The following is a 57,671-nucleotide window of genomic DNA, read 5'->3' as shown; positions in this document are numbered from 1 at the left end:
AGTACCGAATGTTGCTGGACCAGCATCGGCCAGATCCGGCTCCAGTCCCAGCTGGCAGTGGGAAACCCGTGCAGGAGCACCAGTGGTTCGCCCTGACCGGCCATCCGGCTGAAAATGGCGTGGCCGCCGTAGCTGAACCACTTGCCTCCCTGCTGCCATCCCTCGAGGCTCTCCGCCTCGCGCGCCGGGGCACCCGCCCCGGCTCCGGCTATCACGTGATCCATGGGTCGTCCCCAACATGTGACTGAATGCCTGAAACTTTAAAGCAAAGAACCGGAACCCGCCATAGCCTGCGCGTGCCTGTGGGCATGACTTTCCAGCAAAGTGGTCTTTTCTCCCGCCGGCGGCGTAAAGCGTAGAGATGAAGGGCGAATTGCCTTAAGCTTTGACCCTTGAAAGTGACAGCCAACCGGAAACGATTATGACCAAACTCCTTGACGACCTCGCGGGCCACTACCGTGCCATCATAGACGGACTCGGCGAAGACCCCGACCGCGAAGGTCTGCAGGACACCCCCATGCGTGCGGCCAAGGCCATGCAGTTCCTGACCCGAGGCTACCAGCAGGATCTCGGCGACCTGGTCAACAATGCCGTGTTCGAGTCCGCCATGGACGAAATGGTGGTGGTCCAGGACATCGAGCTGTACAGCATGTGCGAACACCACATGCTGCCATTCATCGGCAAGTGCCACATCGCCTACCTGCCCCAGGGCAAGGTGCTGGGCCTGTCGAAGTTCGCCCGCATCGTGGACATGTACGCCCGTCGCCTGCAGATCCAGGAAAACCTGACCCGGCAAATCGCCGAGGCTATCGAAAGCGTCACCAATGCCAAAGGCGTTGCCGTGGTGATCGAGGCGCAACACATGTGCATGATGATGCGCGGTGTGGAGAAACAGAACTCGCGCATGAAAACCTCGATGATGCTGGGCCAGTTCCGGAAATCCCAGGCGACCCGTACAGAATTCCTCAACCTGATCGGCAACAACCGCTGAGCCCCACCGGGCAAGGAAGACCGTATGACAGACGTTTTCGGCAAAAAGCAGGCCCGGGTGCGCATCAAGAACCTGTTACTGCGCGCCTACATCGGCATCAAGGAAGAAGAGATCAACAACCAGCAGGACGTGGTGATCAACGTTGAACTGACCTACGACGCCAGCGATGCCATTCACCAGAACGAGATTGAGGCGGCGCTGAATTATCGCACCATCACCAAACAGATCATCGCTCATGTGGATGGCAACCGGTTTGCACTGCTGGAACGTCTGACCCACGAAGTACTGAGCATTGTCATCGAGCACGAGGCGGTGCAATGGGCGCAGGTGGAAATCGACAAGCCCCACGCGTTACGCTATGCCGAGTCAGTGTCCGTGTGCCTTGAGGCGCACCGTTAACCCGTAGCAGAGAGCCATCCATGCCCAGCAATTCCCCGGAACAGATCCGTTCTATCCTGGAAAACGTGCACACTATTGCCCTGGTGGGCGCAAGCGAGAAAACCAACCGGCCCTCCCACGAGGTCATGGAATTTCTCCAGCACCAGGGCTATCGGGTGATCCCGGTCAATCCCCGGCTGACCGGCCAGACCCTGCTGGGCGAAACCGTTTTTCCGGATCTGAAATCCATTCTGCAGACGGTGGATATGGCGGACCTGTTCCTGGCGCCCGAGCGCACCGATGCGGTGATTGACCAGGCCATTGAGCTGAAAATCCCGGTGGTGTGGATGCAGCTCGGTGTGATCAACCAACCGGGCGCTGCCCGTGCCGAGGACGCCGGAATCACGGTGGTGATGGACCGCTGTCCGAAACAGGATATTCCGCGCCTGGGTATCACGAAAAAACACTGAGGCTCGACAATGGGCCCCACCAACAACATCCTTGCCCGCGCCCTGCTGAGCCCAGTCTTTCCGGTTCTCATCCTTATGGCATTTCTGGCGCTCGCGTCCGGCTTGCGCTATGGAATGGTTCACCAGGACAACTACCAGATCCGGGCCAACCTCGCCAACGAGGCGGTCGCCATGGTCGACCACCTGGAGCGGGAGTTCACCATCCACGCCCAGGCCATCAACCGCATGGCCTCCCGGCTGCAGGTGGAGCCGGAAACCACGGAAGCCGCCTGGCGTGCCGATGCCCGCCACTACCTCAACGATTTCGGGGTCTACCAGGCCATCGAATGGATTGATCGGGATTTCGTCATCCGCTGGCTGGAGCCCGTTTCCGGCAATCACAATGTAGTAGGCTACAACGTCGCCTTCTCCGACCGCCGTCGCCAGGCCCTGGAGACCGCCCGCACCACCGGCCAGTACGACATTTCCGGGATCATCGACCTGAAACAGGGCGGCAAGGGCATGGTGATCTACGCGCCGGTGGGCACCGGGGCCAACAACAATGGTTTCATTGCCGGGGTGTTCCAGATCGAGACCCTGGTCCAGCAGCTGCTGACCAGCCGTGTGCTGCAATCATTCCAGGTGGACATCCGGGATAACGGCGAACTCACCTACCAGCTCAACACCCTGGCTGACACCAGCGAACACTTTGCCCAGACCGAAGCGGTCGACCTGCCAACCCTGGACTGGACCCTGACCATCAGGCCCACCGCTACCTGGGTAGCTAGCCAGCGCAGTGACTGGCCCTGGCTTACGTTCACCGCCATCCTGTTCATGGGCCTGCTGACCAGTGTGACCACCCTGCTGGCCCAGTTGATTCTCAAGCGCAACCGGGCGCTGCTGAAAACCCGTAGGGAACTGGAGCGGGAAATCGACCAGCGCAAGGAGGTCCAGCAGGATCTGGCCCGCCTGGAATCCACCGATACCCTGACCGGGCTGGCCAACCGCCGGTTCTTCATGGAGGACCTGGCCCACACGCTGGGCATTGCCGGCCGCCAGAACCGCCAGGTGGCCCTGATCATGCTGGACCTGGACCGGTTCCAGATGCTCAACGACTCCCTGGGTCACCAGTTCGGTGACGAGCTCCTGGTCCGGGTTGCCGAGCGCCTGAACCAGCTGAGCGATGAGCGTATCCTGGTGGCCTACTCCGGGGGCGATGAGTTCATGTTCTGCCAGCAGCAGGTGGAGACAATCGATGATGTCATCCACCTGCTCGGCCATATCAAACATTGCTTCGAGACGCCCTTCGAGGTTCACGGCGAGGGCCTCCGGATTACCGCCACCATGGGTGTGGCGATCTACCCCCACAGCGGGCAGGATGCCGATACCCTGCTACGCAACGCCGATGTTGCCCTGTACCGGGCCAAGGAACAGGGGCGCAACTCCTATCAATTCTATACCGAAGGCATGCAGGAACGGGAGGTCACCCGTCTGGAGCTGGATAAGGATCTGGACCAGGCGCTGGCCAACAACGAGTTCGTGCTGCACTTCCAGCCCCAGGTCGATCTGGAGACCGGCGAGATCAACAGTGTGGAGGCGCTGATCCGCTGGCAACACCCGCGCCGCGGCCTGTTGTCGCCGGTGGAGTTCATTCCCCTGGCCGAGGAAAGCGGCCGGATCACGGATATCGGCCGCTGGGTGGTGGCCGCCGCCTGTCGCCAGCTCGCCGCGTGGAAAGGCACGTCCTGCGGGGACCTGCGTATTGCCATCAACCTGTCCGGGCGGGAACTGGACGATGAGCATCTGGTGGATGACATCCGCGAGACCCTGGAAGCCGAGCACGTACCCGCCAATCATCTGGAAGTGGAGCTGACGGAAGAGATCTTCATCCAGAACATTGAACACAACCACAATCAACTGGGCCGGCTCCACGAGCTCGGCGTCAATCTGGCCATCGATGATTTCGGCGTGGGCTACTCGTCCCTGGGCTACCTGCGGGACTTCCCGGTGGATCTGTTGAAGATTGACCGGTCGTTCATTACCTCGGTGACCGAGCGCCACGATGACTCGGTGATCACCCGGGCGGTGATCAATCTGGCCCACAACCTGGGCATCCGGGTGATTGCCGAAGGCGTGGAGACGGAGGAGCAGCTGGACTTCCTCAGGCAGCATGGTTGCAACCTGGTCCAGGGCTACCTGATCAGCCGGCCGATTCCTGCCACAGAACTGGAGAGAGCCCTTGAGGCGGGGCTTCTGAATCTCGGCACTCCTGAGAGCACCTGATTGTAATGGCCGATCGTTATCCCCATGATGTCTGGAACAATTCTATGGCGTGTGTTTTATGGCAGCGAAGTATCTGACTCCCGAGCAGGATGCGCAGATCCGGCGGTGGGAGCGCTGGAACCGCAATTACTTCATTTTTGCGTTTGTGGCGCTGACGGTGGTGCTGGTGTTCAGTAGCCAGTTAGGGTTGTCCAGTGACGAGAACTGGGGTTCCCTGGGGCTTCTGATTGCGACCCTGATCGCACCCATCATTGTGCTGCAGCTGCGGCTGCGGTGCCCGGCCTGTGGCCACAAGATCGGCTGGCAGGCGAAGCTGATGGCGCCGGACCAGTGCAAGACCTGCGGAACGTTCCTGCGCGCCAAGGGGCGCTGACCTCTCCTTCCTCAAAAAAACCTTTGACCTGTGAGTTGCTCATAGGTTTTAGCCTACATTTATGGTTTGATCCCGGAGCATGCCGCGCCGGGTGTGGTGCCTGTTCCGAAAACCGCTGCGAGTACGTCCATGTACGCTTGCTCTCCGCCATCCCTGGCTCCGAGCATTTTCGGAACAGGCACCACACCCACCGCTCCGCAAGCTTCAAGGGTCAACGCTCCAGACTCCAACGCAGAGTGACTGAGCCGATGAAAGTGAAAGACATTGCCCAAGCCGCCGGTGTGAATCCCGACACCGTCCGCTTCTACACCCGGGAGGGTCTTCTCAATCCGACTCGCAACCCGGACAACAACTACCAGCAATTCGACGCCGATGACCTGCGCCGGCTGCGGTTTGCCCGTAAGGCACGGCAGCTGGGGTTCTCGCTGCCGGAGATCCGGTCGATCCTGGATCAGGCCGATGATCACCATTCGCCGTGCCCGATGGTACGAGAGGTATTCGAGAAGCGGTTAGCCGAGGTGGAGCGGGAGATTGCCGAGTTGCAGCAGCTGCGGGAGCGGATGAAGAGTGCGCTCGGTATCTGGCGTGAGATGCCGGATGGCACGCCGGACGGTCACACGATCTGTCGGCTGATCGAGCATTGGGACGAGCCGGCCCTCGCCAAAGAAACGGAGGCGTATGCAGATGAATGAGATAACCGAACTGCACCGGGCATTGTCCATTTCAGGGGCATCCTGTCAGGGCTGTGCCAAGAAGATTCGTAATGCCCTGGAGCCTCTGACCGGTGACACTGATTTGGTGGAGGTGAATCTGGAAGAGCAGACCGTCGCGTTGCCCGAGGGTATCGACGTCGCGGATGCGGCGCGCCGGGTGACCGATGCGGGCTATCCGGCCGAGCCGGTCAAAGAGGCCAATGAACAACCGGCCAGTTGTTGCGCCGGCAAGGCGAAGGCGGAGACTTCTGACGGACGACAACCTCACCAGGAGCATTCCGGGCACCAGCCGGAACAGCCGGATGAGGTTGCTGCGGAGGCGCCGGCCGGGGGTGACCAGGTCAGCCTGTCGGTGAGCGGTGCTACCTGCGCCTCCTGCGTGAACACCATCGAGAAGGCGATGATGTCGGTATCCGGCGTTACCCACGCCCATATGAACCTGGCGGATAATACCGCAACAGCGACCGGGGATGCGGACCCTCAGGCGTTGGCGAAAGCCATCGAGAGTGCCGGCTATGGTGCCAGCGTGATCGAGAACGCCGACGAGGCTGACGAGCGCAAGCAGGCGGAGGACCGCAGGCAGTACCGCTCGCTGCTGATCAAGATGGCGGTGAGCCTGTCCCTGGGCCTCGGCCTGATGATCTGGGGCATGGGTTTCGGGTCGATGATGGTGACCGAGGCCAACCAGACCACCTGGCTGGGGCTCGGTGTACTGACGTTCATCGTGATGGCCGCCACCGGCGGGCATTTCTACACCGGGGCCTGGAAGGCGTTCCGGCACCATAACGCCAATATGGACACCCTGATCGCCGTCGGCACCGGGACCGCCTGGCTGTATTCCATTGTCGTGGCCAGCGTGCCGGGTTTGTTGCCTGAGATGGCCCGGCATGTGTATTTCGAGGCCTCGGCGATGATCATTGGTCTGATCAATCTGGGCCAGGCGCTGGAGCTGCGGGCCAAGGGTAAAACTTCAGAGGCGGTCCGCCGACTGCTGGATCTGCGGGCGAAGACTGCCCGGGTGATCCGGGATGGCCAGGAACAGGACCTTCCCGTGGAAGAGGTGCGCAAGGGCGACCGGGTCCGGGTGCGTCCGGGCGAGAAGATTCCGGTGGACGGCGTCATCCGCGAGGGCAGCAGCCGGGTGGACGAGAGCATGCTGACTGGTGAGCCCATGCCGGTGAGCAAGGCCGAGGGCGACGAGGTCTCCGCCGGCACCCTGAATACCCACGGTTCGATTATCTATGAAGCCACCCGGGTCGGCAGCGAAGCGGCCCTGGCGCAGATCATCCGGCTGGTGAAGAAGGCCCAGGGTTCCAAGCCCGCCATCGGTCGCCTGGCGGATAAGATCTCGTCGGTGTTCGTGCCCACGGTGATGATCATCGCCGTATTCTCGGCCCTAGTCTGGTACAACGTCGGGCCGGAGCCGGCGGTGGTACACATGATGGTGGCCGCCACCACGGTGCTGATTATTGCCTGCCCGTGTGCACTGGGTCTGGCCACGCCGATGTCGGTGATGGTCGGTGTCGGCAAGGCCGCCGAATATGGCGCCCTGATCCGGCAGGGGGATGCCCTGCAGACCGCCGGCAAGCTGGATCTGGTGATCCTGGACAAGACCGGCACCATCACCGAGGGCCATCCTGCGGTCACCCGTGTGCATTCCGCCAACGATGACGAGACCCGGCTGCTGGCCCTGGCTGCCGGCCTGGAGCAGCACTCGGAGCATCCGCTGGCGGAAGCAGTGCTGGCAAAAGCCCGGGATGAAGGCATCGAGCCGGAAAAGGTCAGCGGCTTCGAGGCCATCAATGGCAAGGGTGTCCGGGGTGAGCTGGACGGGCAAATCCTGCGCCTCGGCAATCGCCGCTGGCTGGAGGACGAGGGTCTGGCGCTGGACAGTCTGTCTGACGCCGCCGATACCATCACGGGAGAGGCCGGCACGCCCCTGTACCTGGCTCTCGGCAACGACGTTCTGGGGGTGATCGGGGTGGCCGATGCCATCAAGCCCGATTCAAAAGCCGCCATCGAGCGACTGCACGACGCCGGCATCAAGGTGATGATGGTTACCGGCGATGTGGAGGCAACCGCCCGGGCCATCGCCAGCAAGGCGGGCATTGACGATTACCGGGCGGAAGTCCTGCCCGAGGACAAGGCCGAGGTGGTCAGCGAGATGCGTGGCAAGGGCCATACCGTGGCCATGGTCGGTGATGGCATCAACGATGCGCCCGCGCTGGCGGCTGCTGATGTCGGCTTCGCCATTGGCACCGGCACGGATGTGGCCATCGAGAGTGCCGCCATCACCCTGATGCGCGGGTCCCTGCACGGGGTGCCCGATGCCATCGAGATTTCCCGGGCAACGGTGAAGAACATTCACCAGAACCTGTTCGGGGCCTTCATATACAACTCCCTGGGTATTCCGGTGGCCGCAGGTCTGCTCTATCCTTTGTGGGGCATCCTGATGAATCCGATCCTTGCCGGCGCAGCCATGTCCCTGTCTTCGGTCACCGTGGTCTCCAACGCCAACCGTCTGCGACTGTTCCGAACCAGTCACAATCCGGAGCGTAATGAACACAAGGAGCAGAACTGATGGACACTTTTCTGGTCAACGCTGGAGGGATTGTGCTCATGGCCGCCATTGTCTGGTGGTTCTGGCTGAGCGATTCCGGCAGCAAAGCTTCCGACGAACATCAACATCATTGAGGTGAACACCATGAAGAAACACACCCTGGCCCTTGGCCTCGCCGCTGCCCTCGGTTTCAGCACCACCGCCCTTGCCGGTGGCGCCGCCCAGAGCATTCATGTGTACAAATCACCCACCTGCGGCTGCTGCACGGACTGGGTCGACCATCTGGAAGAAAACGGCTTTGACGTGAAGGTGACCGATACCAACGATCTGAACCCGATCAAAATCAAGGCCGGGCTGACGCCAGCCCTGGCAAGCTGCCATACCGCGTTTGTCGGCGACTACGTGATCGAGGGTCATGTGCCGGCCAGCGATGTCCAGCGGCTGATCTCGGAAGCACCCAAAGCCACGGGGATCAGCGTGCCCGGCATGCCCGCCGGCTCCCCCGGCATGGAGATGGGCGACCGCAAGGATCACTACAAAGTGATCATGTTCAATGATGCCGGCCAGACCCGGGTTTTCTCCGAGTACAATTAACGGCTGACGGATGCCTGTCGCACATGGCAGGCTCCGACTTCTGTCTATTTTTCCTACACTGTCCTTCACCAGTGTTCTATGATGAGAAGCAGGTCTCAAACGGAACATTGGCAAGGATACCCCTTGAGTCTCAAAACCCGAATTCTTGGTCTCGCCGCCGCACTGATCATCGTGGCGGCGAGTGCTTCCTGGCTGGCTTATCGTGAGCTCTCCGAGAACATTATCGAACGCTGGGGCCAGCAGGTCGCGGAGATCCAGGTCCGTTATGACAGCGCCCGCCTGCTGCAATCCCTCGAGCGTGAGATCGGTCTCGCCAGGCAAATGGCCAGTTCGTCAACCCTGATCCAATGGGCCCGGAACCCCGACGATCCCGACCTGAAAACGCAAGCCATCCGGCAGATGGAAAGCTTCCGCTCCAATTTTCGGGACAACAGCTATTTCGTCGCGCTTCGCCAGAACGGCCATTACTACTACAACAACGCCGCGAACGAGTATGCCGGCAACCAGTACCGCTACACCCTGGATGCCAACAAGCCCGAGGACGCATGGTTCTACCAGCTCATTGAAGAAGGGCGGGATTTTCATCTGAACGTCAATCCAGATGTGGAACTGGGCGTGACCAAGCTCTGGATCGACGTGCTGATGCGCAATGAGCAGGATGAAATCGTCGGGATGGTGGGCACCGGTCTGAACCTGGACGATTTCCTGCAGGACATCGTGGATATCGGGCAGGAAGGCATCACCACCCTGTTCGTCGACTACAACGGCGCCATCCAGCTCTACCGGGACCGGAACTACATCGATTTCGCCAGCATCATCAAGCCCGAAGGCCAGAAGAACACCGTCGACCTGCTGTTCGAGGATTCCCAGGACAAGCAGCAGATCCTCGGCATGCTGCAGATGCTCAAGCAGCGGGAGGGCCGTGCCGGTGCGGTCGAGAGCGGGTTCGTGACCGTGGACGGCCGCAAGCATCTGGCCGGGGTTGCCTTTCTGCCCACGATTGGCTGGTTCGAAATCACCCTGCTGGACCTGAACACCCTGGTGCCTCCCAGTTACCTCTGGCCCCTGGTTGCAGTTTTCCTGGTCAGTCTGCTGGTCTCCCTGGCGCTGTTCCACCTGATCATCCAATCCCGCATTCTCCGCCCGGTGGTGGCTCTGGAAGATGCGGTCAAGCGCCTTCGGGAAGGCAATTTCAATCTGCCCTACCTGCCCAAACCGGACAACGAGATCGGCCGCCTGGTGGACCACTTTGAAACCATGGCCAACCGGGTCCAACTCAATACCCGGGATCTGGAGCAGAAGGTCGCCCAGCGCACGGAAGAGCTGCAACGACTGGCCCGGATCGATGCCCTGACCGGCCTGAAGAATCGCCGGGGACTGGATGAACTGCTAGAGACGGAGATCGAGCGCAGCCACCGCAGCCAACAGGACTTCGGCCTGATCTGGCTCGACATCGACCATTTCAAGGCCATCAACGACAAACACGGCCACCAGGCCGGTGATGAAATCCTCTGCCGCGTCGCACTCTGGCTCAGGGCCAACGTCCGCCCCTATGACCAGCCCGGGCGTTGGGGTGGCGACGAATTCGTGGTCCTGCTGTCGCCCTGTGATGCACCCACCCTGGAGCGGATCGCCGGTCGAATCTGTGAGGGCGTCGGGGAGGAAAGCCGCAAGACCGGCTTGCCGGTGACTGTGAGCGTCGGCGGCTATCTCTGCAAGCCCGGCGACAGCAGCGACACCATTCTCCGCCAGGCGGACCGGGCGCTCTACCAGGCCAAGGCCGGTGGCCGCAACCAGGTGTGCATCCAGGAAGACTCCAGCGTCTTGCCCGAAGCCTGAATCAGGGGTTACCACACCGTATCTGACGGCTGCTTTCATAACCGTTATACTCCGCCCCAACATCCATTTTTTGCAGCCAGGTTCCTCTTACATGCTCAACGCCGACGCTCTCAGTCAATTGCGCCAGCTCAAAACCGATATCAAGGAAAACAAGGTGGTCTTCGCCGGCACCGTGAAGGCCACCAACGGGCGCTTCGGCTTTGTTGCCCTCGATGAGGGCCGTGATGTGTTTCTTCCCCCCGAGGAGATGCAGAAAGTGCTGCCCGGCGACCGCATCAACGTCACCGAACACGAGGTGGAGAAGGGCAAGACCCAGGGCGTGGTGGACGAGGTACTGGAAACCCACCTCACCACCTTTGTGGGCCGCTACCTGATCAAGGGCAAGGGCCATTTCGTGGCGCCGGATACGCCTGGAATCAACCGCTGGATTTTCATTCCGCCCAAGGAACGCAAGGGCGCCCAGCCGGATGACTACATCTACTGCCAGATTCACCGCCACCCGTTCAAGGACGGTAAAGGCCAGGCCCGGGTGCTGCGAATCATCGGCAAAGCCGGTGAACCCGGCATCGAACGCTCCTTTACCCTGGCCAGCTTCGATTTGGCCGACACCTGGCCGGAGTCGGTCCAGAAACAGGCGGACAGTCTGACTGAGGACAGTCTGGAGGCTCACCTGGAAGGCCGGGAAGATCGCACCGACCAGCCATACGTGACCATCGACAGCCCGGGCACCCAGGACATGGACGATGCCCTGATGGCCACGCCCAACGCCACCGGCTGGACCCTCTCCATCGCCATTGCCGATCCCACGGCGGTCATCCAGCCGGGCACCCCGGCCGAGGAAGAGGCCTTCAACCGGGCCACGGCGATCTATTTCCCGGGCGAACCCCTGCCCATGCTGCCGGACGCCATCAGTACCCGTCTGTGTTCGTTGATGCCGGAGATGAAACGACTGGCCCTGGTGTGTGACCTGCAGGTCAACAACGATGGCAGCCTGGGGGATTACAGCTTCCACCAGGCGGTGATCCGCTCCCGGGGCAAGCTCAGCTACGACCTGGTATCACACCTGATCGAGGGCCGTGAGGACGACGAGATCAAGGCCCTGCCCGATGTCGTCGCGAACAGCCTGGACCAGCTGCACCAGGCCGCCACGGCCCTGCGCAAGTGGCGCAGCGAGCATGCTCTGCTGAGTGCCGACCGCCCGGAATTCCGCCTGCGCCTGGACGAGAACAAGCGGATCCGGCTGATCGAGCCGGCGGTCCAGAACGAGGCCCATCGTCTGGTGGAGGAATGCATGGTGGCGGCCAACCGTTGCGCTGCAGATTTCCTGCAGCAGCAGGGCGAAGGCCTGTTCATCCAGCATCCGGGCCTGCGCGACGACCGTGCCGAGAACATCCGCAAACTGCTGGAAAGTCATGCTCCGCACCTGGCGGACCTCGATGCCAATTCTGCCGAGGGCTTCAAGGCCCTGATGAAGCAGACCGAGGAACTGGAGGCGGAGGTGCCGGTGAAGGCAATCATCTCCCGACAGCTGGCCCGGGCCGAGCTGGGCTTCGAGGCGGCACCGCACCAGGGCATGGGCCTCGCAGCCTACACCACCTTCACCTCGCCGCTGCGCAAGTTCTCCGACTTCTACGTGCACCGGCTGATCAAGGCCAGCCTCTGGGATACGCCGATCAAGCCATTGAACGCGCAGCAGCTCGAGGCCCTGCAGGCGAGCCAGATCCGTGCGCGCCAGGCCGCCAATTCACTGGAAGCCTGGCTCAAGAGCGACTACGCCAGGTCCCTCAACGAAGAACCCATGGCCGGCACCATCAGCCGGACCGTTCCCTCCGGCTTCTTTGTACGCCTGGACTGCAACGGCCTGGAAGGCTTTGTCAGCTGCCGGGACCTGGAGGGCAAGTTCAGCTTCGATCCGGTCACCCTGCGCCTGGTGCACAACAAGAACGGCCGGATTTTCCAGCTGGAGCAGCGGGTGAACGTAACCTTTGCAGGCGTGGATGACGAGCGCCGCCAGATCAACTTCAAGCTGGTGGACGCCGAAGAAATCCGGAACGGCAACGACGAAGCCGGCGGTTAAAGACCGCCGGCTTACTGGTCGCCCAGCATCCGCTCCAGACGCGCGTCCTTCGCCTGCCAGAGTTCCGCCAGCCAGTTCTTCACATTACGACGATGCTCGGCATCGGCCGCATAGTCCCGGCCCTTCAGGTGTTCCGGGATGGTCTGGGTGTGGATCTCCAGCCGGATAGCCTTCACCTCGCCACACAGGAACTCCCAGAACGTTGGCGCACCATCGGGATAGGCAATGGTGACGTCCACCAGGGTCTCGATGGAATCGCCCATGGCATCCAGCACAAAGGCCACACCGCCCGCCTTCGGGGTCAGCAGGTGCTTGTAGGGTGATTTCTGTTTGTCGTGCTTGACCTGGGTAAACCGGGTGCCCTCGACAAAGTTCATCACGCTCACCGGGGTGAAGCGGAACTTCTCGCAGGCGTGGCGGGTGGCCTTGAGGTCCTCACCCCGCTTTTCCGGATGCTTGATCAGGTATTCGCGGGTGTAGCGCTTCATGAACGGGAAATCCAGGCCCCACCAGGCCAGGCCGATCACCGGCACCCAGATCAGTTGCTGCTTCAGGAAGAATTTCAGGAACGGCGCCCGCTTGTTGAACACCCGCTGCATGGCCAGAATGTCGACCCAGCTCTGGTGGTTGCTCAGCACCAGGTACCAGCTCTCCCGTTCCAGTTCATCGGCTCCCTTCACATCCCAGCGGGTCCCGTGGGTGAGCTTCATCCAGCCTATGTTGCAGGCCACCCAGGCTTCGGCGATGGCGATGATCCAGCGGGTGCACAGCACGCGGAACCCCTTGATCGGGATGATCAATTTCAGGATTGCCGGGATGTACAGCAGGATGCACCAGAATAGGGTATTGATGCCGAGGAGGATGGAATTGAGTATGCCCTTGACCGGGGCCGGGAGGAAACTGAGCATGGCTTTCCTGCTTTTGATTTTTGTGTCCGATGGCGCCGCATGATAGCAAGGGCCGGCGATAATGGGCAGTGGCCCGATGTGACCGGTTTGCCCGGCAGGGTGGACGGTTTTGCCATAGGCATCACACCCTCCCGGGGTTAGCCTTGCCACCTGTTTTCTCTAAACTGGTGTGATCAACTGTTCCATGGAAATCCCGATGCCCAATCCGTTCAAGTCGGTGCTCGACAAAACCTCCGGCCTGACCCGCCAGACTGCAATCTATGCCGGCAATGCCTTCGACCGGGTGTTCCGGGCCGCCAGTCTGGTCCAGGCCGGCCAGACGCCCTTTGAGACACTGCATTCCGACGGCCTGGTCAGCCTGCGCTATTACCCGCCGCTGCAGGAGGATTTCATCGAACTGGACGATCTGACCATTCCGGTGGAGCGAACCACCCACCGCACCCCGATCGTCATCATCCCGCCCCTGGCGGTCAACATGCTCATCTATGATCTGTTTCCCCAACGCAGCCTGGTCCGTTTCCTGCGCGCCAAGGGTTTCGAGGTTTACCTGATTGACTGGGGCGTGCCGAAGCGCGAACACAGCCATTACAACCTGCATACCTATGTGGCGGAGCTGCTGCCCGCGTATCTGAACCGGGTCCGTGAACACAGTGGTGAGCAGGAGCTGTCCCTGCACGGCTGGAGCATGGGTGGCATGTTCACCCTGTTCTATTCTGCCCTGAGCCAGGACCAGCATGTGCGCAATGCCATTGTGTTGGGTTCCCCCATCGACAGTCACGCTTCCGGATTCATGGGGGTGGCGTCCCAGGCTATCGCCGAGGCGGCGGAGGTGATTCGTAAACGCACGGGCTTCCGCATTCACAATCTGAAACCGCACTGGTTTCATACCCCCGGCTGGGCCAATACCCTGGGGTTCAAGCTGACCAATCCGATCGGCAGCGTGATGGGGTACTGGGAGCTGATTGTGCGGCTGGGGGATCGGGAGTTTGTGACCAGTCATGCCACGACCTCGGCGTTCCTGGATCGGATGGTGGCTTATCCCGGCGGGATTATTCAGGACACGGTGGTTCGGGTGTGGATCGATAATCAGTTGTCAAAGGGTGAGATCCAGATCGGTGAGGATATTGCCCGGCTGGAGAACGTGAGTGCCAACTTACTGGCCATTGCCGGCAGTGAGGATACGATGGTGACGCCGGGGGCGGCCAAGCGGGTGATGGATCATGTGAGTTCCGGGGACAAGACATTTCGGGTGGTGCCCGGGGGGCATATGGGGATTCTGGCTGGGAGTAAGGCGCCCAAGGAGAGCTGGTTAAAGATGGCAGAGTGGTTGGCTCAGCGGTCTGACTAGGTTATCCGGTCTTCAGGCTTCCGACTCCGAGCATGGCGGCATGGGTTGGACAGGGACTTCCAAAACCCGCTCCTTCGGCACGTCCCTGTGACGCTTGAGCTCCGCCATCCATGGCTCCGCACAGTTTTGGAAGTCCCTGTCCAACCCACGCCTCCGCTAACCTTGTAAGTTTGCCAAAGTTGTGGGCAGCTCGGCGAGGTTACTTATCACAGCAGACGGTTCTATCCCCCAGTCTTCAAAAACCTTGTCAGAGTCGCGCTGCACCCAGATAGCTTGCAAACCCGCAGCCCTTGCACCAATCACATCCCAGGCATTACTGGAAACGAGGCATAACGGCTGATCCCACGCTCCCGTCGCCCGCCGTGCGTAGGTGTAGACGGCCGGGTCCGGTTTGAAGCTCTTGATGTCGTCGACCGAGACCAGGCCGTCGAACTGGTCCAGCAGGTTGTTGTGCCCCAGCACCTTCTCCAGCGCCGGGTAACTGCCGTTGGAGAACGCGAACAGCGGGTATTTGCCTTTAAGAGCCTGCAGCGCGGGCAGGGAATCCTCGAACGCGGGTAACGCCAGGTAGGCGGCCATCAGTTCGTCTTCCCGGTCCTGGGACAGTTCCAGCTTTCGGGTGGCCATGGCGTAGCGCAGGGCCTGGCGGGTGCAGACGCCGAAATCTTCGTAGGCTTTCATCAGGCCTTTTCGGAACGAGAACTCCAGCTGTTTCTCGCGCCAGAGGGCGGCTATCGATTCCGCCTGCTCGCCCGCATCCTGCCGTAACAGGTCGGACATGCCCATGGGGTCCACCAGGGTGCCGTAGACATCGAACGCCAGATGCATGGTCATAAAATGAGCCTCGTTTCGTGTAGTTGTCTTGTCCGCTACGCCTAACCGTACTACAGAAGACCCACATTTTTGAATAAACACTCAAAGCTCAGAGATGGCCGACCATCCGGGCACGGGTTACACTGCCATTCATGAACCCGATTGATACATTGAACCTGGATTTTCGCGCGCTCAGTACCTTCCTCGCCGTTCTGGACGAGGGCAGTGTGTCGCGGGCCGCCGTTCGGCTGGGCGTGACCCAGTCGGCGGTCAGCCATACGCTGGAGCGACTCCGGCAGGCGCTGGGTGATCCGCTGTTCGTGAAATCCGGCCGGGGTATCGTGCCGACCCGCTACGCTCTGCAGGCGGGGCCGCATATTCGGCAGATCCTGGACGATCTGCAGTCACTCTCCGCCGGCCCACCGTTCAGCCCGGCCACTGCCGAGTTTACGTTCACCATTGCCGCCAACGATTACCAGAGGGATTTGTTACTTCCGGGCCTGGTCAAAATCCTGCGGCGGGAAGCTCCGGGGATCAGTTTGCAGGTGATTCCATCCGGCATCCCGAGTGCCGATATGTTGCGCAAGGACGTGTGCGACCTGATCATCTCACCCCACCCGCCGGAAGCCACGGACATCATGCAACGGGGGCTGATGGCCGATCGCATGGTGGTATTCTATGACCCTTCCCATCGGGAGCCACCTAGTGATCTGGCGGACTACCTCAAGGCCGATCACATCGCCCTGCTGTTCGCCACCGGCGAGAAACCCAGTCTCGATATCTCGATCTCGGCACGGGGCCTCACGCGGCGCAACGTGGTCACGGTCTCCAACTTCTCCGGTCTTCCCGAGTTCCTCCGGGGCACCGATATGCTGGCAACGGCACCGGAGCGGATGAGTAAACACCTGATGCGGGATTTTGCCTGGGTGCCGCTGCCCTTCGATTTCAAGCCCTTCACGCTGCTGATGCTCTGGCATCGCCGCAACCAGAACGATCCGGCCCATAAGTGGCTGAGAAACCAGGTGAACGCGGTCGCAGCCACCATGAACAAGCTTGACGGCTAATCAATTAATTTCATTCATACGTTGTATGAACGAATAGTCCGTTTTCTTTCTCACGAACATCCATAGACTTACCTGCAAAGCTTAGAGGCAGGCTTGGGGCAGGGGTTCCAAAACTGTGCGGAGCCATGGATGGCGGAGCTCAAGCGTCACAGGGGTGAGGCCGAGCGTTTATGAAGCGAAGCTTCATGCGACAGCCGAACGACTGCAATCTGTGATTGCAGGCTGGACCCCGGAGGGGTGCCGAAGGAGCGCGTTTTGGAACCCCTGCCCCAAGCCTGCCATCCCCCAAGGTATGGAAAGCAAATGCTCACACTCACCAGTGTCTGGACAACGATTCTATTGGCAGCGGCCGTCGCCCTGGGACCCCTGGCGACGGACATGTACCTGCCTGCGTTGCCGCAAATCGGCAGTGACTTCGGTACCGGCACCGACCAGGTCCAGTTGACGCTGAGCCTGTACCTGGCGGGCTTTGCCATCGCACAGCTGGTCTGTGGGCCATTGGCTGACCGATTCGGGCGTAAGCCAATCATGATTGGCGGCTTTGTCCTGTTTGCACTCGCCAGCCTGGGATGTGCCCTGGCCACCAACATCGAAACCCTTCAGGTCTGCCGTTTCCTCCAGGCCCTGGGCGGGTCCGCCGGGCCGGTCCTGGGCCGTGCCGCGATCCGGGACATCTACACCCCGCGCGAAGCCGCGAAGATCCTCGCCATCCTGGCCAGCATCATGGCCGTAGCACCCGCGGTTGCTCCGACCATCGGTGGCGTACTGGTGACCGGCCTGGGCTGGTCATCCATTTTCATCGCGCTCGGCGTCTACGCCCTGATCATGGCGGTTGTGATCGCCTACGGCATTCCCGAACCCATGCGCCCGGAGCATCGCCAACCGCTCAAGCCCCGCGCCCTGCTCCGTAATTATCGTCACATCATCACGGATGTCAGCTTTCTGGGCTATTCGCTCACCAACGCCGCGATCTTCGCCGGACTGTTTGCCTTCCTGTCCGGTTCTTCTTTCGTGCTGATCGATTTCCTCGGAGTCGACCCCCGGCACTTCGGCCTTTACTCGGCCTGCGTGGTCGCCGGATTCATCATCGGTAACCTCACCGCCGTACGCCTGGGCCGCAACCTCCTCACCGATCAAATTCTCGTTCGGGGACTGATGATCGCCGTAGCCGGCGGGACCGCCATGGCCATCCTGGCCTATCAGGAAATCTACAACATCTGGGCCGTCATCCTGCCCCAGGCCCTGTTCATGATCGGCACCGGCATGGTCCTCCCCCAGACCATGGCCGGCGCCCTGGCCAACTTCCCCACCATGGCCGGCTCCGCCTCCGCCCTGTTCGGCTTCATCCAGATGACATTCGCCGCCGTAGCCGGAGGCCTCGTCGGCCACTTCCACGACGGCACCTCCCTGGTCATGGCCAGCATCATCGCCGTATGCGCCGCCATCGCAATGGCCTGCTACCTCATCCTGGTCCAACGCCACCCGGCTCCCGGCTTCGAGCCGCAAGGTGCATCCACTCGATAAATAAAGCTCCGATTTTCGTTGCGGGCTGCTTCGAGGTTCGGGGGGCGATCAGGGCCATGCTTTCCAAAACTGTGCGGAGCCATGGATGGCGGAGCTCAAGCGCCACATGGACGTGCTTGAGCGGGTTTTGGAAAGCATGGCCCTGATCGGCCCTGGCACCTAACCTTAATGGCGATAATGACAATCAAAGTCATCCAAACTAGTCTGGGAGGAGTAGATCAGTAAAACCCAAACCGGACTCAACAAGGAGCCAAAATGAGCAAAGTCACCCTGGACGGCAACCCCATCGAACTGAGCGGCAAATTCCCCCAACCGGGCGACAACGCTCCCCCCTTCACCCTGACCAACAGCGGCCTGGAAGAAGTCAAACTCGACAGCTGGGCGGGCAAGCGCAAGATCCTGAACATCATCCCCAGCATCGACACCGGTGTCTGCGCCGCCTCCACCCGCAAGTTCAACGAGAAGGCCGGCAGCCTGGACAACACCGTGGTGCTGGTGGTCTCCGCCGACCTGCCCTTTGCCGCCTCACGCTTCTGTGGCGCCGAAGGCCTGAAGGATGTGGAAACCCTGTCCACCTTCCGTAACTACGCGTTCCAGCAGGACTACGGTGTTGCCATCCAGGATAGCCCGCTGGCCGGCCTGTGTGCCCGTGCCGTGGTGGTCCTGGACGAGAACAACAAGGTGCTGCACAGCGAGCTGGTAAACGAGATCAAGAACGAACCGGATTACGACGCCGCCCTGAACGCGCTCTGATACCCTCCCGATCGGCTGCCGGGTCACTCAGGCTCCGGCAGCCGATCTGCGTTATACTCTCCTGCCTTTTCACCCACTCCCGATACCACGCAGGCTGTTTTGAACCAGACATCCGAAAACACGAGCCTCGGCCGCCAGCTCTATGACATGACCTGGCCCATGCTGTTCGGCGTTCTGTCCCTGATGACCTTCCACCTGGCCGACAGTGCCTTCGTGGGTCAGCTCGGGCGTGATCCGCTGGCGGCACTGGGCTTCACCGTGCCAATGCAGCAACTGGTCAGCGGCATGTATGTTGGCCTGGGGATTGCGACGACAGCCATCATCTCCCGCACCCTGGGCCAGGGTGACGAGATCCGGGCCCAGCGCCTGGGTGGTCTGGTTGTCACCATCGGTGCCAGTCTGGCCCTGATTCTGTGCCTGACGGTATGGCTGCTTCAGACTGTGATCCTCGATCTGCTGGGGGCCGAGGCGGAGCTGCGGCCGGTGATCCGGGAGTACTGGGCGCCCTGGCTGGTGTCTGCCTGGACCGGGGCCATGCTGTATTTCGGTTACGCGGTCTGCCGCTCCAATGGCGACACCAAGCTGCCGGGCTACATGATGATTGCCACCAGCCTGATCAACATCGCCCTGGATCCGCTGTACATCTTTGTTTTCGGCTGGGGGCTGCCCGGTGCGGCCTGGGCCACCATTACCGCCTTCGGTCTGGGCACGCTGGTGGTCTACCCGGCCCTTCTGCGCCGTCAGTGGCTCCGGTTTGACCTGCTCCAGCTGAAGTTGGCCGCAGCCCTGCGACAGCTTGGCAGCATCATGGCACCGGCCATGGTCAGTCAGCTGATGCCGCCGGTCTCGGCCATGCTGGCCACGGCGCTGGTGGCCGGCTTCGGTTCTGCGGCGGTGGCGGCCTGGGGACTGGGGACCCGGCTCGAATTCTTCTCGATCGTGGTGGTGCTGGCTCTGACCATGTCCATGCCGCCGATGATCGGGCGCCTGCTGGGGGCCGGCGAAGTGGAGACCATCCGGCGTCTGGTGCGCATTGCCGTGCGGTTTATCGTGGTCTGGCAGCTGGCTCTGGCGTTGGTCTGGCTGGCCGCGTCAGGCCTGGTTTCGACCCTGTTCACTAAGGACACGGATGTGCAGGAGATCCTGGTGAACTATCTGTTGCGGGTGCCGCTGAGTTACAGCGGGCTGGGAGTGTGTATGCTGATGGTCTCGGTGAACAATGCCCTCGGATTGCCCATGCGCGCCTTGCTGATCTCTACCCTGCGGCTGTTTGCCTGGTACCTGCCGATGCTGTGGCTGGGCTCGCAGATCTCCGGGCTTACCGGGCTGATGTCAGGGGCCCTGGTGGGTAACCTGCTGGCCGGCACCACCGCCTATCTCCTGTACCGCCAAGGCATGACTCATCTCCGCCAGCAGGAGGCGCCCGCCTGATTGCGGGCACCGGCTTGGACGGACTGACTCAGGAAGTCCCTGTTTCACTTCCGGCGAAGCGTGAGCGGAAGCTGTCCGGCATGGGCGCCACTTGCCGGCGCTGGTAGTCGAAGAACACGAAGCCGTATTTGGCGAGCGCCACGGGTTGGCCACCGTCCGCCTTGGTGACCCGGAACACGAAGTCGCCGCCGTACTTGTTGAAGTCCATCAGGCCAACTTCGAAGCGCAGCATGTCCGGGTAGAAGGACTCGGACTGGTACATGGTGGCCAGGTCGGTAATGATGATTCCGATGTCCTGCCGGTCGCTTTCTTCCACGCCGTATTCCACGAGAAACTGGGCCCTGGCTTCGGACAGCATGGAGATGAGGGCGTCGTTGCCGAGGTGGTTGGCGCCGTTGATGTCGGTGATGCGGACGGGCATTCTGGTTTCGAAGACGAAGGCGTCGTCCGGGAAGGAGAGTTTGATTCGGGCCACGGTTGGTCACCTGTCTGAATGCGGGTTGCTGTTGCCGCGAATCATACGCGCTTGGGTTTTGCTGTTCACCCTATGGCAAATTCAGTTATCTTGCTCTTTATCTTATCTCCGCGCATCGACATCTGGAGCGAGTGGCGATCGGGGTGAGCTTTCCAAAACCCGCTCGAGCACGTCCATGTGGCGCTTGAGCTCCGCCATCCTTGGCTCCGCACAGTTTTGGAAAGCTCACCCCGATCACCACCCAGCCCCCTGACGCGCACTGACGTAATGTACATAACGGGAACACTATGGATATACGCCCTGCCGCCACACTGATCCTCCTTCGAGACACGTCCGACGGGCTTCAGGTCTTGCTCCTGCAACGGACCTGGAAAGCCGCTTTCATGCCCGGGTACTTTGTTTTCCCCGGCGGTGCGGTGGACGTTCAGGAACCCCATGGCCGTGAACACGCCATTGGTCCGGCCGATGCCGAGATCAGTCAGATCATGAGTCTGGATGAAGGTGGTGCGGATTATATGCTGGCCGCCGTCCGGGAGTGTTTCGAGGAGGCCGGGATTCTGCTGGCGCGGGATGATCAGGGGGCGCTGGTCCGCGCCGATCACCCGGTCCGGAAGGAGCGGATACCGCTGTTCAAGGGAGAGGTTTCTCTCGCGGAATTGTGTCAGAAACATACTCTGACGATTCCTCTTGATCGGGTAGCTTATCTGAGCCACTGGATAACGCCACCCGGCCCGCCACGGCGGTTTGATACCCGGTTTTTTGTGGCGGCGGCGCCGGAGGGGCAGGATGCTTCCCATGACGGGGTGGAGACCATTGATCATGTCTGGATCGATCCGGCGCTGGCGCTGGAGGAGCACCGCAGAGGCAAGCGGTTGCTGGGGCTGCCGACGATCCGGACGCTGCGGGTACTGAGCGATTTTGGCACCACCGAAGCGGTCATGCGCTATGCCCACGCCAATCCACCGGAGCCGTATCCCAGTCAACCATGGCCGGCGACGCGCAAGGGCAAACCGGTCACCCTGGAGCCCGGCTCACCGGCCTATGATGAAGCGGCCAAGCTGGATCCGGAGGGCGAGGGTTCAACCCGTGCGGAGATAGTGCCCGGGGAAGCGGTGGAGATTGCCGCCGGGGTGCTGCGGCTGACCGCGCCCAACCCGGGCATGATGACCGGCCCGGGCACCAACACCTACCTGCTGGGTCACGAAAGGTTTACGGTCCTGGACCCGGGCCCGGATGACCCGGCCCATATCGAGCGGATTCTGGAGCTGACCGGGGGCGTGATCGATCAGGTGGTGGTGACCCACACCCATATTGACCACTCACCGGGCACCGTCACGCTGAAAGAGAAGACCGGTTGCCGGGTCTTTGGCTGGCCCGCGCCTGCCGGTGCCTCCCAGGACCAGTCCTTTGAGCCTGACGACCAACCGCAGCACGGGGATCTGATTGTCACCGAGGCCGGACTGCTCAAGGTGCTTCACACCCCCGGCCATGCCTCGAACCATCTGTGTTACCTGCTGGTGGACCAGGAGCTGCTGTTCTCCGGGGACCACATCATGCAGGGCTCGACCGTGGTCATTAATCCGCCGGACGGGGACATGAAGGCCTACATCGAGTCGCTGTACGAGTTGCTGACAGAACCGCTGAATTACATCGCGCCGGCCCACGGCTTCCTGATGGCCCGGCCCGAGGCGGTGATCGACTACCTGATCACCCATCGACTGTCCCGCGAGCACAAGGTGGCCAAGGCCCTCAAGGAGTTATCACCGGTCGGCCTGAAAGATCTGACAGCCAGGGCCTACGACGATGTCCCGGCGGCGATTCACGGTCTGGCCGCCCGTTCGGCCCTCGCGCACCTGCTTAAACTGGAAGCGGACGACCGTGCCAGGGAAGAGGACGGGCAGTGGTTCAGCAATGATCACACCTGACCAGGGCACTCGGTTTCAACCGAGCAGTTTCACAGCCATCTAACGCAAAAAGCCCGGAATTCCCGGGCTTTTGTTTTGAACAGTCAGGATTTTCTATTTCTTGGCAATCACCCAGACCGCGTGCACGATGCCCGGAATGTAACCCAGGAGCGTCAGCAGGATGTTGATCCAGAAGTGTTTGCCGATACCGACCTGCAGGAACACGCCCAGGGGCGGTAACAAAATTGCTATTAAAATTCGCAAAAGATCCATAGGGTTCACTCCATGGCAACGTTATAACTGTCACATGCTTACAACATAGCACCTGTAAACAGCTTTGACCGGCACTGCCACTCATCGTGGCCGGATTTAATGAAAAGGGCATTAAACCTTTGTCACAGCTGTATCCATAACGGCCAGCGTGACTCTATCCTTTAGCGCCAAATCACGAACGTTGAGGAACCATGCTGTTTGACGCCACCCGAACAACGAGCTTCCTGCTGGCACTGGCCGCCGCGCTTGGCCTTGCCTCCCTGCCCGTACTGGCCGAAGACTCCTCTGCCAACGCCCCCGGCGATACAGCCCCGAAAGCGATCCTGGTGGCGGAACTGGCCGAGGATGAGGATGTCGAGGACATAGAGCAGTCCGAGCCTCTGGAATCGACCGCAACAGAAGCGGAACTGGAATCGGACGCTGGTCCCGATGCCGGCGAGCAGGCTGTCCGGGAAGAGGCGGCCCAGAGGGTTGCCCCGAACATTGACCTGAAGGAAGTCGTGCCAGAGCCTGCCCCCTCAGCCACGGTGACCAGACCGGAACCGGAAGCTGGCGCGGAAGATGAAACGGAGGCGACTCCGGAAACCGTCCAGGCCGCGCCTGAGCCTGAACCTGAGCCGGAAAAAGCCAGCAGCTTCACCCTGCTGGGCAGCGAAGTAATGCCGGGAACCTCGACCCGACTGGCCTGGTCACCGGGCATCCAGATCGCCGGGCTGTCCCAGCCCACCCCGGTGCTGGTGGTCAATGGGGTCAATGCCGGCCCCACCCTTTGCCTGACCGGGGCCGTTCATGGTGACGAGCTCAACGGTATCGAGATCATCCGCCGCGCGGTGTACGACCTGAACCCTGAGAAACTCAGCGGGCGCGTGGTGGGCATCCCCATCGTCAACCTGCCGGGATTCCAGCAGGCCAGTCGTTATCTGCCGGACCGGCGCGACCTGAACCGGCACTTTCCCGGCAGCGAGACCGGCAGCCTGGCAGACCGGATCGCCCATTCCCTGTTCGAGAATATCATCCGCCGTTGCGACATGCTGGTGGACATCCACACCGGCTCCCTGAAACGCACCAACCTGCCGCAGTTGCGGGCGGACATGAACAACCCGGACGTGGCCCGGTTCACCCGAGGCTTTGATCGCATGGCCGTGGTCCACAGCTCCGGATCGGCCGGCATGCTCAGGACCGCGGCGGTGGAGGCCGGGATTACCACGGTCACCATGGAGGCCGGCGAATCCCACCGGATCCAGGAGCATCAGATCGAGGCCGGGGTCAACAGCCTGACCAGCCTGATGGAGAAACAGGGCATGATTTCGCGGATGTTTGTCTGGGGCGACCCGGAGCCGGTCTACTACGACTCCGACTGGATCCGGGCCGACCACGGCGGCATCCTGTTCAGCGAGGTGGAGCTGGGCGCCAATGTCAGCGAGGGGGAAATCCTTGGCTATGTCGCCGATCCGATCACCAATGCCCAGCATCCGATCCGCTCGACCTCAAAAGGCCGGATCATCGGCATGGCGGTGGACCAGGTGGTGATGGCCGGTTTTGCCGCCTACCACATTGGTACGGAGGCAGAAGTGCCGGGAGAGTAGTATGCTAGTCGTTTTTCACCCAGCGGATGAAAAACGACGGGAGAACCGCTCTTGGCTTCGTCACAGTCCTTCTCGAGATCCACGGCACTGGCCTACACCGGACTGGTGCTGACGCCCCTGTTCTGGGCCGGCAATGCCGTGGTTGCCCGGGGCACGGTGCAGGACATACCCCCCCTGTCCATGTCGTTTTGGCGCTGGATCATCGCCCTGGCGATCCTGTTGCCCTTTGGCCTGCCCGGGGTCTTGCGCCACCGGCAGGTGATCCGCCAGCACCTCGGCTCCATGGTGGCGCTGGCCACCTTCAGCGTGGCCGCGTTTAACTCGTTGCTGTACTACGCCGCCATCACCACCACCGCCACCAACATCGCCCTGATCAACGCCACCATCCCCATCTTCGTGGCCCTGCTGGCCTGGCTGATGCTGGGCGACCGCACCCGCCCGATCCAGGCCCTGGGTATCGGCCTTGCGGTGCTCGGCATCCTGGTGGTAATTGCCCGGGGCCAGCTGTCGGTGCTCACGGGCCTCCAGGCCCAGCCCGGTGACCTGATCATGGTCGCGGCGGTGTTCAGCTGGGGCCTGTTCTCGGTGTTGTTGCGCCGCCAGGCGGTGCCGCTGCCGGCCCTGACGTTCCTAACCACCCAGATCCTGCTTGGCACCCTGATCATCCTGCCGTTCTATCTGATGGATCTGTTTTTCTTTGCCGGTGGTTTCGAACTATCCCGCGATACCGCGCTGCCATTGATCTACTTCGCCATCTTCCCCGGCATTCTGGCCTACGCGTTCTGGAACCACGGGGTGCATACCATTGGCCCAGGGGGGGCCGCCATTTTCATGTACCTGACCCCGGTGTATGCGTCCGTCCTTGCCGGTCTGTTCCTGGGCGAGTCCCTGGGGCTGTTCCATATCGTCGGCGGCGGCCTGATCCTGGCGGGACTGTTGCTGGCCACACGGGTCAAACGGCCTGCTTTCCGCAAGGCGGAGGACTAGGCAGGACGGGTCAGGCTGCTGGCAGCGCCTGCTCGATCCGATCCAGTACCTCGACCAGGGTCTGGCGCGGACAGCCGATGTTCAGGCGCATGAACCCGCTGCCGGGCTCTCCGAAACTGATACCCGGATTCATGCCCACGCCGGCGTCCTGGACAAAGAAGCGTTTCAGGCCGGCATCGTCCAGCCCCAGTCCGCGACAATCCAGCCACATCAGATAGGTGCCTTCGGGCGCGAAGGTGGTGATGCCGGGCAGGCGGCCGATGGCATCAACGACAAAATCCCGGTTCCCCTGCAGGTACTCCATCAGCTGGTCGAGCCAGGGGCCACCGGTCCGGTAGCCAGCCTCGAAGCCGGCCACGCTGAACGGGTTGCATTGGGGCATGTGCATCTGGTCAAACACGCTCTTGATGGCCTGACGACGGGACTGGTCGGGGATCACCAGGGCCGATAGCCCCAGCCCCGGCATGTTGAAGCTCTTGCTCGGCGCCACTGCGGTGATCAGGGCGTCATCCGGTTCGGCCAGGGTAGGCAGCACCCGATGGCGAGGCGCATCCGGGAACACAAGGTCACAGTGGATTTCGTCGCTGAGTACCACCAGATCGTGCCGTCGCGCGATATCAAGCACGGCCCGCAGCTCCTGTTCCGACCATACCCGGCCCACCGGATTATGGGGCGAACATAACATCAGCACCCGGTTCTCCGGCCGCGCCGCGCAGGCCTCCAGATGTTCCAGATCCATGGTGTAGCGGATCTCGCCATCCTCGGCCCTGTCAGCAATCAGCGGGTTCTCCACGACGCTCCGCCCGGTCAGCTTCACCGAACTGAAAAACGGCGGGTACACCGGCGGCTGGATGATCACGCCCTCACCGGGCCCGGCATAGGCCAGGCAGGCCGCGTGCAGCGACGGCACCACCCCCGGCGCCATCAGGATCCACTCCCGGCGGATCTCCCAGCCATGACACTGCCGGAACCAGTCAATCATGGACTGGTACAGGGACTCGGGGAACAGCGTGTACCCATAGACCGGGTGCTCGGCACGCTGCTTCAGGGCCTCCGTTACTGCCTCCGGGGCCGCGAAGTCCATGTCCGCCACCCAGACCGGTACGACGTCTTCCCGGCCAAAGACCGCCTTGCGGGCATCGAACTTTACGGAACAGGTGTTCTCACGGGACACAGGTTGATCGAAACGGGGCACGGGCGCTCTCCAGGGTCGCTATACGGACTGACAATGCCGGTTATTGTGTCCACAGCAAGGGCGTCAGGCAAACCCTTGGGCTTTGGTCGAATTCCCGAGAATAGCATTTGCCAAGATCCGCTTTACTTGCGAACCTAACCGTTTATTCATCCGACTTTTCCCGATTGCCGGAGCCCTCCGATGCTTGGCCAGATTCTTTCCACGATGTTGCCGGTGTTTTTGATTACCGGCTGTGGCGCCCTGTACGGCCGTTACCGCAGCCCCGATATTAAGGGCCTGAACGTACTGAACATGGAGCTGTTTGTGCCGCTGCTGGTGTTTGCGGTACTGGCGGACCAACAGGCGCCCCTGCAGGAATACGCCAGGCTGGCCCTGGGCGCGACGGTGGTGGTGCTCGGCTCCGGCGTCCTGCTATACCCGGTGGCCAAGGCACTCAAGCTGAACCTGAAAACCTTCCTGCCGCCGATGATGTTCAACAACTCCGGCAACATGGGCATTCCGGTATTGCTGCTGGCCTTCGGTGATGCAGCCCTGCCGGCGGCCATCGTGCTGTTCATTGTGGAGATGTTGCTGCACTTCAGCGTGGGGCTCTATATGCTCGATCCCCACACCTCGATTATCCAGCGCCTGAAGCTCCCGATTGTGTTCGCCTGCGTTGCCGGTCTGGCGGTCAACCTCAGCGGCATCGCCCTGCCCGACACCCTGCTGGAGAGCATGAACATGCTCGGTGAGGTGTGTATCCCGCTGATGCTGTTTGCCCTGGGAGTACGCATGCTGGACATCGATTTCAACGACTGGAAACTGGGCCTGCTGGGGGCCATCGCCTGCCCCGCCAGCGGCCTGCTGCTGGCCTGGCCGCTGATTGCCGTGCTCGACCTACCGGGTCTGCAGGCCGCCTCACTGTGGGTGTTCGCCGCCTTGCCTCCGGCGGTGCTCAATTATATGGTGGCGGAGCAATACCAGCAGGAGCCCCACACGGTGGCGTCACTGGTCCTGCTCAGTAACCTCGGCAGCCTGGTGGTGATACCGATCGTGCTGGGACTGGTGTTTGCCGCCGGTTACGTCTAAGGAAAAGTCAGCATGTCTGAAGCAGCTGCGGTGGTTCGCGCCTTTCGCCCCAACTTCCTGGTTCTCGCCCCTCTTTGCGCCGGGCTTGGCGTGGCCGTCGCCTGGCAACAGGGCGGCTCACCGGCGCTGATCGACACCCTGCTGGTCTTCATTGGCGCCCTGCTCGCCCACGCGGCGGTCAATCTGTTCAACGAGTACGAGGACTTTGTTTCCGGCCTGGACCTGATCACCCGGCGCACCCCCTTCTCCGGCGGCAGCGGCGCACTGCCCGAAGTGCCATCGGCGGCCAAGGGCGTTCTGGCTGCCGCCATTGGAACCCTGGGCCTGGTGACGGCCATCGGCCTGTACTTTCTCTGGCAACGGGGATTACCCATGCTGGTATTGGGCGTTGCCGGTATCGTCCTGGTGCTGACCTACACCCGCTGGATAACCCGCCGGCCCATCCTGTGCCTGCTCGCCCCGGGCCTCGGATTCGGGCCGGTCATGGTTCTGGGTGCCATCGTCGCGCTGGGCGGCAGGATCGACACTGCCGCCCTCCTGGTGACCCTGGTCGCCCAGTGCCTGGTGAGCGAGCTTTTGCTGATCAACCAGATTCCGGATGCCGACGCTGACCAGAAAGTCGGCCGGCGTCACCTGGTCATTACCCTGGGCCGAACGGCGGCTGCGCGACTGGTCGCGGTGCTCTTGCTTGGCAGTTATGTTCCTGTCCTGGCGGGTGTTCCGCTGGGCGTGCTGCCGGCGTGGAGTGCTCTTGCCCTGTCCACCTTACCGGTCAGCCTGTGGATTTCCCGGCAACTGCCGCTCGTGCTCGACAACCCGGAGCGGCTGAATGCGGTGCTGGGAACGAACGTGGCAGTCCTGCTGTCCACACTGGCGTTACTGATTGCCGGACTCAGCCTCTGACAACCAACCGGGTTTCACATCCGGACTTGATCCCGATCCTTGCAAGTACAGGGACTTTGGCCGATGGTTAAGGTCAGATTTTGTTGATTTCATTGATGATATGGAGGTCTGCCCATGAGCGTTCTGCTGTTACTGATCAGTGCCCTGGTACTGATCTACCTTGGCATCGGAGGCACCGTGGCAGCCGCGGTGATGGCCATTGCCACCGTTGTCGGCCTGTTCCAGGATGAATGGCACCTTCTCAGCATCATCTTCGGCGGCATTTTCCTTGCTCTGGCGCTGATCCTGGTCATCCCCGGCGACCTGCGCCTGGACAAGATCAGCCGCCCTCTGCTGGGCTGGGTCCGCAGCCGGCTGCCCAAACTGTCCGATACCGAACAGGAAGCGCTCAACTCGGGCTCCGTGGACTGGGATGGCGAACTCTTCTCGGGCAAACCCAACTGGAACAAGCTGCTGGACGCCAAGCCGGCCCACCTGACCAGCGAAGAGCAGGCCTTCCTCGATGGCCCGGTGGAAGAGCTCTGCGCCATGCTCGATGACTGGAAAATCACCCACGAGCATTACGACCTGCCGGACAAGGTCTGGAAGTTCATAAGGGAGAAAGGCTTCTTCGGGCTGGTCATCCCCAAGGAGGACGGCGGACTGGGCTTCTCCAACACCGCCCACTCCGAGATTGTCATGAAGATCTCCACCCGCAGCGTTTCGGCGGCGGTGACCGTCATGGTGCCCAACTCCCTGGGCCCGGGTGAGCTGCTGATGCACTACGGCACCGACGACCAGAAGCAGCATTACCTGCCACGCCTGGCCCAGGGCGAGGAAATTCCCTGCTTTGCCCTGACCTCCCCGGTGGCCGGTTCCGACGCCGGGGCCATTCCGGACAAGGGTATCGTCTGCAAGGGTGAGTGGAACGGCGAGGAAGTCCTGGGCCTGAAGGTGACCTGGAACAAGCGTTACATCACCCTGGCCCCGGTAGCCACCCTGATCGGCCTGGCCATCAAGGTCTATGACCCCGAGCACCTGGTGGGCGAGAACGACGAAGTGGGTGTGACCTGCGTACTGGTTCCGAAGGACACCGACGGTGTGAACGCCGGCGCCCGCCACCTGCCCATGAACACCGTGTTCATGAACGGGCCTACATGGGGTGACGAGGTCTTTATTCCCATGGAACAGGTCATCGGTGGCCAGGACATGCTCGGCAAGGGCTGGACCATGCTGCTGGAGTGCCTGTCCATCGGCCGCTCCATTTCCCTGCCCGCCCTGGGCACCGGTGCCGGCAAGGTGGCCAGCCTGGCCACCGGCTCCTACGCCTACACCCGGGAACAGTTCGGCCGTTCCATCAGCCAGTTTGAAGGCGTGCAGGAAGCCCTGGAACCCATCGCCGGCTACACCTACATGATGGATGCCGCCCGCCTGCTCACCTCCGGCATGCTGGACCGGGGCGTACGCCCCTCCGTGCCCTCAGCGGTGCTGAAATACCGCAACACCGACCTGATGCGGGAAGTGATCAACCACGCCATGGATGTCGTCGCCGGCCGGGGTGTCATCACCGGCCCCCGCAACTTCCTGGCCCGGGCCTACCAGGCGGTGCCCATTGGCATCACCGTGGAAGGCGCCAACATCCTCACCCGCAGCCTGATGATCTTCGGCCAGGGCGCCATCCGCTGCCATCCGTTCATCGTCGAGGAAATCGAAGCGGCGGGTATGGAAGACGAAGACAAGGCCGCGAAGAAATTCGACGGCATCTTCTACCGTCACCTGGCCCACACCACCCGCAATGCGCTGCGGGCTTTCCTGCTGGCACTGACCGGAGGGGTGATCGAATCGGTGCCGCGCCACGGCGAAATCAAGCGCCATTATCGCCAGCTGGCCAGGTTCTCTGCATCCTTTGCCCTGATGACCGACGTCACCCTGCTCACCGTCGGCGGCGGCCTGAAAGCCCGGCAGCGCCTGTCCGGCCGGATGGCAGACTGCCTTGTGCACCTCTACTACGCCACTGCAGTGATCAAGCAATGGCATGAGGAAGGCTATCCCGATGACCAGCGTCCGCTGGTGGAATGGAGTCTGAAAACCTGTCTGCGGGATCTGCAGGGCTCCATGCGCGAGGCCATCATCAACTTCCCGGTGCCGGCCCTGCGCTGGCCGCTACGCCTGCTGGTATTCCCCCTCGGCGCCACCGGCCTCAACGGCCCGGATGACAGCCTGGGCACCAAAGTCGCCCGCACCATCGTCGAGGATACCCCGGTGCGCCAGCGCATCAGCCGCGGCGCCTACACCAACATGGATCCGGAAGATCCGCTGGGCCGCGTACTCAACGCCTACAAACTGGCCAACGAAACCGCCGGCATGCGCGGCCGGCTGCATGAGGCCATTCGTAACCGGGACGAGGACGAACTCGACAACATCGCCCTGCTGATGGGCCACGAACGCAAGGAACTGGTGGACTGGGCCTGCGCCCAGGGCGTAGTGAAAGCGGATGAATGCGACAAGCTACTGGAAGCGCTGACCGCCCTGTATGACGTTATCCGGGTGGATGCGTTCGACGGCGACGGGCTCAAGGCCCTGTCCCGCTGCGCCAAGGGCAAGCGCAAAGTGGTGGAAAGGTCCGCCCAGGAATAATCCGGAAGGGAAAGCGGCGTATGGTTCCGGACCATACGCCGCGACCGTTAATACCGGCCGTTCAGGATATCCACGATCTCGCGGGTATCCTTGATGATGGTGTACACCCGGTCCTCAATCTCTACCCGCTGGCGCCGGCCATCGACATCGTAAACCCGACCGTAACGCAGCAGCTCCCGATCGAAGTAATCCCCCCGCCGATAATCCAGCTTCTTCTGCCAGCCCGGTGGCAACGGCTGACCACGCTCGACTTTCTTCTCAAGGCCCGGCGGCAGCCCATTGTTATGGGGCGGCTGAGCCGTAACAGGAGTCGAGACTGTGAAAACGCCCAACAAGGCCGCGGTCAGAAGCCTTTGCATAACTACCTCTCTTTCCAGCTGATTTACGTTCAAGGTATGTCTTCGCAGAACTGACGCAAGTTCACTGGCCAGGGTTCCGGACTCCTGTCTTTTCTTGACAGATTCCACACTCTCCTACTATTACTGAAGGTCAGTTCAATTGGCAGTATCTGCAACCTTTTCAAAACAAACTTGAATAACAAGAAATAACAGAGCTACAGCGCACAAGTAGCCGACTTCAACCGAAAGGGGTGTATTTCCGTGAACGACCAGCCTGTGGGCGAGCACACAACGCCTCCCCCGATCATTCTTGAAACCCGGAATCTGAAGAAGGATTTCAAAGGTTTCACCGCCATCAACAACGTCAGCGTGAAAGTAGAGACGGGGAGCATCCACGCCCTGATTGGCCCTAACGGTGCCGGCAAAACCACCTTTTTCAACCTGCTGACCCATTTTCTCAAGCCCAGTGCCGGGCAGATTATCTACGACGGTAATGACATCACCCACTCCAGACCCGCCGGTATTGCACAGCAAGGTCTGATTCGCTCATTCCAGATTTCGGCGGTGTTTCCACACCTGTCTGCCCGTGAGAATGTAAGAATTGCCCTGCAACGCACACTGGGGGTGTCCTACCAGTTCTGGCGATCGAGGCAGGTGCTGGATCAACTGAATGAAGAAGCCCAGGCAACCCTGGAACTGCTGGAGCTTGGCCCCTTCGCCGACACCAAGGCGGTCGAGCTACCTTACGGCCAGAAACGGGCGTTGGAAATCGCCACTACCATTGCCCTGAAGCCCCGGCTGATGCTGCTGGACGAGCCCACACAGGGCATGAGCCCCGAGGATGTGGGCACGGTCACCGACCTTATCAGAAAAGTGGTCGCTGGTCGGACCATCGTGATGGTAGAGCACAACCTGAATGTGGTCTCCACCCTGGCTGACACCATTACCGTACTAAACCGCGGGGAGGTGCTGGCGGAAGGCGATTACGACACCGTCTCCACCAACCCCGCCGTGATGGAAGCCTACATGGGGACCACTGATGCCGCCTGATCAACGTCCGGAGTTGCTCCGAATCGAGGACCTTCACGCGTGGTACGGCGAGTCCCACATTCTCCATGGTATGAACCTGACACTGCGGGAAGGCGAGGTGATCACGCTACTTGGGCGCAACGGGGCCGGGCGCACCACCACCCTGAAAGCGATTCTGGGGCTCGTGGGCCGGCGTACCGGCTCAATCAAGATCCATGGCACTGAAATCATCGACATGCCCACGCATCGGATCGCCCATGTGGGCAAGCTCGGCTATTGCCCGGAAGAGCGTGGCATTTTTGCTTCCCTCAATGTCGACGAAAACCTGGAACTACCCCCTGTAGTCGCCGAAGGCGGCATGTCGGTTAACGACATCTACACAATGTTTCCGAACCTCAAGGAGCGACGTAAAAGCCAGGGCTCCAAGCTCTCCGGCGGTGAGCAGCAGATGCTGGCCATTGCCCGTATCCTGCGAACGGGTGCCAATCTGCTGTTGCTGGATGAAATCACCGAAGGGTTAGCCCCGGTAATCCTGAAATCCCTGGATCAAGTGATTCGCAAACTGCGGGAGAAGGGCTTCACCATCATCCTTGTGGAGCAGAACTTTCGCTTTGCTGCCCCTTTGGCGGACCGCCACTATGTCATTGAACACGGTCGGGTGGTGGAACAGATTGACGCCGCTGACCTTGAGGCCAAAAAAGAGCAGTTGAACAGGCACCTGAGTGTCTGAGCCCGTGGGCCTGGGGCGCGACAAGCGCACCGACCCTGAATCTAATAAGAAAAGGAATCCCACTATGTTCAAGCACTGGAAACAAGGTCTGGCAAGTGCCATCGCAATGGCCACGTTGGCGATGCCGCTTACCGCAACCGCTGAACTGTCAGACGGTAAACTCAAAATTGGCGTACTCAGTGACATGTCCGGGGTTTACAAAGCTCTGGAAGGCCCGGGCGCCGTGGTCGCGGCCAAAATGGCCATCGAAGACTTCGGAGGTTCGGTCCTCGGCCAACCCGTGGAAGTCATCTCCGCGGACCACCAGAACAAGCCTGACATCGGTGCCAGTACCGCCCGGGAGTGGATCGATGCCAAGGAAGTCGACATGATCACTGCCCTGGATAACTCCTCGGTGGCCCTGTCGGTACAGGGACTGGCCAACGACAAGAAGATCATCACCATGAACACCGGTGCCGGCACGACCGCCCTCACCGAGGAACAGTGCACACCTTATGGCATCCACTATGTCTACGATACCCACGCATTGCCTGTGGGCACGGCCACGGCCATGGTCAAGAACGGCGGCGAAAGCTGGTTCTTCATCACTGCCGACTATGCCTTTGGTCATTCCCTGCGAGACAACACCGGGGCAGTAGTGGAGAGTCTGGGTGGTGAAGTGGTTGGCAACGTCAACGCACCACTGTCCACCAACGATTTCTCTTCCTATCTGTTGCAGGCCCAATCCTCCGGCGCCGACGTAATTGGCCTGGCCAACGCCGGGCAGGACACGGTGAATGCCATCAAACAGGCCAACCAGTTCCGGATCGTGCAAAGCGGCCAGAAGCTGGCGGGCATGCTGGTGTTCATCACAGACGTGCACAGCATGGGCCTGGACATTGCCCAGGGCCTGCAGTTCACCACTGCCTTTGTGTGGAACCAGAACGACGAAACCCGGGCCTGGTCCGAACGCTTCCATGAGCGCCACGGAGCCATGCCCACCATGGTGCATGCCGGGGTTTACTCCGCCGTCACCAACTACCTGAAAGCGGTCAAGGAGACAGGTACCGACGACAGCGATACTGTCCGTGCCAAGCTTGGCGAGATGACCCTGAACGACATGTTTGTGAAAAACGGCTCCATCCTGCCGAATGGCACCATGTTGCACGACATGTACCTGGTGGAAGTGAAAAAGCCCGCGGAGTCCGAAAGCGAATGGGACCTGCTGAGGGTGGTCTCAAAGATTCCGGCGGAACAGGCGTTTATTCCGTTGTCCGAATCCAAGTGTCCGTTGGTTAACTAACGTCAGGACTACCATTGCTTCCGGGGAGATAGGCGACGTGTCAATGCAGGTCATAATGGCCCAGGCGCTGCTTGGGCTGAATGTGGGTGTATTTTACGCCATGTTGAGCCTGGGGCTGGCGGTGATATTCGGCTTGCTGAATATCATCAACTTCGCCCATGGCGCCATGTACATGCTGGGGGCGTTCATTGCCCTCATCGGCTACTCTCTCCTGGAACAATGGTTCGGAATCAGTCTTCAGATCGGATTCTGGGCGTCACTGCTGGTGGCGCCCCTCATTGTCGGCATTCTCGGGGTGCTGATTGAACGTCTGTTTCTCAAGCGACTATACGACCTGGACCACATTTACGGCTTGTTGCTCACCTTTGGCATCACGCTCATCCTTCAGGGCCTGTTCGCCAACTATTTCAATGTGTCCGGCACGCCCTACCCGGGCCAGCCAGAGTCTCTGAGCGGTGTGGTTAACCTCGGATTCATGTACTTCCCCACCTACCGCCTGTTTGCCATCGTGTTTTCCCTGGTGGTCTGTTTCGCCACCTGGTGGGTCATCGAACACACCAAGCTCGGTTCCCGGTTACGGGCCGGCGTGGAAAACCCCGACCTGACCAAGGCCTTCGGACTGAATGTCCCTCTAATGGTCACCCTGACCTTCGCCTTTGGCGCTGGCCTGGCTGGCCTGGCCGGGGTGCTGGCGGCACCAATCTACTCCGTCAGCCCTCTGATGGGCGCGGATCTGATCATCGTGGTGTTTGCCGTGGTGGTCATCGGCGGCATGGGCTCGATCATGGGCGCCATCCTGTCGGGCCTCGCCCTCGGGCTGGTTGAAGGGCTGACCAAGGTGTTCTACCCGCCCGCCGCCAGTACCGTGATTTTCTTCCTTATGGTGCTGGTGTTGCTGTTCCGTCCCGCCGGCCTGTTTGGTAAGGAGAAATAAGCGCCATGACCAACCGCATCCTCTTTATCATCATGCTGGTGGCAGGCCTGACGGCCCCGTTTTACGCCTACCCGGTTTTCGTCATGGACCTGTTGTGCTTCGCACTGTTCGCCTGTGCCTTCAACCTGTTGCTGGGGTATGCCGGCTTGCTCTCGTTCGGGCATGCCGCATTCTTCGGTGGCGCCGCCTACATTACTGGTTACGTCACCAAGGAATGGGGGTTCAGCCCGCTGCTGGGCATACTTGCCGGCGCGGCCTTTGCCATGGTGATTGGCACAGTCTTCGGGTTCCTGGCCATACGCCGCCAGGGCATTTACTTCGCCATGGTGACCCTGGCACTGGCCCAGATCATCTACTTCCTGGCTCTGCAGATGCCCTTCACCGGTGGCGAGAACGGCCTGCAGGGCATTCCCCGGGGCGAGCTGTTCGGCCTGATTGACCTGAGCAACTCCCTGGCCATGTACTATTTCGTATTTGCCATCTTCCTCATTGGTTTCGGCATCATCTATCGCACCATCCATTCGCCCTTCGGTGAGGTCCTGCAGGCGATCCGGGAAAACGAATCCCGGGCCCTGTCACTGGGGTACGACGTCGACCACTTCAAACTGCTGGCCTTTGTGATTTCTGCCACCCTGGCCGGCCTGGCCGGCGCCACCAAGGCCATCATTTTCCAGTTTGCGGCACTCACCAATGCCCACTGGCAAACCTCCGGGGAAGTCATCCTGATGACCCTGGTCGGGGGGCTGGGCACGGTTTTTGGCCCGGTAGTTGGTGCCATCACCGTGGGTGCCCTCAGCCACGAGCTGTCCGCCTTTGGCTCCTGGGTGCAGGTTATTCTGGGCACTATTTTCGTGGTCTGCGTCATGGTATTCCGTCGCGGCATCATCGGCGAAATCCAGCGATTGGCCAGCCGTAAACAGGGTTAACGACTATGCGTGTTATTTCTGCACAGGAGGTGGCCAGCGCACTGGCATGGCCGGCACTGATTGAACGACTCGCCACCACCTTTCGCGAAGGCGTGGAAGCACCCCCACGACATCACCACGCCATGCACCGTCCGGACGGTGAGGCCACCATGCTCCTGATGCCGGCCTGGGAAGAAGCCGGTTACATCGGCATGAAAATGGTCAATGTGTTTCCGCAGAACGCCAACGCCGGCCTGCCAGCCATCTCGGGGCTGTATATCCTTTGCGAGGGCCAGCATGGCACGCCGCTCGCCTGTATCGACGGCAGTGCCCTGACCAGCCGCAGGACCGCAGCGGCTTCGGCGCTGGCAGCGAGGGAACTGGCCCGGCAGGATGCCGAATCGCTGCTGGTGGTCGGCACCGGCAAACTGGCGCCAATGCTGATCGAGGCTCACGCGGCCATCCGGCCCATCCGAACAGTGCGGGTCTGGGGCCGAAACCCCGACAAGGCCACGGCCCTGGCCGACCAATTCCGGGGCCGGTTCGACTGTCAGGCGGTAACCGATCTGGAAACCGCCGTGCCCGAAGCAGACATCATCAGCTGCGCAACTCTGTCGACCGAACCGCTGGTCCGGGGTGAATGGCTGCGACCTGGCAGCCATCTGGATCTGGTGGGCGCATTCCGGCCATCCATGCGGGAAACCGACAGTCACTGCCTGGCCCGCAGTGAAGTCTTTGTAGACACCTACGCCGGTGCCTTGGGCGAGGCGGGCGACATTCTCCAGGCCATCGATGAAGGCGTGTTCAGTAAGGCCGACCTGCGGGCCGAACTGGCGGAACTACTGCGGGGCGACAAACCGGGACGCACCAACGATGAGACCATCACGGTATTCAAATCCGTGGGTGCCTCGCTAGAAGACCTTGCCGCCGCCATTGAAGTCTGGGAAGCTCTGGGACACTAGTCCGTCTCACTCCGAAGCCCACCCTCAATGGCCTGGCTCACCAACCAGCGCCGCAGAACCTGGATACCCCGCTCCCGCCGCCGGCTGGTTTTCCAGGCAAAATAGAACTCATCCCCCGTCATCACCGGATGACAGGGCAACCGGACAAAATCCTCCGAATCCTTACGGGTACTGAGCATGTAATCGTTGGTCAGCGCAATGCCCTGATGGAACCTCGCCGCCTCCAGCGCCAGCAACATGTGACTGAAATGCTGGACGCGCGCGCCCGCCGGAATCTCGCGATCCACGGCCTTGTACCACACCTCCCAGTCCCCGGCCGGCTTCTCGAAAATACTGTGGGTCGACAGCAACGGAAACCGCGCCACCTCATCCGGCGTCAACGCCTCGTTGTCCGCATCAGCACCTTCACGCCCAACCTCCCGTCGGATCTTCTGCCAGTAATCCTGGCTGCACACCGGGAACAACTGCTCCACATACAACAACTCATAACTGTAGGCTGCGGAGTTCTTGTGCACGGTGATGAAACAATCTGCCACCCGATCCGACAACTGCGGGTTTTCGCTGCTCATCTCCAGCGCCAGATCAATCTGAGGATGCAACCGCTGCAACTCCGGCAACCGTGGCACCAGCCAACGCACCGCAAACGAACTGAACACCGACAACCGGATCCGGGATTCCTCGTGCCCCAGCAATTGCTCACTGGCCCGTTCGACCTGCAACAACGCGGAACTGACCGCATCCAGATACTGCCGGCCCTCATCGGTCAACGTCAGCGTCCGGCCGCTACGCCAGAACAGCTGCTCGCCGAGGTAGGTCTCCAGCTGTTTGATCTGATGACTCACGGCACTCTGACTGACCGCCAGTTCCTCGGCGGCATGGGAGAAGCTGTTAAGGCGGGCGACGGCCTCGAAGACGGGGAGTGCTTTCAGGGGTGGCAGTTTCATTATCTAATTTTCTAATGGGTCAATAATAAAGATCATTTTATCGGATATTAGCATGATCTTAGACTCACCACCCAAGCTTGAGGGACAGGCCAGTTTCCCCCTCCGAAAATGCTCGGAGCCATGGATGGCGGAGAGCAAGTGTACAGGGGTGAAGCCGAGCGTGTATGAAGCGAAGCTTCATGCGAAAGCTGAACGACAGTGATCTGTGATCGCTGGCTGGACCCCGTCAGGGGTATTCACAACGGTTTTCGGAGGGGGAAACTGGCCTGTTCCAGGCACCAGACTCGAAAGTTTATGAGCGGAGTAACACTATGTCAGGCAAGACCGTAAACAGCGCCATTCTTCTGCTGGTCATCGGCAACGCCATGGCCATCGCCTCGGACGTATTCATCAAACTGCTGGAACCGGGCACCCCTATCTTCCAGTTTGCGTTCCTGCGCTGCATCCTGACCCTGGTATTCCTGCTGCCCCTGCTCGGCCAACTGAACCGCCAGCACCTGTTCGCGGGCCTCGGCATCCACACCGTGCGTGCTCATATTCACCTCGCCGGGATCCTGTGCATGGTCATCGCCCTGGGTAACCTGCCCCTGGCCACCGCCAACGCCGTGTTCTACGCCGCACCGATTCTGGTCATGGTGCTGTCCGTCATCATCTTCCGCGAACAGCTGACCCCGCTGAGCGTGTTCGCCGTATTCAGCGGCTTCGCCGGCATCGTCGTCATCCTGCGCCCGGTGGAATTCAACTGGGCCGCCATCGCCGCTCTCGCCTCCGCGTTTGCCCTGGCAATCAACGCGGTGATGGTCCGCCAGCTGCCAAAACAGCAGTCTACCGTCCACAAACTGTACCTGAACTACCTGCTGATCCTGCCAGCGGCGGGCGCCCTGGCCTGGTGGGAAGGGGCCGCCTGGGACGCCGGCATTCTGGTCAGCGCCCTGGGCTCCGCCCTGTTCATCCTCGGTTACAACATTACCGTACTGCTGGCCTACCGGCAGGTGGACGCCAACCAGGTCACAAGCGCCGAATACACCGGCCTGATCTGGGCTGTTGCCATTGGCTGGATTTGGTTCGGAGAAGTGCCGGACCTCTGGTTCCTGGCCGGCAGCCTGATGATCGTGGTACCGCTGATCCTGATCGGATTGCGGCACCGGCGCCGCTCCCCGGCCCGGGGCTTCAACCCCGCCACCCGGCGAGCAACGAAGGAAGAACGGAAGCCCGGCTTCAGCGACGGGAATCCTCGATTAGCGCATGAGTGTCGCGAATGATCCGGGCAACCCGGTGCTCCGGCGGCAAGTGATCGTCATACCGCAGGTTGGTGCGGTAACCGTCGCGGTAGCGATAGTGGTCGTGGCGGTCCCGGTAATGCCGGTGCTTGTCCCGGTAGTCGCGGCGGTCGTGACGACGATGATGGTGGCGATCATCGCGATCCCGGTAACGACGGTCACGGTGCTTGTAGTGCCGCTCGTGATGGTCCCGTCGGTAATGGGCCTTCATGAATTTCTTCTGGTGCCCCGGCGGTAACGCCTTGCCCCGGTCCAGCTGTTTCTGGATGCCCGGCGGATGGCCAAAGCCCCGGTAATCGTCAGCGGCAGCTGTGCCGGCAAAACCAAGGGCGATCACCACAAAACTGCACATCAGTAATCGTTTCATAGCTGTTCTCCCGTCCTGTTCAAGACTGGATCCACTACAACCCGGAGCCATTTCCGGGTTACCTGATTGCAGGTTATCGAACGGGATAGGAATGTCAGCGCCCTTGCGGGGGCTTTGCACAAGCTTTACATGGAACAGGGCAAACTTGACGTTTAACTGTCGGCGTTGCCGACAGAACGCAGGTGAGACTCGATGGTGAAGGTATGGGCGCAGTCATCCCCGAGCGCCCGTAACGACTCCGCCAGCCGCAGCAGGTACTCGGAATTGGGGCCACTAGGCCCGGTGGCCGACGCAATCTGGCGGGCAATATCCGCTTCCGGCGCCTCGCCCAGGAACGCTTCGTTATCTTCAGTGGCGATGTACACAAGGCCCTCGGCGTGACTGCCATCGTCAAAGGTCATAGTGGTACTGAAGCGCAGGTAGCCGTTCTTCTCCCGCACATCCAGGTATTCGAACACGTGGGGCGACACCCGGTAGGCCATACCCTTGCACACGGCACCCGGCTGCTCGATCAGGGTCACTACACGCCCCGGGGCCTCCGGCGTGCCGCGATGATCGTGGGAAGCCTGCCAGAACCGACGGGCCCAGCCGCGGATGGACGCGGGACGCTTCTCCAGGAAGGGAAAATCCACCTTGTAGATCAGCGAGCCGTAGCCAAACAGCCAGATGGCGTCGATGCCCTCGAAGTTGAAGCGCTTTTGGTTGCGTTCGATAGTGTTAGCAGACATGCAATACAGCCGGAATAATAATCTGAAGCATTAGTTTAAGCTGTCTGAGTGCTGGCGATAAAGCCGGCAATACCCGTCAGGACAATTTCCGCTGCCATGGCGGACAGAATCAGACCACTGATTTTCGACATGATATTAAGCCCGGTCTTACCCAGGACCTTCTCCAGATAGCCGGACAGGCGCAGCAACACCGCCAGAATCAGCAGCCCCGACACCAGACCCAACAGCCCCCCTGCCACCTGAGGCAACGCCTTCAGCTCAGCACCATATACCATGATCGCACCAATGGTGGCCGGGCCGATCATTACCGGAATGGCCAGGGGCACCACGGCCACATCGTCCCGGTCTTCCTCCGGCAGGCCCGTCGCGTGGTTACGGGTACCGCTGCTGACCAGACTGACCGCGGTCAGAAACAGCAGGCAACCGGCACCGATGCGGAAGGAGTTCAGGGTAATGCCGATGACATCGAACAGCAGCGGGCCGGCAAAGAACAGCACCAGCCCCAGGATAAACGCGGACACAATGGACCGGCGGATAATCGAGGATTTCTCCGCAGCCGGAAGCCCCCGGGTCAGGGCCAGGAACATGGTGACCACAAAGAACGGCGCCAACAGGAACAGGAAGCGGATGGTGCTGCTCAGATAGGTGCTGAAAAACGTCTCAAACATCAGGAAAGTCCGGCCGGAAAAAACGACAAGCATAGCGCCTGATTTCAATGACTTCCGTACGCAACAGAACGTACTCCGCCCCTATCGCCTTAAGTATTAATCATAGGTACCTATACTTATGGTATTATTGCTAGCTATTTTGGGAACCATTGTTAGTAAACAGTAAACCGGAGTCATCGTGATCACAGCCCCCCGAATTCTCTGCCCCCACCTGCGTGAACGCATCATGAGTGCCAAGGAAGCGGCTGCCCTTATCCCGTCCGGCGTCAACGTCGGCATGAGCGGATTCACCGGTGCCGGCTATCCGAAAGCCGTTCCCCAGGCCCTGGCCGAGCATATTCGGGAGCACCGGGACCGTGGAGAGAACTACCGCATCAGCGTCTGGACTGGCGCCTCCACCGCACCGGAACTCGACGGTGCCCTGGCCGAGGTGGACGGAATCGAAATGCGCCTGCCCTACCAGAGCGACCCGGTGTGCCGGCAGAAGATCAACGAAGGGCGGATGGAATACATCGACATTCACCTTTCCCACGTGGCCCAGCACGCCTGGTCCGGATTCTTCGGCAAGCTCGACGTGGCAGTGATCGAGGTGGCGGGCGTGACCGAGGACGGCAGGCTGATTCCCTCTTCCTCCATCGGTAACAACAAGACCTGGATCGACCAGGCCAACAAGGTCATCCTGGAAGTAAACCACGGCCAGAGTTCCGGCCTGGAAGGCATGCACGATGTCTACTACGGTACCGCCCTGCCGCCGCGCCGAAAACCGATCCAGATGACGGCACCGGATGACCGTATCGGCGAGAAGTACCTGCTGTGCCCTCCGGAAAAAGTGATCGCCGTGGTGGAAACCAACTCTCCGGACCGCAACTCCCGGCTCAGCGACCCGGACGAAAACTCCCGGTGCATCGCCCAGCACCTGCTCACGTTCTTCGAGATGGAAGTGAAGAAGAACCGCCTGCCGAAGAACCTGCTGCCCCTGCAGTCCGGTGTCGGCAACATAGCGAACGCCGTACTCGCCGGCCTGAACGACGGCCCGTTCGAAAACCTGACCGCCTACACCGAGGTACTGCAGGACGGCATGCTCGACATGCTCAAATCCGGCAAGCTGCGCATGGCCTCCGCCACTGCTTTTTCACTGAGCCCGGAAGCCAACCGGGAACTGGCCCGGAACATTGATTTCTACCGGGAGCGCATCATCCTGCGCACCCAGGAAATCAGTAACCACCCGGAAGTCATCCGCCGGCTGGGCATCATCGCCATGAACGGCATGATCGAGGCGGACATCTACGGCAACGTCAACTCCACCCACGTCATGGGCAGCCGCATCATGAACGGCATCGGCGGCTCCGGCGACTTCGCCCGCAACGGCTACCTCTCCGTGTTCATGACCCCGTCCACCGCCAAAGGCGGCGCCATCTCAACGATCGTGCCCATGGTTTCCCACGTGGACCACACCGAACACGATGTCCAGATCGTCGTAACCGAACAGGGCCTCGCCGACCTGCGCGGCCTGGCACCCCGCCAGCGGGCCCTGAAAATCATCGAAAATTGCGCCCATCCGGATTTCAGGCCACAACTGCTGGACTACTTCGAGCGCGCCTGCGCCAGCGGACGGGGCATGCATACGCCGCATCTGCTGGGCGAGGCATTGAGCTGGCATCAGCGGTTTGAGGAAACCGGGCAGATGTGACAAGCGGGCGACCGCGCCTTTACTTTTACCCATAATGGGCATAAGTTTACCCATTATGGGTATTTTATTGGCTGCACCTCGATGAATCCGGAAACAACAAGGCACCCCGAAAACCGCAATGTTGCCGACGCCCTCTTTTCGACAACGCGGCAAAAGGTCCTGAGCCTGCTTTTCACACAACCCGATCAAGATTTCTCTATCGGCGAACTGATCGAGAAAGCCAAGGTAGGTTCAGGTGCAGTACAACGGGAAGTCACCCGCCTTGCCGAAAGTGGCCTTGTGAGCGTGGAACTCAAGGGCAGACAAAAGCGGTACCATGCCAACAAGAATGCTCCGGTATTCCACGAGTTACGCTCGCTCGTCATGAAAACCCTTGGGCCGCCCGACGTTATCAAGAAGGCACTACAAACTATCGACAGTCCGCTGGAACTGGCACTGATCTATGGCTCGGTAGCAAAACACGCCGACAACGCCGACAGTGATATCGATCTGATGCTGGTATCGGATTCTCTTACTCTGGAGGATGTCTTCACCGCACTGGAGCCCGCAGAGGAAGAGCTTTCCCGCCCCGTGAATCCGACACTCTACACTCGACAGGAATTCGAAAAACGGCGGAAGCAGGGCAACCCGTTTCTCCGCAAAGTGCTGAATGGACCGCACATCGTACTGAAAGGACTCATCAATGAACAAAGAACAACTGGAGAACCTGGCGAGGGTTCGGAAACTGCATCCTGAAGCGCCAGACCCGGCAGAAATTCAGGTTCTGATTCGCTCCGGAAGTACCAGGCTCAGGGATGCCTGATTGGAATCTCTAAGCCTCGAAAGTCGCTTTGATCTTGCCTACAACGCCGCGCATGCTCTGTCTCTGGCAGCACTGCGCCAGGCGCAGGTTATCGCTCAGACAGTCGCTACCTTGTATTCCAATGCCTCCAGCACACGCTTGATATGCCGTCTGCAAAGTGGCGAGTACTGGACCACGCACACCGCAAACGAAATCTTGCCGAATATGAGGGTGTCGTGGATGTCGATAAGGCTCTGGTTCAGAGCCTTATCAGCGTTACGGAGGAAATCGAAGCTCTTGTCCGAACTCTGGCGGGCAACACATAATCCGTTCAGTTTCCGAGTTACCAGCCCGTCAACTGTATTCCGTGCTCCTCAAGATACTCACCATTTTCTTCAAGGTATTCACGCGTATTAGCACGATAAATATTCGGATCTCTATCCATCTCATTGGCCTGGAAGCGGGCAAGTTCTATCTCATTTCCTGGCTGATTCATCATCCAAACTACTATCTCGCCTCCTGGGGCCAGGCCAAAAGTCAGGGTGTCCCTTGGTCTCATGCGAACATCAACCTGAGTAACCATTGGCGCTAATCCCTTCATCTCATCTTTCCAATCCGAAGGGATTTCAATTAGGCGCTGATAGAATTTCTGCTCCGCAAAAGAAAACCATTGTATTGCCACAAAGTTGGGAAAAGGCTCCATCCTTCCAGCAACTCCACGAGGACCGTTGGGCCCTTTCCAGCAACAACCCATGGAACCTGCTGGATGCCACCAATGCCTGACGCCGGATAACTCAAATTCCAAGTGCTCAACCCAAATATCGTAGTGCTTGGGTGTAGCTAGCTGAAAACGCCAATCTATGTCGCCTTTTTCTCCCGAAAAAGTGCTGCAAGCTGACAACAGGAACGAAATAACTACAACAATTGACCGATGGATTCGCATTTTTATTACAAGCCTACGTTGAAGTGCACAATTCGTTGCCTAGAAAAAGTCGCCCGCAAAGGATGTATCAAATTATCGAAAGGAATGTCCGTGGTCAGGACCTCGTCTGCAATGAGCCAATCAATTGGATTGTAATGATCTGAATGATGAAGGTAGCGCTGGCGAAGGAACTGTTCATGCTCACCACCCAAGCCAAGGTTGTTCTCTCCAGCCACTGCATCACAAATCATGCTATTGGCGATCTCCCCAAGCTCAGATGGAAGATTCATATCATCCCTATCGGGAATCTTTTTAAATGGCACTCCACGCTCCAACGCCGCCACATGCATTACTCGGAGACCAATAAGCGAGTATTCACCTCTGACACGACGACTCATCCTTAACGAAAGATCTACTCGCCCATCGGGCAAGGGATGCTCATCGCGTTGCTTCTCAATTCTCAGGGTCGCCATATTTCCGTCAAGCAGAGGCAAGCTAAACCGCCCCACCCAAGATTCTGCCTTTATCTCAGTCTGTAGTTTCTTAAGATTATCCCACTCCGTCGTTTCCTCGGGCCACCGGGTCGCGCTTCCCCTCACACTCAACATCGGATACAAGAGCAAATCCTCTGTTTGAATACGTGGATATCCGCCACCAATGTCCGAGTGAGCTCCCGGCAACACAATTTCACGGAAGTTAATCGGCAAGCTATCAGTTGTAGATTTAACACTATTCAATGCGAAGTTTGCGCGTTTCTCATCTCTGGCAACCAGATGAACTACATGCCCAACGCTTTTTGGGTCCAGATAAAGCTCAACCGGGCTATTCCGGTCATTACCAGCCGATAAATCCAAGCTTGAGGGATTGAAGATGCCCGCAACTGTGTCGAAAAGCCCAAGAAAGCGAATCCTTACTTCACCTGGCCAGCCGATACCCTCACCGGTCAGAGCTATACCCATCTCCCCCTCTCTTCCCTTCAGGATTTCATTGGTCGCATGACGAGCGGCGGCGGCACCTCGGCTGAAACCGAACAAATCCACTGTCAGTGTCTGTATCTTTGCTCCCTCCGTGGCATCCAATATCCGCCGTGCCGCCTCCATGAACAGTCTCCTGACCTGTTCAATCACACCGGTTTCACCAAGGCCTGTTGCTGCCCCAATCAAGGAATCCTCTTCACCACTCTTTGTGCCGGCACCAGGCTCATACGCTTTAACCGTCACCCTCCGCTGTGACCCATCCATAAAGTCTTCTTCTTTATACAAATCAAACAACTTCACAACATTGGTCGGCTCATTGGCATAGCTCTCCCCCATCCGCATCGCGAGTCGATTCCGGCACTCTTCGAGACGGGAAGGATCAGCCTTGACCGGCTCCACGCACTCGGTCATCAGCCGTTTTCTGAATATCTCGATGTTGTCGACGTTATTCAGCGTGCCATCGGTGAATAGTCCCGCTACCAGATGGACGCCGTCCGGTTCACCTTCGTATTCCGGACTTTTTGACTCGGTCGCAAGCGGCAGGACACGGGCCGATGCGCCCAGCGGTAGCGTCAGCCGATGATCAGCATTTTCCTGCTGCGGGCCTCCATTGAACTCGGACTCCGCCGGACTTCCCTGATAATTCCGGAAGCCGATCCCCTCAGCACGGGACAGGTCCTTGGGTGTCAGTCCCTTGCGGTTAAGCTCCGATACGGAATGTTCGAGGCCAATGATTTCGCGCGCGCTACTCTCGCAGTGCCAGGCTCCCGAGTTGCCATCACCTTGATCCGGCCGCCAGGAAACCACCGGGCTCATCGGGCGATCCGAGCCGATGCCGGTATGAACGAGACAAAGATCGCCTGTGGCAACGCGGGAGATCAGGTACTGGTGGACAACTTCGCGCGGGGTGCCTGGCAGGACGCCCGGGATATCATTGAGTATCAGTGAGGAATGCCCCGCAAGCGGTTCAGACAGTGTCCTGCGAAGGGTTTGCGAAGCCAGAAACGGGCTTTCGACCAACGGCAAGTCCGCCGGGCGGAGGCGATAGAAGGGTTTGATGTGCATAACGTTCCCTGTTGTTCCTGAATGCCCGATTCCCTGTCGGGCACCTGAAGATGGCGAGCCGAATCCGTGGTTCGCCGGGACAGGATAAACTACTCAATTTGCCAGCACGGCACAAGGGACGACCTCTCAGTTCAGGAATACCCAAACTGGGCATCTTTTTGCCCAATTTGGGTAGACATTATCAAGGCCGGCCTGCCGAGCCGTCAGCCGGCCATCGCCGGCTCGCCATGAGCCTGCATTTCCGCCGCTTCCTCGCAAACATACTGCTCGGCATCAAACCGCCTGGTCTGCTGACGGAACTGCCAGGTGAAGCCCGGCCAGAGGGTGGTGTTCTTGCCATTCTCGTTCACGTACCAGCTCTTACAGCCGGTCTGCCAGACCGAGTCGCCGAGTTTGGCGTGAATCGAGGCGTTGTACTCGCTGAAAGCTTCATCCTTTACCTCCACACTCTTCCAGCCGCGGTGTTGCATCTTCCGGATAGCATCAAGCACGTACTGCACCTGGGATTCGATCATGTACACCATGGAACTGTGGCCCAGGCCGGTGTTAGGGCCCATGAGCATGAAGAAGTTGGGGAAGCCGGCCACGGTGGTACCCTTGTAGGCCTCGGCGCCGTCCCGCCAGGCATAGAGCAGGTCCTGGCCACCACGGCCGAAGATCATGCCCCGGGGAATGGGCTCCTGGGCCTTGAAGCCGGTGCCGTAGATGATGCAGTCCACGGAGCGCTCGTTGCCGGCGTTATCCACAATCACGTTGCCTTTCACTTCCCGGATGCCGTCGGTCAGCACGTTCACATGATCCTGGTCCAGGGCCGGGTAATAGTTGTTGGAGATCAGTACCCGCTTGCAGCCAAAGTGGAAATCCGGGGTAACCTTTTTGCGAAGATCCTTGTCCCTGATCTGGCTGCGGATGTGCCGGCGCGCCTGTAGTTCACCGATTTTCAGGATGCGGGGGTTACCCACAAAGCCCAGCACCCGCCCTTCCAGCATCCAGTAGATGCTCTGGCGGAAGGCGTTCAGGGTTTGCGGAAACTTCCGGAACATCATTCTCTCAAGCGGACGGATCTCCCGATCCGGCTTGGGCATGATCCAGGGCGGCGTGCGCTGGTATAGATCCAGCCTCGCAGCTTCTTTGGCCACTTCCGGAACGAACTGGATGGCGGACGCTCCGGTGCCAATGACCGCCACGCGCTTGCCGCGAAGATCATAACCATGGTCCCAGTCCTGGGAGTGGAAGCTGGTGCCGGTGAAGGTCTCAATGCCCTTGATCTCCGGGTAGGACGGAGTGCTGAGGCCGCCCATACCGGACACCACAATCTCCGATTTAAGCTTGGTAAACCAAGGGAGGTCCTTATCGTTCCGGTCCAGTTCATCCCCCGGCTTCAAGCCCTTCTCCTGCATGTAGGCCCATAGTTTGGGGCTGTCGCAGGTTTCGATGGTCCAGGTTCCGGCTTTTTCGTCCCAATGGGCACCAGCGACGTGGGTATTGAGCTGGATGTGTTCCATCAGTCCGTATTTTTCGGCGCAGCGTTTGAGGTAGGCCTTGATCTCCGGCTGGGTCGCGAACATGCGGCTCCAGTCGGGGTTCTGTTCGAAGGAGAAGGAGTACAGCGCTGACTGGACGTCACAGGCGCAGCCCGGGTAGTGGTTCTCGTGCCAGGTGCCGCCGATGTCGTCGCTTTGCTCGAGGATCACAAAGTCGTGAAACCCGGCTTCCTTGAGTTTGATGGCCATGCCCAGGCCGGAGAAGCCGGTGCCGATGATGGCGATCTGTGTGTTTGTTGTCATTGCTGCTCTCCTGGTTGGCCTTTGCGGCCTTGTCTGCTTTTGTTCGGGTGGTCATCATGACCGGTAGACACATGTATACACAGCAAAGTAGACAGTCGTATACTTCAAAAATCGAAATAATGGCGAAATGGCCTCGGCTGACAGGTAACTGTCCCGATCAAAGCGCTAGCTCGGGGGAGGTCAATTGGGTGGCCTGCTCCCAATTATCAGGAACGGTTGGGCAGGGCTTCCGAAAATGCTTGGAGCCATGGATGGCGGAAAGCAAGCGTACATGGACGTACTCGCAGCGGTTTTCGGAAGCCCTGCCCAACCGTTCCTTACACCAAGTTTGAGGAACGCATGAATGCATTAACCGGAACTGGCGGAAAACTGAAGCTGATCCAGGCCGCACTTCGGCTGATTACCGAAACCCGAAGTCTCACGTCACTGGGGCTGCGGGAACTCGCCCGTGAGGCGGGGTTGAACCCGAACACCTTTTACCGGCACTTCAAGAACCTGGACGAGTTCGGACTGCAGGTACTGGGCTATATTGCCGAAGACATGAAAGCCGGAGTCCGGGAGCTTCGGCAGATGGCGGATTCCTCCGAACAGGCCTCCCACGACACCGTTGCGTTCGTGTACCGCTACTTCCTGTCGAACCCGGCCGCGACCACCGTGGCGGTGCGGGAACTTCACGGCCCTTCGCCGGCGCTGCGCCGGGCTCTGGAATCGCAACTGGAAGCCAGCGCCCGGGAAATGGCGGAGGATATTATCGAGCGACAATTGGTCAGTGCCGTGCCGCCGGAGACTGTTCATGAAATTTCCCGTATGACCATCCGCTACATCCTCTTCCGGGCCATGGATTACGTCGAGAAACCGGCACAGCGGGAAACCATCCAGACCGAAACCGAGCACTTCATCAACCGTCAGTTCCGGGGCGCTATGCTGGACCACCTGTCCCAGACGGACGTCGAGCGCCTTGCTCTGAAACACACCTGATACGCTTTCGAAACCTCCGGTTTACGGGCAGATCTGGCAGCCTGCACTAGTATGTAGGTATCCAGGCATCTGATTGATCGGGAAATCCGGAGGTACACCAATAATGAAAATCGGTATCCCCAAGGAAATTTTCGAGGACGAACGGCGGGTGGCCGCTACGCCACCCTCTGTTCACAAACTGATCGGACTCGGTTACGAAGTCATCGTCGAAGGCGGCGCCGGCGAGGCCGCGAACTATTCCGATGCCGCCTATGAAAAAGTAGGGGCAGCCATCGCAGCGGACACCGGCTCGCTGTGGAAAGAAGCCGATTTCATCCTGAAAGTCCGGGCACCGATGGAGAACCCGGCGCTGGGCAAACACGAAGCGGATCTGATGAAAGAGGGTGCGTTTCTGGTCAGCTACATCTGGCCGGCTCAGAATCCGGAACTGCTCGAGAAGCTGGCCGCCAGAAAGATCACGTCCTTCGCCATCGACAGCCTGCCCCGCATCAGCCGCGCCCAGAAAATGGACGCCCTCAGCGCCATGGCCAACATTGCCGGCTATCGGGCGGTGATCGAGGCGGCGAACCACTTCGGGCGTTTCTTTACCGGTCAGGTAACCGCCGCAGGCAAGGTGCCCCCGGCGAAGATCATGGTCATTGGTGCCGGGGTGGCAGGCCTCGCGGCGATTGGCGCCGCCAACAGCATGGGTGCCATCGTTCGGGCTTTCGATACTCGGCTGGAGGTAAAGGAACAGGTCGAGAGCATGGGGGCCGAGTTCCTGGTGCTGGACTTCGAGAACGAGGATGGTAGCGGCAGCGGTGGTTACGCCAAACAGATGAGTGACGAGTTCATCAAGGCGGAGATGGCACTGTTTGCGGAGCAGGCGAAAGAGGTGGATATCATCATAACCACTGCCCTGATTCCCGGAAAACCGGCACCAAAACTGATCACCGCCGATATGGTGAAATCCATGAAGCCTGGCAGCGTCATTGTGGATCTGGCCTCCGAGCGCGGCGGCAACTGCGAACTCACCGAACCCGGCAAGGTGGCGCATCATCATGGCGTCACCCTGATCGGCTACACCGACCTGCCCAGCCGCATGGCCAAGGTGGCCAGTGAGCTCTACGCCACCAACCTGGTGCACCTGCTCACCGAGCTCACACCGGAAAAAGACGGCAAGCCACTGGTGAACATGGAAGACGAGGTCATCCGTGGCCTGACGGTGGTTCACGAGGACGACATCACCTGGCCACCACCGAAACCGGAATCGCCGGTCAGCCCCAAACCCGCACCGGGCACCGAGGAGCCTTCAGCCGAAGCAAAAGCGGCCGCCAAGAAGGACGCTGACCGCCGCAGCCTGATCGGCAAGGGCGCGTTGTTCGTGGTCACGGCCCTGGCGCTCTACGGAGTCGGCGCCCACGCGCCGGAAAGCTTCCTGCAACACTTCACCGTGTTCGTGCTGGCCTGCTTTATTGGCTGGCAGGTGATCTGGAATGTAACCCCTTCCCTGCATACCCCCCTGATGAGCGTCACCAACGCCATCAGCGGCATCATCGTGATCGGCGCCATTCTGCATCTGGCCCAGGCGGAGAACATTGCCGTTGGCATTATGGCGTTTGTCGCGGTGCTGATTGCCAGCATCAACGTAGGTGGTGGCTTCCGGGTCACCCATCGCATGCTCAAAATGTTCCGCAAGTAGGAGGCGCCCGATATGAGCACAGGATTGGTGAGCGTGGCCTACGTGGTCGCAAGTATCTTGTTTATTCTCAGCCTGGGTGGCCTCAGCCACCAGGAATCCGCCCGTAGGGGCAACCTCTACGGCGTCGCCGGCATTATCATTGCGGTGGGGGCCACTCTGGCCAGCGTGGACGGAGGCATCACCGCCATCATCATTGCCGTGCTGCTCGGTGCCGGCATCGGTATTCCCATCGCCAACAAGGTGGAAATGACCCAGATGCCGCAGCTGGTGGCGCTGCTCCACAGCTTTGTGGGTCTGGCGGCGGTGCTGGTGGGCTTTTCCGGCTACATCGAGCCGTTGATTGCGACCTCCGGTACCGAGCACACCATCAAGCTGGTGGAGGTGTTTGTCGGCATCTTTATCGGTGCAGTGACCTTCACCGGCTCACTGGTGGCCTGCGGCAAACTGGACGGCCGAATCGACAGCAAGGCGCTGACCCTGCCCGGCCGGCACCTGATGAACCTGGCAGCGATCATTGTCTGCGTCTTGCTGGGGGCCTGGTTCCTCGGCACCGAAAGCATGGCCCTGGGTATTGTGGCCCTGATCCTGATGACCGCCATTGCCTCGGTCCTCGGCATTCACCTGATTATGGCGATTGGCGGCGCCGACATGCCGGTGGTGGTGTCGATGCTGAACAGTTACTCCGGATGGGCAGCCGCTTCCATCGGTTTCATGCTGGGCAACGACCTGTTGATTGTTGTTGGTGCCCTGGTGGGCAGCAGCGGTGCCATTCTGAGCTACATCATGTGCAAGGCCATGAACCGGTCATTCATCAGCGTGATCCTGGGTGGCTTCGGCCAGACCAGCAGCAGTTCGGCGGCCGCCGATGCCGACCAGACAGTGCACGAATCCAGTGTCGATGATGTCTGTGAGGAGCTGCGCAACGCCGAGTCGGTGATTATTGTTCCCGGTTACGGTATGGCGGTGGCCCAGGCCCAGAATGGCGTCAGCGAGATGACGAAAATCCTGCGGGATCGGGGCGTGAACGTGCGTTTCGGCATCCACCCGGTGGCGGGCCGCCTGCCGGGGCACATGAACGTGTTGCTGGCGGAAGCCCACGTGCCCTACGACATCGTGCTGGAAATGGACGAGATCAACGCCGATTTCCCGGACACCGATGTGGTACTGGTGATCGGTGCCAACGACACGGTGAACCCGGCCGCCGCCGAAGACCCGGGCAGCCCGATTGCCGGCATGCCGGTGCTCGAGGTCTGGAAGGCCCGGCAGGTGGTTGTCCTCAAGCGGGGCATGGCCACCGGTTATTCCGGGGTGGAGAACCCGCTGTTCTTCAAGGACAACGCCCGGATGCTGTTCGGCGATGCCAAGGAAAGCATTGATAAACTGGTCAGCGGGTTGCGGGGCTGAGGCCAGCCCCGCCCCCGTATTCACAGGGACTTATTCAGTGGTGTTGTACACGTAGGACGACACCGTCCCGTCCTGGTTGAACCGCACCACCAGGTCGGTGGTTTCCGCATCACCGAAGGCAGACCACTTGTACTTGCCATAGGTCCAGGTGCGCTTGCCGTCTTCAACACCGGTGCGCCAGGGTTCGCCGAACAGTTCCTGGATGTCCGACCGGGTGGTCTCGCCGATGCGGATCTGGTCGACGTTATGGGTCGGGAAATCCTGGCCGACGGTGGCGCAGCCAACCAGGGTTGCTATCAGGATGGCCAATGCCATGGTTTTGAGCGACTGAAACGCAGTCATTATGAGCTCCCTGTTTTCTTCTGAATTTCCCTAATCTTAGCTGTTATCTCGAAGGACGCGATTACGGGGCTGACAGGTTCAGGCTCACCGCTCAGCCACAAAAAAGCCGCAGGCCTTTCGACGCTGCGGCACAGTGGGATCGAAGGGTCGATCAGTAAAGCTTGGCGAGGGACTTCTTGGCGAAGGATTCCACTTCCTCGAGGCGGCCTTCCTTCACCTTGACCAGCCATTCCGGGTCTTGCAGCAAGGCCCGGCCGACGGCGATCAGCTCGAACTCGTGGTTGTTCATGCGCTCGACCAGCTCGTCGATGCCGGCCTTTTCCACCGCTTCTTTCTTGCTGGCGAAGGTGCCGCTGATGAAATCTTCGGTGAGGCCAACGCTGCCGACGGACATGGTGGGCTTGCCGGACAGCTTCTGGGTCCAGCCGGCCAGGTTGAGATTGGAGCCTTCAAACTCCGGCTCCCAGAACCGACGGGTGGACGCGTGGAAAATGTCCACACCGGCTTCCACCAGCGGCTTCAGGAAACGCTCCAGTTCTTCCGGGCTGTTGACCAGCCTGGCTTCGTAATCCTGCTGCTTCCACTGGGAAAAACGCAGCATGATCGGGAAATCCGGGCCGACGCGGTGGCGGACTTCCTCAACGATCTCCACCACAAAGCGCAGGCGGTTTTCCAGGCTGCCGCCGTACTCGTCGTCCCGCTGGTTGGTGCCTTCCCACAGGAACTGGTCCAGCAAGTAACCGTGGGCACCGTGGATCTCGACCCCGTCAAAACCCAGTGCCTTGGCATCCTGGGCGGCATCGCCGAAGGCCTGGATGACATCCTGGATGTCTTCCTTGCTCATGGCCTTGCCGTTGGGCTTGCCCGGTGCGAACAGGCCGGAGGGGCTGTAACCGGGAACAGACGGATCCGGGTCGGTGCCTTCCTTGCGTACGGCGCCTACGTGCCACAGCTGCGGGAAAATGGCGCCGCCGGCCTCGTGTACGGCATCCGCCACCTGCTTCCAGCCGGCCAGGGCTTCTTCGCCATGGAACGCCGGCACATTGGGGTAGCCGTTCGCCGCCGCATGGTTGACGGTGGTGCCTTCGGTAATGATCAGGCCAACACCGGCCTCGGCACGACGGCGGTAATAAGCGACGACATCCTCACCCGGAACACCCTTGGGGGAGAAATTACGGGTCATGGGAGCCATGGCCACGCGGTTGCGCAGCTTGAGGTTGTGGATTTCAAACGGTTCAAACAAAGGACCCAGGTTCATGCTCATGGTAATGTGCAACCTCATTAATTTGGTTTCGTAAAGCAACCCTATTCAATCTGGTTTTAAGATGCAACCCTATTCGGTACACTCCCCTACATGGCCAGAAAACGTTTTGATGATTCCCAGTGCTCCGTCGCCCGCGCCCTCAATGAAGTGGGTGACTGGTGGTCGTTATTGATCGTGCTGCAGGCGATGTACGGTACCCGCCGCTTCGTCGACTTTCAGCAGGAGCTGGGCATCGCCAAGAACATCCTCTGTGACCGCCTCGCCCGCCTGGTTGATAACGGGGTGCTGCGCAAGGTGGACGTGGGTGAACACGGTTCCCGCTTCGAATACCGGCTCACCGAAAAAGGCCGGGACCTGTTCCCGGTGGTGATCGCCCTGCGCCAGTGGGGCGACAAGTGGAATCCGGCCCCGGATCAGGGCCCTCTGGACCTGCGCGACCGTGCCACCGGACGGCCTATCCAGGACGTTGAGGTCCGGGATGCGGACGGGCAACCGCTGAGCATCCGTGACGTGTTTGTGCCGGACGAGAACCTGCCGGCAGGCAAAAAGAACTCGGCCTGACCATACGCAGCGCCCGCAGGTACGCATTTTCTTGAGTTGGATCAATCCGCCACTCAAAGCATCCCCATCCCCTGACGAATCTTGCGCTATATCAAGTTTCACTTCGCCGCTGTCATTAATCTGAAGCCATCGACGATTTGCATAAAGGAGATGGCTTATGTCCCGTTCTTTCAAACTTGGTGTACTGGCGGCTGCTGTTATGGCGGCTGCCCCGATGGCGCAGGCTTATGAAGCTGGTGATTTCATTGGACGTGCCGGTGCCGTAACGGTTGATCCTGATTCTTCCAGCAGTGATCTGAATTCCAATGCCGTTGGCACCCTTACTGGCGCGAAAGTGAGTGTCGACTCTAACACCCAACTGGGCCTTACTGTGAGCTACATGCTTACAGATCAGATCGCGCTCGGTGTATTGGCAGCGACGCCGTTCAAGCACGACATCGAAGGCGATGGTGGACTGAGTGGTGCCGGCAAATTAGGTGAAACCAAGCACCTGCCGCCGACTGTTACCCTGCAGTTCTTCCCGATGCCCAGCAACAGCAAGTTTCAGCCATATGCCGGTGTGGGCTTCAATTACACAAACTTTTTCGAAGAAAAGACCACCAGCACTCTCACTGATACCTATGATGCGGTTGCACAAGCCAACCTGGGTACTCCGGCCGGCACTATCGACCGTACCGATTTGTCACTCGATGACAGTTTTGGCCTCGCCGCTGAAATCGGCATGGATTACATGATCACCGATAATATCGGTCTGAACGCCGCCGTCTGGTGGGCTGACATCGATACTGAAGCTACTATCGGCGCTTATACCGCAGATGGTACCAAGGCCGACACCAGCACCATCGACGTCGACATCGACCCCTGGGTCTACATGGTAGGCGTTTCCTACAAATTCTGATCCCCGTGCCCTCCGGCAGCCTCATGGTCTGTGGGCTGCCGTAAGGTGCGTTCTCCTGTGCGGGGCTCTGCCCCGCTTTTTTGTGCCCGGAATAAGCTCGTCCCTGAGCCGGTTCTGGATCCAGTAACCTTCAACCCCTATTCAACGACATCAACCATGAAGTTCGCCGAGGCCAGCACCTCCGCAGGTGGCGGGTTGATGCTAGCGATGGTCTCGAACTCCCGAATCCAGGGGTGCTCGCCATGGGCCGCATCGACAAAGGTGGGGCGAATGCTCTGGTAATACAGGGTGGACTCCACACTGAACGGGGGTTCTGCCGTCTCCGAGACTGGCAACCGGTAGGTAATGGTGTCCTGGCCGGCGTTGTTCAGGTTGAAATTGTCGTCACCTTCCACACCTCCCGGCAATACCTCCGGCGGCACGGAACCAATATCGAATCCGCTCGGCGGGATGCGATTGTCCTTGAGTCTGTCAGCCGCATACAGCAGAACATGGGTGATGGCACCGGTACTGGAACCCATCACCACTTCATAGATGGGAATGTCCTCCGGCGCTGTTACCAGGTTGATATGCTCCTGGAAGCAGGCCGAGGATTCGAAATCCGCCGGTTTCTTGATCGCCATACACCGATCGGATGTAAAAGCCGCATCTACAGACAGCTGATAATTCTCATCCGGGAAGCCACTATCAAAAATGACCACCCCCTTACTGTCGGTGACCCGGGTAGCGACCCAGATACGACGGGAAGGAAAACTGGTGGGGAGCTTGTGGCCCGCTTTATTGATGATCGTCAGATCAAATGTGAGTGCACCACCGGAGAAATCCTGATTGGCTACCAGCAGATCCGCCGAAGTTTTGAGGAGATCGCGAGTCAGTTCAGCGGTGGTGGTAAACTCTCCCTCCTCATTGATCTCTGCGCGCCCCAGCTCCTCCCGGAACAATTCCAGGGTTTCCAACAACCAGGTATTGCCTCCGACCATTACATGAGGAAAATAGGGGCTCCGTTCTGGCCAATTCAGGTTAACCCCGCCATTTGCCATGACCGCAATTCGCGTTTGGTAACTGTCGCTTATTTCTTCCCGAGCCATGTGGCACTGCTGACAAGAAACATCAGCGCCCGAGGGCCCCAGGTCACTGTTTTCCCATTCGGTATAAGGCGTCTGTTCCGGGAAAACCTCGCCATTCGGTTCATCCGTCACCATATCCAGTGTCGGAGTGAAAAGCTCATGACAGGAGGCACAGTGGCGTGAATCCGCCATCTGCATACCAAATGCCGGCGTATAGCCGACCTGGTTTTGCATCGCCTGTCCGACAGGGTTCTGATATGGCCCGTAAATGGTAAAGGCATCCGGGTGGTCGGCATCCACAATCTCGAAGTTGCCCGAATTCACATCACCGGACAGCACCGAGTTGGTAATCTGGTGGCAGGCGGTACAGCTGATGCCCTCTCTGGCATGAGGATCTTCCAGCGCCTGATCGGCCCGGTAACAACCGTCTTCGAGAAGACAGGACTCATCCTGCACCAGACTGACCCCGGTCTGGTGGGCGTGGGTTCGCGCCATGGGGCTGTGACAGGTCAGGCAGGTGTCCTCGATAAAACCTGCCAGATGGGGAAAGACTTCGGTTTCATGCATCATGACCGCGCGGAAATAGGGGTCGGTGAAAGCATTCGCCATCACGCTGCTTTTCCAGTCATAGAAGGGACTGATGTCCTCGCCATCCGGCGACGGCTGGTTTTCCGAAACCAGAGGATCGGGTGATCGCATGACGGCGGGGTCATCACCTGGTTGACTGGCGGTATGGCACTGACCGCAGTCGGCTGCCGCTATGAAAACTCCCGTCTGCTCCCAGTGTTCGATTTGCGTGGTTAGAGACGGAAGTACGGGGTCATCGTCACCGGTATCCGTGTCTCCGGAACTTCCCCCACCTCCGTCGCTACAGCCTGCAAGCGCAATAACGAATACTGCGACACTATGTCGCACCCATCCCGATACAGCGGCACCATTTGTGTTCATGCTGCTATCCCTCTGAGTGTGAGTCCCTTTATTG

51 protein-coding genes and 1 pseudogene (1 of these 52 running past the window's edge) are annotated in these 57,671 nt (G+C 60.0%); 35 read left to right on the top strand and 17 right to left on the bottom strand.

What is annotated here, in order from left to right; genetic code table 11:
• A protein-coding gene (locus tag ACESMW_RS03910; protein WP_372985767.1) for an alpha/beta fold hydrolase crosses the window boundary here: on the bottom strand, window positions 1-224 show its start. Its footprint begins 697 nt before the window's first position; only the first 224 of its 921 coding nucleotides appear in the window; it begins with the start codon at window positions 222-224; its stop codon lies beyond the left edge, outside the window.
• A gap of 197 nt (window positions 225-421) precedes the next feature.
• Between ACESMW_RS03910 and folE the strand changes: the two genes are divergently transcribed.
• From folE to ACESMW_RS03860, 10 genes are all read left to right on the top strand, one after another.
• Complete coding sequence (gene folE / locus ACESMW_RS03905) at window positions 422-991, top strand: GTP cyclohydrolase I FolE (protein ID WP_372985766.1); 570 nt, start codon at window positions 422-424, stop codon at window positions 989-991.
• Between the two features lie 24 nt (window positions 992-1,015).
• A complete protein-coding gene (gene folX, locus ACESMW_RS03900; protein ID WP_372985765.1) occupies window positions 1,016-1,390 on the top strand; it encodes a dihydroneopterin triphosphate 2'-epimerase in 375 nt (124 codons plus the stop codon).
• Between the two features lie 20 nt (window positions 1,391-1,410).
• Window positions 1,411-1,839: a CoA-binding protein gene (locus ACESMW_RS03895; RefSeq protein WP_372985764.1), complete on the top strand. Its 429-nt coding sequence runs from the start codon at window positions 1,411-1,413 to the stop codon at window positions 1,837-1,839.
• Window positions 1,840-1,848: 9 nt separating this feature from the next.
• Entirely contained in the window at window positions 1,849-4,101 is a 2,253-nt protein-coding gene (locus ACESMW_RS03890) for a putative bifunctional diguanylate cyclase/phosphodiesterase (protein ID WP_372985763.1), read from the top strand.
• A gap of 58 nt (window positions 4,102-4,159) precedes the next feature.
• Window positions 4,160-4,474: a hypothetical protein gene (locus ACESMW_RS03885; RefSeq protein WP_372985762.1), complete on the top strand. Its 315-nt coding sequence runs from the start codon at window positions 4,160-4,162 to the stop codon at window positions 4,472-4,474.
• A gap of 248 nt (window positions 4,475-4,722) precedes the next feature.
• Window positions 4,723-5,166, top strand: a complete 444-nt coding sequence (locus tag ACESMW_RS03880) for a MerR family transcriptional regulator (protein ID WP_372985761.1) — start codon at window positions 4,723-4,725, stop codon at window positions 5,164-5,166.
• A complete protein-coding gene (locus tag ACESMW_RS03875; protein ID WP_372985760.1) occupies window positions 5,159-7,768 on the top strand; it encodes a heavy metal translocating P-type ATPase in 2,610 nt (869 codons plus the stop codon). The genes ACESMW_RS03880 and ACESMW_RS03875 overlap by 8 nt, the downstream gene beginning before the upstream one ends.
• A gap of 123 nt (window positions 7,769-7,891) precedes the next feature.
• Window positions 7,892-8,341 carry a DUF411 domain-containing protein gene (locus ACESMW_RS03870; RefSeq protein WP_372985759.1) on the top strand — a complete coding sequence of 150 codons (450 nt, stop codon included), beginning with the start codon at window positions 7,892-7,894 and terminating at the stop codon, window positions 8,339-8,341.
• Window positions 8,342-8,464: 123 nt separating this feature from the next.
• Window positions 8,465-10,180, top strand: a complete 1,716-nt coding sequence (locus ACESMW_RS03865; RefSeq protein WP_372985758.1) for a diguanylate cyclase domain-containing protein — start codon at window positions 8,465-8,467, stop codon at window positions 10,178-10,180.
• A 91-nt stretch (window positions 10,181-10,271) separates the two neighbouring features.
• Window positions 10,272-12,257, top strand: coding sequence for a ribonuclease R family protein (locus ACESMW_RS03860; RefSeq protein WP_372985757.1), 1,986 nt, complete (start codon window positions 10,272-10,274; stop codon window positions 12,255-12,257).
• Window positions 12,258-12,268: 11 nt separating this feature from the next.
• Here the strand turns inward: ACESMW_RS03860 and ACESMW_RS03855 are convergent, their stop codons facing one another.
• Window positions 12,269-13,165, bottom strand: a complete 897-nt coding sequence (locus ACESMW_RS03855) for an acyltransferase (RefSeq protein WP_372985756.1) — start codon at window positions 13,163-13,165, stop codon at window positions 12,269-12,271.
• Window positions 13,166-13,361: 196 nt separating this feature from the next.
• On the opposite strand from ACESMW_RS03855, the gene ACESMW_RS03850 reads away from it, so the two are divergent.
• A complete protein-coding gene (locus ACESMW_RS03850; RefSeq protein ID WP_372985755.1) occupies window positions 13,362-14,513 on the top strand; it encodes an alpha/beta fold hydrolase in 1,152 nt (383 codons plus the stop codon).
• Window positions 14,514-14,669: 156 nt separating this feature from the next.
• Here ACESMW_RS03850 and ACESMW_RS03845 read toward each other — a convergent pair whose 3' ends face one another.
• Entirely contained in the window at window positions 14,670-15,347 is a 678-nt protein-coding gene (locus ACESMW_RS03845; protein ID WP_372985754.1) for a haloacid dehalogenase type II, read from the bottom strand.
• Window positions 15,348-15,478: 131 nt separating this feature from the next.
• On the opposite strand from ACESMW_RS03845, the gene ACESMW_RS03840 reads away from it, so the two are divergent.
• From ACESMW_RS03840 to ACESMW_RS03825, 4 genes are all read left to right on the top strand, one after another.
• On the top strand, window positions 15,479-16,390 hold the full coding sequence (locus tag ACESMW_RS03840) for a LysR family transcriptional regulator (RefSeq protein WP_372985753.1): 912 nt from the start codon (window positions 15,479-15,481) through the stop codon (window positions 16,388-16,390).
• 303 nt (window positions 16,391-16,693) lie between these two features.
• Window positions 16,694-17,914, top strand: coding sequence for a Bcr/CflA family multidrug efflux MFS transporter (locus ACESMW_RS03835; protein ID WP_372985752.1), 1,221 nt, complete (start codon window positions 16,694-16,696; stop codon window positions 17,912-17,914).
• A 255-nt stretch (window positions 17,915-18,169) separates the two neighbouring features.
• Entirely contained in the window at window positions 18,170-18,667 is a 498-nt protein-coding gene (gene tpx, locus ACESMW_RS03830; RefSeq protein WP_372985751.1) for a thiol peroxidase, read from the top strand.
• 147 nt (window positions 18,668-18,814) lie between these two features.
• The gene (locus ACESMW_RS03825; protein ID WP_372985782.1) at window positions 18,815-20,098 is read left to right on the top strand and encodes an MATE family efflux transporter; all 1,284 of its coding nucleotides are present in this window, start codon (window positions 18,815-18,817) and stop codon (window positions 20,096-20,098) included.
• Between the two features lie 28 nt (window positions 20,099-20,126).
• Here the strand turns inward: ACESMW_RS03825 and ACESMW_RS03820 are convergent, their stop codons facing one another.
• Window positions 20,127-20,573 carry a thioesterase family protein gene (locus ACESMW_RS03820; protein WP_372985750.1) on the bottom strand — a complete coding sequence of 149 codons (447 nt, stop codon included), beginning with the start codon at window positions 20,571-20,573 and terminating at the stop codon, window positions 20,127-20,129.
• Between the two features lie 287 nt (window positions 20,574-20,860).
• Between ACESMW_RS03820 and ACESMW_RS03815 the strand changes: the two genes are divergently transcribed.
• The gene (locus ACESMW_RS03815; RefSeq protein ID WP_372985749.1) at window positions 20,861-22,498 is read left to right on the top strand and encodes an MBL fold metallo-hydrolase; all 1,638 of its coding nucleotides are present in this window, start codon (window positions 20,861-20,863) and stop codon (window positions 22,496-22,498) included.
• A 93-nt stretch (window positions 22,499-22,591) separates the two neighbouring features.
• On the opposite strand, the gene ACESMW_RS03810 is transcribed toward ACESMW_RS03815, so the two are convergent.
• Window positions 22,592-22,750, bottom strand: a complete 159-nt coding sequence (locus ACESMW_RS03810; protein ID WP_091998138.1) for a YqaE/Pmp3 family membrane protein — start codon at window positions 22,748-22,750, stop codon at window positions 22,592-22,594.
• Window positions 22,751-22,941: 191 nt separating this feature from the next.
• Here ACESMW_RS03810 and ACESMW_RS03805 point away from each other — a divergent pair, with 191 nt between their 5' ends.
• Both ACESMW_RS03805 and ACESMW_RS03800 read left to right on the top strand, forming a co-directional pair.
• Window positions 22,942-24,336: a succinylglutamate desuccinylase/aspartoacylase family protein gene (locus ACESMW_RS03805; protein WP_372985748.1), complete on the top strand. Its 1,395-nt coding sequence runs from the start codon at window positions 22,942-22,944 to the stop codon at window positions 24,334-24,336.
• A gap of 51 nt (window positions 24,337-24,387) precedes the next feature.
• Window positions 24,388-25,323 carry a DMT family transporter gene (locus ACESMW_RS03800; RefSeq protein ID WP_372985747.1) on the top strand — a complete coding sequence of 312 codons (936 nt, stop codon included), beginning with the start codon at window positions 24,388-24,390 and terminating at the stop codon, window positions 25,321-25,323.
• 10 nt (window positions 25,324-25,333) lie between these two features.
• On the opposite strand, the gene ACESMW_RS03795 is transcribed toward ACESMW_RS03800, so the two are convergent.
• Window positions 25,334-26,518 (bottom strand): MalY/PatB family protein, encoded by a 1,185-nt coding sequence (locus tag ACESMW_RS03795; protein WP_372985746.1) that lies wholly within the window; start codon window positions 26,516-26,518, stop codon window positions 25,334-25,336.
• Between the two features lie 180 nt (window positions 26,519-26,698).
• On the opposite strand from ACESMW_RS03795, the gene ACESMW_RS03790 reads away from it, so the two are divergent.
• The 3 genes from ACESMW_RS03790 to ACESMW_RS03780 all read left to right on the top strand — a co-directional run bounded on the left by ACESMW_RS03790 (window position 26,699) and on the right by ACESMW_RS03780 (window position 31,105).
• A complete protein-coding gene (locus tag ACESMW_RS03790; RefSeq protein WP_372985745.1) occupies window positions 26,699-27,586 on the top strand; it encodes an AEC family transporter in 888 nt (295 codons plus the stop codon).
• A gap of 12 nt (window positions 27,587-27,598) precedes the next feature.
• Window positions 27,599-28,489, top strand: coding sequence for a prenyltransferase (locus ACESMW_RS03785; RefSeq protein WP_372985744.1), 891 nt, complete (start codon window positions 27,599-27,601; stop codon window positions 28,487-28,489).
• 114 nt (window positions 28,490-28,603) lie between these two features.
• Entirely contained in the window at window positions 28,604-31,105 is a 2,502-nt protein-coding gene (locus ACESMW_RS03780) for an acyl-CoA dehydrogenase (RefSeq protein ID WP_372985743.1), read from the top strand.
• A gap of 47 nt (window positions 31,106-31,152) precedes the next feature.
• Here the strand turns inward: ACESMW_RS03780 and ACESMW_RS03775 are convergent, their stop codons facing one another.
• A complete protein-coding gene (locus tag ACESMW_RS03775; protein ID WP_372985742.1) occupies window positions 31,153-31,464 on the bottom strand; it encodes a hypothetical protein in 312 nt (103 codons plus the stop codon).
• 240 nt (window positions 31,465-31,704) lie between these two features.
• On the opposite strand from ACESMW_RS03775, the gene ACESMW_RS03770 reads away from it, so the two are divergent.
• From ACESMW_RS03770 to ACESMW_RS03745, 6 genes are all read left to right on the top strand, one after another.
• Complete coding sequence (locus ACESMW_RS03770) at window positions 31,705-32,493, top strand: ABC transporter ATP-binding protein (RefSeq protein WP_372985741.1); 789 nt, start codon at window positions 31,705-31,707, stop codon at window positions 32,491-32,493.
• On the top strand, window positions 32,483-33,202 hold the full coding sequence (locus ACESMW_RS03765; RefSeq protein ID WP_372985740.1) for an ABC transporter ATP-binding protein: 720 nt from the start codon (window positions 32,483-32,485) through the stop codon (window positions 33,200-33,202). Before ACESMW_RS03770 ends, ACESMW_RS03765 begins: the two co-directional genes overlap by 11 nt.
• Before the next feature lie 64 nt (window positions 33,203-33,266).
• A complete protein-coding gene (locus tag ACESMW_RS03760) occupies window positions 33,267-34,484 on the top strand; it encodes an ABC transporter substrate-binding protein (protein ID WP_372985739.1) in 1,218 nt (405 codons plus the stop codon).
• Window positions 34,485-34,527: 43 nt separating this feature from the next.
• Window positions 34,528-35,418, top strand: coding sequence for a branched-chain amino acid ABC transporter permease (locus ACESMW_RS03755; protein WP_372985738.1), 891 nt, complete (start codon window positions 34,528-34,530; stop codon window positions 35,416-35,418).
• Between the two features lie 5 nt (window positions 35,419-35,423).
• Window positions 35,424-36,344 (top strand): branched-chain amino acid ABC transporter permease, encoded by a 921-nt coding sequence (locus ACESMW_RS03750; RefSeq protein ID WP_372985737.1) that lies wholly within the window; start codon window positions 35,424-35,426, stop codon window positions 36,342-36,344.
• Between the two features lie 5 nt (window positions 36,345-36,349).
• On the top strand, window positions 36,350-37,285 hold the full coding sequence (locus ACESMW_RS03745) for an ornithine cyclodeaminase family protein (RefSeq protein ID WP_372985736.1): 936 nt from the start codon (window positions 36,350-36,352) through the stop codon (window positions 37,283-37,285).
• Here the strand turns inward: ACESMW_RS03745 and ACESMW_RS03740 are convergent.
• Window positions 37,282-38,229: a LysR family transcriptional regulator gene (locus ACESMW_RS03740; RefSeq protein WP_372985735.1), complete on the bottom strand. Its 948-nt coding sequence runs from the start codon at window positions 38,227-38,229 to the stop codon at window positions 37,282-37,284. The two genes, ACESMW_RS03745 and ACESMW_RS03740, sit on opposite strands and share 4 nt — an antisense overlap.
• A gap of 311 nt (window positions 38,230-38,540) precedes the next feature.
• Here ACESMW_RS03740 and ACESMW_RS03735 point away from each other — a divergent pair, with 311 nt between their 5' ends.
• Window positions 38,541-39,491: a DMT family transporter gene (locus ACESMW_RS03735; RefSeq protein ID WP_372985734.1), complete on the top strand. Its 951-nt coding sequence runs from the start codon at window positions 38,541-38,543 to the stop codon at window positions 39,489-39,491.
• Here the strand turns inward: ACESMW_RS03735 and ACESMW_RS03730 are convergent.
• The 3 genes from ACESMW_RS03730 to ACESMW_RS03720 all read right to left on the bottom strand — a co-directional run bounded on the left by ACESMW_RS03730 (window position 39,448) and on the right by ACESMW_RS03720 (window position 41,272).
• Window positions 39,448-39,876, bottom strand: coding sequence for a hypothetical protein (locus ACESMW_RS03730; RefSeq protein WP_372985733.1), 429 nt, complete (start codon window positions 39,874-39,876; stop codon window positions 39,448-39,450). The genes ACESMW_RS03735 and ACESMW_RS03730 overlap by 44 nt on opposite strands.
• Window positions 39,877-40,028: 152 nt before the next feature.
• A complete protein-coding gene (locus ACESMW_RS03725; protein WP_372985732.1) occupies window positions 40,029-40,604 on the bottom strand; it encodes a gamma-glutamylcyclotransferase in 576 nt (191 codons plus the stop codon).
• 35 nt (window positions 40,605-40,639) lie between these two features.
• Window positions 40,640-41,272, bottom strand: a complete 633-nt coding sequence (locus tag ACESMW_RS03720; protein WP_372985731.1) for a MarC family protein — start codon at window positions 41,270-41,272, stop codon at window positions 40,640-40,642.
• A gap of 226 nt (window positions 41,273-41,498) precedes the next feature.
• Between ACESMW_RS03720 and ACESMW_RS03715 the strand changes: the two are divergent.
• Both ACESMW_RS03715 and ACESMW_RS03710 read left to right on the top strand, forming a co-directional pair.
• A pseudogene (locus ACESMW_RS03715) lies at window positions 41,499-42,947 on the top strand (acetyl-CoA hydrolase/transferase family protein); the annotation flags it as partial.
• Between the two features lie 96 nt (window positions 42,948-43,043).
• The gene (locus tag ACESMW_RS03710) at window positions 43,044-43,697 is read left to right on the top strand and encodes a nucleotidyltransferase domain-containing protein (RefSeq protein ID WP_372985730.1); all 654 of its coding nucleotides are present in this window, start codon (window positions 43,044-43,046) and stop codon (window positions 43,695-43,697) included.
• Between the two features lie 389 nt (window positions 43,698-44,086).
• Here the strand turns inward: ACESMW_RS03710 and ACESMW_RS03705 are convergent, their stop codons facing one another.
• The 3 genes from ACESMW_RS03705 to ACESMW_RS03695 form a co-directional block, all read right to left on the bottom strand.
• Window positions 44,087-44,686, bottom strand: a complete 600-nt coding sequence (locus ACESMW_RS03705; protein WP_372985729.1) for a DUF2931 family protein — start codon at window positions 44,684-44,686, stop codon at window positions 44,087-44,089.
• Between the two features lie 5 nt (window positions 44,687-44,691).
• Entirely contained in the window at window positions 44,692-46,707 is a 2,016-nt protein-coding gene (locus tag ACESMW_RS03700; RefSeq protein WP_372985728.1) for a phospholipase effector Tle1 domain-containing protein, read from the bottom strand.
• Between the two features lie 203 nt (window positions 46,708-46,910).
• Window positions 46,911-48,494, bottom strand: coding sequence for a flavin-containing monooxygenase (locus ACESMW_RS03695; protein ID WP_372985727.1), 1,584 nt, complete (start codon window positions 48,492-48,494; stop codon window positions 46,911-46,913).
• 339 nt (window positions 48,495-48,833) lie between these two features.
• Between ACESMW_RS03695 and ACESMW_RS03690 the strand changes: the two genes are divergently transcribed.
• From ACESMW_RS03690 to pntB, 3 genes are all read left to right on the top strand, one after another.
• Window positions 48,834-49,472, top strand: coding sequence for a TetR family transcriptional regulator (locus tag ACESMW_RS03690; RefSeq protein WP_372985726.1), 639 nt, complete (start codon window positions 48,834-48,836; stop codon window positions 49,470-49,472).
• A gap of 103 nt (window positions 49,473-49,575) precedes the next feature.
• Window positions 49,576-51,153 (top strand): Re/Si-specific NAD(P)(+) transhydrogenase subunit alpha, encoded by a 1,578-nt coding sequence (locus tag ACESMW_RS03685; protein WP_372985725.1) that lies wholly within the window; start codon window positions 49,576-49,578, stop codon window positions 51,151-51,153.
• A gap of 12 nt (window positions 51,154-51,165) precedes the next feature.
• Complete coding sequence (pntB, locus tag ACESMW_RS03680) at window positions 51,166-52,557, top strand: Re/Si-specific NAD(P)(+) transhydrogenase subunit beta (protein WP_372985724.1); 1,392 nt, start codon at window positions 51,166-51,168, stop codon at window positions 52,555-52,557.
• Between the two features lie 30 nt (window positions 52,558-52,587).
• On the opposite strand, the gene bamE is transcribed toward pntB, so the two are convergent.
• Entirely contained in the window at window positions 52,588-52,899 is a 312-nt protein-coding gene (gene bamE / locus ACESMW_RS03675) for an outer membrane protein assembly factor BamE (RefSeq protein ID WP_372985723.1), read from the bottom strand.
• A gap of 151 nt (window positions 52,900-53,050) precedes the next feature.
• A complete protein-coding gene (locus tag ACESMW_RS03670; protein WP_372985781.1) occupies window positions 53,051-54,163 on the bottom strand; it encodes an NADH:flavin oxidoreductase in 1,113 nt (370 codons plus the stop codon).
• A 90-nt stretch (window positions 54,164-54,253) separates the two neighbouring features.
• Between ACESMW_RS03670 and ACESMW_RS03665 the strand changes: the two genes are divergently transcribed.
• The gene (locus ACESMW_RS03665; RefSeq protein WP_372985722.1) at window positions 54,254-54,724 is read left to right on the top strand and encodes a winged helix-turn-helix transcriptional regulator; all 471 of its coding nucleotides are present in this window, start codon (window positions 54,254-54,256) and stop codon (window positions 54,722-54,724) included.
• 157 nt (window positions 54,725-54,881) lie between these two features.
• Window positions 54,882-55,622, top strand: a complete 741-nt coding sequence (locus ACESMW_RS03660) for an OmpW/AlkL family protein (protein ID WP_372985721.1) — start codon at window positions 54,882-54,884, stop codon at window positions 55,620-55,622.
• Between the two features lie 137 nt (window positions 55,623-55,759).
• Here the strand turns inward: ACESMW_RS03660 and ACESMW_RS03655 are convergent, their stop codons facing one another.
• Entirely contained in the window at window positions 55,760-57,388 is a 1,629-nt protein-coding gene (locus ACESMW_RS03655) for a hypothetical protein (RefSeq protein ID WP_372985720.1), read from the bottom strand.
• Window positions 57,389-57,671 lie beyond the last annotated feature (283 nt).

This window comes from Marinobacter sp. (assembly GCF_041690455.1).
GTDB lineage: Bacteria > Pseudomonadota > Gammaproteobacteria > Pseudomonadales > Oleiphilaceae > Marinobacter.
The sequence above is the reverse complement of the archived record's forward strand: the minus strand, read 5'-3'. Positions and strand labels throughout refer to the sequence as shown.

Excerpts from the sequence above, each read along its gene's own strand:
- folE (WP_372985766.1), top strand. The coding sequence starts at position 422 with ATGACCAAACTCCTTGACGACCTCGCGGGCCACTACCGTGCCATCATA.
- folX (WP_372985765.1), top strand. The coding sequence starts at position 1,016 with ATGACAGACGTTTTCGGCAAAAAGCAGGCCCGGGTGCGCATCAAGAAC.
- ACESMW_RS03895 (WP_372985764.1), top strand. The coding sequence starts at position 1,411 with ATGCCCAGCAATTCCCCGGAACAGATCCGTTCTATCCTGGAAAACGTG.
- ACESMW_RS03890 (WP_372985763.1), top strand. The coding sequence starts at position 1,849 with ATGGGCCCCACCAACAACATCCTTGCCCGCGCCCTGCTGAGCCCAGTC.
- ACESMW_RS03885 (WP_372985762.1), top strand. The coding sequence starts at position 4,160 with ATGGCAGCGAAGTATCTGACTCCCGAGCAGGATGCGCAGATCCGGCGG.
- ACESMW_RS03880 (WP_372985761.1), top strand. The coding sequence starts at position 4,723 with ATGAAAGTGAAAGACATTGCCCAAGCCGCCGGTGTGAATCCCGACACC.
- ACESMW_RS03875 (WP_372985760.1), top strand. The coding sequence starts at position 5,159 with ATGAATGAGATAACCGAACTGCACCGGGCATTGTCCATTTCAGGGGCA.
- ACESMW_RS03870 (WP_372985759.1), top strand. The coding sequence starts at position 7,892 with ATGAAGAAACACACCCTGGCCCTTGGCCTCGCCGCTGCCCTCGGTTTC.
- ACESMW_RS03860 (WP_372985757.1), top strand. The coding sequence starts at position 10,272 with ATGCTCAACGCCGACGCTCTCAGTCAATTGCGCCAGCTCAAAACCGAT.
- ACESMW_RS03855 (WP_372985756.1), bottom strand. The coding sequence starts at position 13,165 with ATGCTCAGTTTCCTCCCGGCCCCGGTCAAGGGCATACTCAATTCCATC.
- ACESMW_RS03850 (WP_372985755.1), top strand. The coding sequence starts at position 13,362 with ATGCCCAATCCGTTCAAGTCGGTGCTCGACAAAACCTCCGGCCTGACC.
- ACESMW_RS03845 (WP_372985754.1), bottom strand. The coding sequence starts at position 15,347 with ATGACCATGCATCTGGCGTTCGATGTCTACGGCACCCTGGTGGACCCC.
- ACESMW_RS03840 (WP_372985753.1), top strand. The coding sequence starts at position 15,479 with ATGAACCCGATTGATACATTGAACCTGGATTTTCGCGCGCTCAGTACC.
- ACESMW_RS03835 (WP_372985752.1), top strand. The coding sequence starts at position 16,694 with ATGCTCACACTCACCAGTGTCTGGACAACGATTCTATTGGCAGCGGCC.
- tpx (WP_372985751.1), top strand. The coding sequence starts at position 18,170 with ATGAGCAAAGTCACCCTGGACGGCAACCCCATCGAACTGAGCGGCAAA.
- ACESMW_RS03825 (WP_372985782.1), top strand. The coding sequence starts at position 18,815 with ATGACCTGGCCCATGCTGTTCGGCGTTCTGTCCCTGATGACCTTCCAC.
- ACESMW_RS03815 (WP_372985749.1), top strand. The coding sequence starts at position 20,861 with ATGGATATACGCCCTGCCGCCACACTGATCCTCCTTCGAGACACGTCC.
- ACESMW_RS03810 (WP_091998138.1), bottom strand. The coding sequence starts at position 22,750 with ATGGATCTTTTGCGAATTTTAATAGCAATTTTGTTACCGCCCCTGGGC.
- ACESMW_RS03805 (WP_372985748.1), top strand. The coding sequence starts at position 22,942 with ATGCTGTTTGACGCCACCCGAACAACGAGCTTCCTGCTGGCACTGGCC.
- ACESMW_RS03790 (WP_372985745.1), top strand. The coding sequence starts at position 26,699 with ATGCTTGGCCAGATTCTTTCCACGATGTTGCCGGTGTTTTTGATTACC.
- ACESMW_RS03785 (WP_372985744.1), top strand. The coding sequence starts at position 27,599 with ATGTCTGAAGCAGCTGCGGTGGTTCGCGCCTTTCGCCCCAACTTCCTG.
- ACESMW_RS03780 (WP_372985743.1), top strand. The coding sequence starts at position 28,604 with ATGAGCGTTCTGCTGTTACTGATCAGTGCCCTGGTACTGATCTACCTT.
- ACESMW_RS03775 (WP_372985742.1), bottom strand. The coding sequence starts at position 31,464 with ATGCAAAGGCTTCTGACCGCGGCCTTGTTGGGCGTTTTCACAGTCTCG.
- ACESMW_RS03765 (WP_372985740.1), top strand. The coding sequence starts at position 32,483 with ATGCCGCCTGATCAACGTCCGGAGTTGCTCCGAATCGAGGACCTTCAC.
- ACESMW_RS03760 (WP_372985739.1), top strand. The coding sequence starts at position 33,267 with ATGTTCAAGCACTGGAAACAAGGTCTGGCAAGTGCCATCGCAATGGCC.
- ACESMW_RS03755 (WP_372985738.1), top strand. The coding sequence starts at position 34,528 with ATGCAGGTCATAATGGCCCAGGCGCTGCTTGGGCTGAATGTGGGTGTA.
- ACESMW_RS03750 (WP_372985737.1), top strand. The coding sequence starts at position 35,424 with ATGACCAACCGCATCCTCTTTATCATCATGCTGGTGGCAGGCCTGACG.
- ACESMW_RS03745 (WP_372985736.1), top strand. The coding sequence starts at position 36,350 with ATGCGTGTTATTTCTGCACAGGAGGTGGCCAGCGCACTGGCATGGCCG.
- ACESMW_RS03740 (WP_372985735.1), bottom strand. The coding sequence starts at position 38,229 with ATGAAACTGCCACCCCTGAAAGCACTCCCCGTCTTCGAGGCCGTCGCC.
- ACESMW_RS03735 (WP_372985734.1), top strand. The coding sequence starts at position 38,541 with ATGTCAGGCAAGACCGTAAACAGCGCCATTCTTCTGCTGGTCATCGGC.
- ACESMW_RS03730 (WP_372985733.1), bottom strand. The coding sequence starts at position 39,876 with ATGAAACGATTACTGATGTGCAGTTTTGTGGTGATCGCCCTTGGTTTT.
- ACESMW_RS03725 (WP_372985732.1), bottom strand. The coding sequence starts at position 40,604 with ATGTCTGCTAACACTATCGAACGCAACCAAAAGCGCTTCAACTTCGAG.
- ACESMW_RS03720 (WP_372985731.1), bottom strand. The coding sequence starts at position 41,272 with ATGTTTGAGACGTTTTTCAGCACCTATCTGAGCAGCACCATCCGCTTC.
- ACESMW_RS03710 (WP_372985730.1), top strand. The coding sequence starts at position 43,044 with ATGAATCCGGAAACAACAAGGCACCCCGAAAACCGCAATGTTGCCGAC.
- ACESMW_RS03705 (WP_372985729.1), bottom strand. The coding sequence starts at position 44,686 with ATGCGAATCCATCGGTCAATTGTTGTAGTTATTTCGTTCCTGTTGTCA.
- ACESMW_RS03700 (WP_372985728.1), bottom strand. The coding sequence starts at position 46,707 with ATGCACATCAAACCCTTCTATCGCCTCCGCCCGGCGGACTTGCCGTTG.
- ACESMW_RS03695 (WP_372985727.1), bottom strand. The coding sequence starts at position 48,494 with ATGACAACAAACACACAGATCGCCATCATCGGCACCGGCTTCTCCGGC.
- ACESMW_RS03690 (WP_372985726.1), top strand. The coding sequence starts at position 48,834 with ATGAATGCATTAACCGGAACTGGCGGAAAACTGAAGCTGATCCAGGCC.
- ACESMW_RS03685 (WP_372985725.1), top strand. The coding sequence starts at position 49,576 with ATGAAAATCGGTATCCCCAAGGAAATTTTCGAGGACGAACGGCGGGTG.
- pntB (WP_372985724.1), top strand. The coding sequence starts at position 51,166 with ATGAGCACAGGATTGGTGAGCGTGGCCTACGTGGTCGCAAGTATCTTG.
- bamE (WP_372985723.1), bottom strand. The coding sequence starts at position 52,899 with ATGACTGCGTTTCAGTCGCTCAAAACCATGGCATTGGCCATCCTGATA.
- ACESMW_RS03670 (WP_372985781.1), bottom strand. The coding sequence starts at position 54,163 with ATGAGCATGAACCTGGGTCCTTTGTTTGAACCGTTTGAAATCCACAAC.
- ACESMW_RS03665 (WP_372985722.1), top strand. The coding sequence starts at position 54,254 with ATGGCCAGAAAACGTTTTGATGATTCCCAGTGCTCCGTCGCCCGCGCC.
- ACESMW_RS03660 (WP_372985721.1), top strand. The coding sequence starts at position 54,882 with ATGTCCCGTTCTTTCAAACTTGGTGTACTGGCGGCTGCTGTTATGGCG.
- ACESMW_RS03655 (WP_372985720.1), bottom strand. The coding sequence starts at position 57,388 with ATGCGATCACCCGATCCTCTGGTTTCGGAAAACCAGCCGTCGCCGGAT.